Annotated in this window: 46 protein-coding genes and 1 pseudogene (1 of these 47 running past the window's edge); 6 read left to right on the plus strand and 41 right to left on the minus strand. The window is 37.0% G+C overall.

Features of this window, described 5'->3' with window-relative positions; translation table 11 throughout:
- The coding region (locus CKF58_RS08705) for a group II intron maturase-specific domain-containing protein (RefSeq protein ID WP_222987657.1) at window positions 1–304 on the plus strand (304 nt) is incomplete at its 5' end.
- A gap of 263 nt (window positions 305–567) precedes the next feature.
- Here the strand turns inward: CKF58_RS08705 and CKF58_RS01655 are convergent.
- The 3 genes from CKF58_RS01655 to CKF58_RS01665 all read right to left on the minus strand — a co-directional run bounded on the left by CKF58_RS01655 (window position 568) and on the right by CKF58_RS01665 (window position 5,166).
- Window positions 568–1,737, minus strand: coding sequence for an alpha-hydroxy acid oxidase (locus CKF58_RS01655; RefSeq protein WP_119530251.1), 1,170 nt, complete (start codon window positions 1,735–1,737; stop codon window positions 568–570).
- 765 nt (window positions 1,738–2,502) lie between these two features.
- Window positions 2,503–3,873, minus strand: coding sequence for an oxygen-independent coproporphyrinogen III oxidase (gene hemN, locus CKF58_RS01660; protein WP_119530252.1), 1,371 nt, complete (start codon window positions 3,871–3,873; stop codon window positions 2,503–2,505).
- Window positions 3,874–4,224: 351 nt separating this feature from the next.
- The gene (locus tag CKF58_RS01665; protein WP_119530253.1) at window positions 4,225–5,166 is read right to left on the minus strand and encodes a hypothetical protein; all 942 of its coding nucleotides are present in this window, start codon (window positions 5,164–5,166) and stop codon (window positions 4,225–4,227) included.
- A 749-nt stretch (window positions 5,167–5,915) separates the two neighbouring features.
- On the opposite strand from CKF58_RS01665, the gene CKF58_RS01670 reads away from it, so the two are divergent.
- A complete protein-coding gene (locus tag CKF58_RS01670; RefSeq protein WP_119530254.1) occupies window positions 5,916–6,872 on the plus strand; it encodes a hypothetical protein in 957 nt (318 codons plus the stop codon).
- A gap of 461 nt (window positions 6,873–7,333) precedes the next feature.
- Here the strand turns inward: CKF58_RS01670 and CKF58_RS01675 are convergent, their stop codons facing one another.
- On the minus strand, window positions 7,334–8,179 hold the full coding sequence (locus tag CKF58_RS01675; RefSeq protein WP_119530255.1) for a hypothetical protein: 846 nt from the start codon (window positions 8,177–8,179) through the stop codon (window positions 7,334–7,336).
- A 51-nt stretch (window positions 8,180–8,230) separates the two neighbouring features.
- Window positions 8,231–8,968: a hypothetical protein gene (locus CKF58_RS01680; protein ID WP_119530256.1), complete on the minus strand. Its 738-nt coding sequence runs from the start codon at window positions 8,966–8,968 to the stop codon at window positions 8,231–8,233.
- A 214-nt stretch (window positions 8,969–9,182) separates the two neighbouring features.
- Between CKF58_RS01680 and CKF58_RS01685 the strand changes: the two genes are divergently transcribed.
- Window positions 9,183–9,836 carry a hypothetical protein gene (locus CKF58_RS01685; protein WP_119530257.1) on the plus strand — a complete coding sequence of 218 codons (654 nt, stop codon included), beginning with the start codon at window positions 9,183–9,185 and terminating at the stop codon, window positions 9,834–9,836.
- 224 nt (window positions 9,837–10,060) lie between these two features.
- Here the strand turns inward: CKF58_RS01685 and CKF58_RS01690 are convergent, their stop codons facing one another.
- The 15 genes and pseudogenes from CKF58_RS01690 to CKF58_RS01755 form a co-directional block, all read right to left on the minus strand.
- Window positions 10,061–10,723 carry a hypothetical protein gene (locus tag CKF58_RS01690; protein ID WP_119530258.1) on the minus strand — a complete coding sequence of 221 codons (663 nt, stop codon included), beginning with the start codon at window positions 10,721–10,723 and terminating at the stop codon, window positions 10,061–10,063.
- Window positions 10,724–11,016: 293 nt separating this feature from the next.
- The gene (locus CKF58_RS08285; protein WP_147397186.1) at window positions 11,017–11,259 is read right to left on the minus strand and encodes a hypothetical protein; all 243 of its coding nucleotides are present in this window, start codon (window positions 11,257–11,259) and stop codon (window positions 11,017–11,019) included.
- A 335-nt stretch (window positions 11,260–11,594) separates the two neighbouring features.
- The gene (locus tag CKF58_RS01695; protein WP_119530259.1) at window positions 11,595–12,416 is read right to left on the minus strand and encodes a hypothetical protein; all 822 of its coding nucleotides are present in this window, start codon (window positions 12,414–12,416) and stop codon (window positions 11,595–11,597) included.
- A 254-nt stretch (window positions 12,417–12,670) separates the two neighbouring features.
- Window positions 12,671–12,865, minus strand: coding sequence for a hypothetical protein (locus CKF58_RS01700; protein WP_119530260.1), 195 nt, complete (start codon window positions 12,863–12,865; stop codon window positions 12,671–12,673).
- A gap of 132 nt (window positions 12,866–12,997) precedes the next feature.
- Window positions 12,998–13,747 (minus strand): hypothetical protein, encoded by a 750-nt coding sequence (locus CKF58_RS01705; RefSeq protein ID WP_147397187.1) that lies wholly within the window; start codon window positions 13,745–13,747, stop codon window positions 12,998–13,000.
- A gap of 551 nt (window positions 13,748–14,298) precedes the next feature.
- Entirely contained in the window at window positions 14,299–15,105 is an 807-nt protein-coding gene (locus tag CKF58_RS01710) for a hypothetical protein (RefSeq protein ID WP_119530262.1), read from the minus strand.
- 413 nt (window positions 15,106–15,518) lie between these two features.
- Window positions 15,519–15,818: a hypothetical protein gene (locus tag CKF58_RS01715; protein WP_119530263.1), complete on the minus strand. Its 300-nt coding sequence runs from the start codon at window positions 15,816–15,818 to the stop codon at window positions 15,519–15,521.
- A gap of 212 nt (window positions 15,819–16,030) precedes the next feature.
- The gene (locus tag CKF58_RS01720; protein ID WP_119530264.1) at window positions 16,031–16,795 is read right to left on the minus strand and encodes a GTPase-activating protein; all 765 of its coding nucleotides are present in this window, start codon (window positions 16,793–16,795) and stop codon (window positions 16,031–16,033) included.
- A gap of 1 nt (window position 16,796) precedes the next feature.
- Window positions 16,797–17,738, minus strand: a complete 942-nt coding sequence (gene era, locus CKF58_RS01725; RefSeq protein WP_119530265.1) for a GTPase Era — start codon at window positions 17,736–17,738, stop codon at window positions 16,797–16,799.
- A gap of 145 nt (window positions 17,739–17,883) precedes the next feature.
- A complete protein-coding gene (gene rnc, locus CKF58_RS01730) occupies window positions 17,884–18,648 on the minus strand; it encodes a ribonuclease III (protein WP_119530266.1) in 765 nt (254 codons plus the stop codon).
- A 948-nt stretch (window positions 18,649–19,596) separates the two neighbouring features.
- The gene (locus CKF58_RS01735; RefSeq protein WP_119530267.1) at window positions 19,597–20,430 is read right to left on the minus strand and encodes a Fic family protein; all 834 of its coding nucleotides are present in this window, start codon (window positions 20,428–20,430) and stop codon (window positions 19,597–19,599) included.
- A gap of 305 nt (window positions 20,431–20,735) precedes the next feature.
- Window positions 20,736–21,551: pseudogene (gene dapF, locus CKF58_RS01740) on the minus strand (diaminopimelate epimerase); the annotation flags it as partial.
- 391 nt (window positions 21,552–21,942) lie between these two features.
- The gene (gene dinB / locus CKF58_RS01745) at window positions 21,943–29,535 is read right to left on the minus strand and encodes a DNA polymerase IV (RefSeq protein ID WP_119530269.1); all 7,593 of its coding nucleotides are present in this window, start codon (window positions 29,533–29,535) and stop codon (window positions 21,943–21,945) included.
- An 891-nt stretch (window positions 29,536–30,426) separates the two neighbouring features.
- Entirely contained in the window at window positions 30,427–31,038 is a 612-nt protein-coding gene (locus CKF58_RS01750) for a YigZ family protein (protein ID WP_119530270.1), read from the minus strand.
- A gap of 471 nt (window positions 31,039–31,509) precedes the next feature.
- Window positions 31,510–31,725 (minus strand): hypothetical protein, encoded by a 216-nt coding sequence (locus tag CKF58_RS01755; protein WP_119530271.1) that lies wholly within the window; start codon window positions 31,723–31,725, stop codon window positions 31,510–31,512.
- Window positions 31,726–32,067: 342 nt separating this feature from the next.
- On the opposite strand from CKF58_RS01755, the gene CKF58_RS01760 reads away from it, so the two are divergent.
- On the plus strand, window positions 32,068–33,408 hold the full coding sequence (locus CKF58_RS01760) for a PD40 domain-containing protein (RefSeq protein ID WP_119530272.1): 1,341 nt from the start codon (window positions 32,068–32,070) through the stop codon (window positions 33,406–33,408).
- A 202-nt stretch (window positions 33,409–33,610) separates the two neighbouring features.
- Window positions 33,611–34,126, plus strand: coding sequence for an OmpA family protein (locus tag CKF58_RS01765; RefSeq protein WP_119530273.1), 516 nt, complete (start codon window positions 33,611–33,613; stop codon window positions 34,124–34,126).
- 272 nt (window positions 34,127–34,398) lie between these two features.
- Here CKF58_RS01765 and CKF58_RS01770 read toward each other — a convergent pair whose 3' ends face one another.
- The 3 genes from CKF58_RS01770 to ybaK form a co-directional block, all read right to left on the minus strand.
- Window positions 34,399–36,162 carry an ATP-binding cassette domain-containing protein gene (locus CKF58_RS01770; RefSeq protein ID WP_119530274.1) on the minus strand — a complete coding sequence of 588 codons (1,764 nt, stop codon included), beginning with the start codon at window positions 36,160–36,162 and terminating at the stop codon, window positions 34,399–34,401.
- Between the two features lie 886 nt (window positions 36,163–37,048).
- Window positions 37,049–38,212 carry a tyrosine-type recombinase/integrase gene (locus tag CKF58_RS01775; protein WP_119530275.1) on the minus strand — a complete coding sequence of 388 codons (1,164 nt, stop codon included), beginning with the start codon at window positions 38,210–38,212 and terminating at the stop codon, window positions 37,049–37,051.
- A gap of 440 nt (window positions 38,213–38,652) precedes the next feature.
- Window positions 38,653–39,132: a Cys-tRNA(Pro) deacylase gene (ybaK, locus tag CKF58_RS01780; RefSeq protein ID WP_119530276.1), complete on the minus strand. Its 480-nt coding sequence runs from the start codon at window positions 39,130–39,132 to the stop codon at window positions 38,653–38,655.
- 329 nt (window positions 39,133–39,461) lie between these two features.
- On the opposite strand from ybaK, the gene CKF58_RS01785 reads away from it, so the two are divergent.
- Window positions 39,462–40,811, plus strand: coding sequence for a glycosyltransferase family 10 domain-containing protein (locus CKF58_RS01785; RefSeq protein WP_222987658.1), 1,350 nt, complete (start codon window positions 39,462–39,464; stop codon window positions 40,809–40,811).
- Window positions 40,812–40,994: 183 nt separating this feature from the next.
- On the opposite strand, the gene CKF58_RS01790 is transcribed toward CKF58_RS01785, so the two are convergent.
- The 18 genes from CKF58_RS01790 to CKF58_RS01875 all read right to left on the minus strand — a co-directional run.
- Window positions 40,995–43,034 carry a bifunctional 2',3'-cyclic-nucleotide 2'-phosphodiesterase/3'-nucleotidase gene (locus tag CKF58_RS01790; protein WP_119530277.1) on the minus strand — a complete coding sequence of 680 codons (2,040 nt, stop codon included), beginning with the start codon at window positions 43,032–43,034 and terminating at the stop codon, window positions 40,995–40,997.
- A 959-nt stretch (window positions 43,035–43,993) separates the two neighbouring features.
- A complete protein-coding gene (locus CKF58_RS01795; RefSeq protein WP_119530278.1) occupies window positions 43,994–45,241 on the minus strand; it encodes a beta-ketoacyl-ACP synthase in 1,248 nt (415 codons plus the stop codon).
- A gap of 17 nt (window positions 45,242–45,258) precedes the next feature.
- Window positions 45,259–45,987: a 3-oxoacyl-ACP reductase FabG gene (gene fabG, locus CKF58_RS01800; RefSeq protein ID WP_119530279.1), complete on the minus strand. Its 729-nt coding sequence runs from the start codon at window positions 45,985–45,987 to the stop codon at window positions 45,259–45,261.
- Window positions 45,988–45,998: 11 nt separating this feature from the next.
- Window positions 45,999–46,451, minus strand: coding sequence for a hotdog family protein (locus tag CKF58_RS01805; RefSeq protein ID WP_119530280.1), 453 nt, complete (start codon window positions 46,449–46,451; stop codon window positions 45,999–46,001).
- Window positions 46,438–47,664, minus strand: coding sequence for a beta-ketoacyl-ACP synthase (locus tag CKF58_RS01810; RefSeq protein WP_119530281.1), 1,227 nt, complete (start codon window positions 47,662–47,664; stop codon window positions 46,438–46,440). The genes CKF58_RS01805 and CKF58_RS01810 overlap by 14 nt, the downstream gene beginning before the upstream one ends.
- A 4-nt stretch (window positions 47,665–47,668) precedes the next feature.
- The gene (locus tag CKF58_RS01815; protein ID WP_119530282.1) at window positions 47,669–48,160 is read right to left on the minus strand and encodes a hypothetical protein; all 492 of its coding nucleotides are present in this window, start codon (window positions 48,158–48,160) and stop codon (window positions 47,669–47,671) included.
- 297 nt (window positions 48,161–48,457) lie between these two features.
- Entirely contained in the window at window positions 48,458–50,725 is a 2,268-nt protein-coding gene (locus CKF58_RS01820; RefSeq protein ID WP_222987659.1) for an MMPL family transporter, read from the minus strand.
- Window positions 50,726–50,787: 62 nt separating this feature from the next.
- Window positions 50,788–51,381, minus strand: a complete 594-nt coding sequence (locus CKF58_RS01825) for a LolA family protein (RefSeq protein WP_119530284.1) — start codon at window positions 51,379–51,381, stop codon at window positions 50,788–50,790.
- Between the two features lie 105 nt (window positions 51,382–51,486).
- A complete protein-coding gene (locus tag CKF58_RS01830) occupies window positions 51,487–51,939 on the minus strand; it encodes an acyl-CoA thioesterase (RefSeq protein WP_119530285.1) in 453 nt (150 codons plus the stop codon).
- Between the two features lie 50 nt (window positions 51,940–51,989).
- On the minus strand, window positions 51,990–52,415 hold the full coding sequence (locus CKF58_RS01835) for an excinuclease ABC subunit A (RefSeq protein WP_119530286.1): 426 nt from the start codon (window positions 52,413–52,415) through the stop codon (window positions 51,990–51,992).
- A gap of 214 nt (window positions 52,416–52,629) precedes the next feature.
- Entirely contained in the window at window positions 52,630–53,580 is a 951-nt protein-coding gene (locus CKF58_RS01840) for a lysophospholipid acyltransferase family protein (protein ID WP_119530287.1), read from the minus strand.
- Window positions 53,577–54,305, minus strand: coding sequence for a glycosyltransferase family 2 protein (locus tag CKF58_RS01845; RefSeq protein WP_119530288.1), 729 nt, complete (start codon window positions 54,303–54,305; stop codon window positions 53,577–53,579). Before CKF58_RS01845 ends, CKF58_RS01840 begins: the two co-directional genes overlap by 4 nt.
- Before the next feature lie 18 nt (window positions 54,306–54,323).
- Window positions 54,324–55,619 (minus strand): AMP-binding protein, encoded by a 1,296-nt coding sequence (locus CKF58_RS01850; protein WP_119530289.1) that lies wholly within the window; start codon window positions 55,617–55,619, stop codon window positions 54,324–54,326.
- A gap of 40 nt (window positions 55,620–55,659) precedes the next feature.
- Complete coding sequence (locus tag CKF58_RS01855; protein WP_119530290.1) at window positions 55,660–56,220, minus strand: COG4648 family protein; 561 nt, start codon at window positions 56,218–56,220, stop codon at window positions 55,660–55,662.
- The gene (locus tag CKF58_RS01860; RefSeq protein WP_119530291.1) at window positions 56,213–56,806 is read right to left on the minus strand and encodes an ApeI family dehydratase; all 594 of its coding nucleotides are present in this window, start codon (window positions 56,804–56,806) and stop codon (window positions 56,213–56,215) included. The genes CKF58_RS01855 and CKF58_RS01860 overlap by 8 nt, the downstream gene beginning before the upstream one ends.
- A gap of 3 nt (window positions 56,807–56,809) precedes the next feature.
- Window positions 56,810–57,115, minus strand: coding sequence for an acyl carrier protein (locus CKF58_RS01865; RefSeq protein ID WP_119530292.1), 306 nt, complete (start codon window positions 57,113–57,115; stop codon window positions 56,810–56,812).
- Between the two features lie 55 nt (window positions 57,116–57,170).
- The gene (locus tag CKF58_RS01870) at window positions 57,171–57,434 is read right to left on the minus strand and encodes a phosphopantetheine-binding protein (RefSeq protein ID WP_119530293.1); all 264 of its coding nucleotides are present in this window, start codon (window positions 57,432–57,434) and stop codon (window positions 57,171–57,173) included.
- Window positions 57,425–57,671, minus strand: partial view of a lysophospholipid acyltransferase family protein gene (locus CKF58_RS01875; protein ID WP_119530294.1) — the final stretch only. Its footprint extends 527 nt past the window's final position; 247 of the gene's 774 nt are visible here — the last part of the coding sequence; its start codon lies off the right edge, out of view; it ends in the stop codon at window positions 57,425–57,427. The genes CKF58_RS01870 and CKF58_RS01875 overlap by 10 nt, the downstream gene beginning before the upstream one ends.

The raw sequence follows: 57,671 nt of genomic DNA on the forward strand, positions 1-57,671 counted from the left end.
AGGCTGGTATAACTACTACAGGCACACTTGGATCTTTAGCTATAGCTGGACTTTATCGGCAGATGAGTTTATCCGTAGGCGAATAAGGAGTATGCTTTGGAGACAATGGAAAACACCACAGAACAGGAAGAAAAAGTTACTCCAACTTAATCCTAAGTTCAAAGGGAAAATACCATGGTCAGGATGCCGCAGATATAGGTTCTGTTCTAGTCTATTAAATTCAGCATTAACTAACGAAGCGTTAGCTAAAGCTGGTTTTACTTGGCTAAACCTAATTCATCGCGAATATCTTAACAAGAATTAGGGTAATAAGAAAAGCCCAGAGTACTAGGTCTCTGGACTTTGGACGTAACCGCCGTATACGGTTCCGTACGTACGGTGGTGTGAGAGGTCGCGGTCCTAGGTATAACTATACAACCTAGGCCGGATCTACTCGATTAATGCAAAAAAGCTCTACTGATCAGTAGAGCTTTAAGAGTTTTAAATTTTCATAAATTGTGGTCTTATATGAGTTGAGTTATTTTATATGTGTATAGATAGTGGAATTAAATTAGAGATCTCTTAGTACTAGTATTTAGGCGTTGGATAAGTACCTGGTAAAAGAATTTCTTTATTAACTTCTTCAATTTGTGTTTTTCCACAAAATGCCATACTTAAATCCATTTCACGATATAAGATCTCAAGAGCACGGGTAACTCCTGCTTGTTCATATGCTCCTAATCCCCAAAGATGCGGACGGCCAACAAATACTCCTTTAGCGCCTAAAGCGTAGGCTTTAAGAGCATTTTGCCCTGAGTAAATCCCACCGTCAAGGAGTACTTCTAGTTTATCACCTACTTTATCTACAATAGATGGTAACATGTTAATTGTAGAGCTAGCAAAGTCTAACTGACGTCCGCCATGATTAGATACCACAATAGCATCAGCACCATGTTCATATGCCATACGTGCATCTTCAGGATCAAGAATCCCTTTAATAATTAGTTTGCCACCCCAAAGTTCTTTAATGGTTGCAACATCATCCCAAGATAAACTTGGATCGAATTGTTGTCCTACCCATTCTAATAACTTGTCTAGGTTGTCAACGTTTTTAGCATGACCAACAATATTACCGAAAGTACGACGTTTAGTACCTAGCATATTCTTAACCCAATAAGGTTTAGTCATGAGATCAAGAATATTGCGTAAGGTTGGTTTAGGGGGAGCTGAAAGTCCGTTTTTAATGTCGCAGTGACGTTGCCCAGTAATCTGTAAATCGGCGGTTAAAACTAAAGCTCCACAATGCACCGCTTTAGCGCGTTCGATTAGATTACGCATAAACTCGCGATCTTTCATTACATACAGTTGAAACCAAAACGGAGCACTTGTAGCACTACGTACGTCCTCAAGCGAAGCAATCGACATCGTACTTAAAGTATAGGGCACCCCAAAATTCTCACAAGCTTTAGCAGCTAAGAGCTCTCCATCTGCATGTACCATGCCGGTAAAACCTGTAGGAGCAACAGCAATAGGCATTTTAACTTTTTGTCCTACAATAGTAGTTGCTAGACTACGATTGTCCATATCAACGAGTACTTTTTGGCGGAACATAATATTATCAAAATCCGCATGGTTGCTGCGGTAAGTGCTTTGTGTCCATGAACCTGAATCTACGTATTGGTAGAACATACGTGGCACACGACGTTTTGCTACTTTCTTTAAGTCTTCAATGCAGGTAATTTTGCTAAGATCGGCCATAAGAGTATCCTAAGTAGTAAACTTCTTGGTCAATTTTCAGCTTGACCACAGAATGAGATAAGTTAAAGTTAGAAAACGGGAGGACTTTAAAATAGGAGTATTAAGTAGGAGAATTGTAAATATTAGCGTGATGCTGCAAAGTAATCACCACAAATTCATCGTTGTAAAGCTCTACTGTTTTAGCCTCTATTTTAGTCTACACAAAATAAATACTAAATACAAGTTAATTTTTGCCCTATGGATAGATATCTTGTCGCTTGATATGTTGATATAGAAGAAGTCTAGAATGAGAGAACTCGATTATCAGATAACTCGATAATTAGATAACTAGATAAATAGATAACTAGATAAATAGATAACCGGTAATTAGAGGATAAGTTTGTGGTACAGCTCATAACTCGATAATTAGAGCATAAGGGGATAGATTTGTGGTACGAATCAATGAGAGAGACTCATCTGATTGAATGAGGTGTAATTGCAGACATAAAAAATAGCCAGGAAGTGGCGCTTCCTGACTATTCATCATTTGATAGTGATTAACCTAAGTTAATCATCAATGGAAAGTTTGTAAAAAATTGCAAGATAAATTAAGCACTTGCATGGATAAACTTATGTGACTGCTCTATTATACTTTTAACTAGAGGTTTATGTGCAATTAGTTTAAGTTTATCGCTTGCTTTAAGACTTGAGTTATAAAGCTCAAAGTTTAAAGTCATAAAATTTGCATTTAGTGATTAGCAATTAGTGGGTTGTTAATACTCCAAATTAAAGAATGCGGCTAAACGAAGCACGTTTTAAGTTTGAGTATTCATCAAATGCCATGCATACGTGACGCACAAATAGTTTGTAATTTTCTGGAATCGTAAAACCAGAATCATCAGCATGCATTACTACAATGCCATCAGCAATGAACGTATTTAGTAATTCAAGTTCAGCAGCAAAGTGTTGCTTGAAATTAATGCCATACTCTTTTTCAAAAGGAGCATAGTCTAAACTGAAATTACAAATAATTTGTTTAATGATGTCACGACGTAAGCAATCTTCTTTACTTAAACTAAAGCCTTTAATAATTGCTTGTTGCTGCGTATCGATCAGTTCGTAGTATTCTTGGGTGGTTTTAGCATTTTGCGCATAAGTATCACCTACCATAGAAATACTAGTACAACCAAAGCCTACTAAATCAGCTTCACCATGGGTTGTATAACCTTGGAAGTTACGGTGCAGAATCCCCGCTTTTTGGGCTTGGGCTAATTCATTGTCTGGTTTAGCAAAGTGATCCATCCCAATGAAAGCAAATCCTTCTTGATGTAAGCGTTTAATGCTGTACTCAAAAATCGCTAATTTAGTTGCCGCTGATGGTAAGGTTTCATCTTTAATTTTAGCTTGCCCAGGTACACGTGCTGGTAAGTGTGCGTAGTTAAAAACAGACAGACGATCTGGATTTAAAGTAATTACTTGATCTAAAGTCTCTTTAAAGGTGTCAACCGTTTGGAAAGGTAAACCGTATATTAAATCTAAGTTAATTGAATCAATTCCTAAATCACGACTATGTTGAATGAGATCAGTAATAAACTTAGCATCTTGCACGCGGTTTACGGCTTCTTGTACTTGCGGATTAAAGTCTTGAATCCCAATCGAAATACGATTAAAGCCTAATTCTACCAGCATATCCATGTAATTTAGTTCAATGCGACGTGGATCGATCTCGATACCCATTTCGCGATCATCGGTGAACGTAAAATACTGATGCGCCATTTTCATTAGGCGTTTCATTTGTGCTGGTACTAAGTAAGTAGGTGTACCACCACCTAAGTGGAATTGATTTACTTTACGTCCAGCAAGTTGCTGTGCACGATAGGCAAATTCTTTTTCCAAATAGTCTAAGTATAAATCTGCTTTTTCAATGTGACGCGTAATTACTTTATTACACGCACAGAAGTAACAAAGCGTATGACAGAACGGAATGTGAATATACACAGATAGCGGACGTTCTGGATATTTTTGTAACGCTTGCTCAAAATCAGCATTAGTGTAATTAGCAGAGAACTCTAATGCTGTTGGATAAGAAGTATATCTTGGGCCTGATAGATTATATTTATCGATCAGTTTTTGATCCCAAACAAATTCGGTGGTCATAAATTCAGGTCACAATGCGAGTTCTGCTTTCAAGGCAAACTCGTGTAAAGATAGTTAAAATTCGGCATTTATTTTATCATAAGCCTATGCAAAATAATGAGCCAGCACTTAAAAAGTGTAAAACAAGGAGATAAAAGAGTACTTTTATCTCCTTGTTTAGAATGATTTGCAATAGCAAAGAAAGCAAGCTGCTGCAATAGCAAAAGAAACAAGCTAAATCAACATCGTAAGCTAACCTAGTTTAGAAAGTAGTAGCACAAGGTAATCTAATCTAGAAAGTTGTGAGATTTGCTTATTTGAAAAAATATGTGTAGATTTGTAGCTTAGACTACTTTGCTTTAGCATTTACGATCACGATTTCTTTTCGTCGCTCTTATCTGGAGTAATGGTAATGCCAAACTGTTTTAATAAGAAGATCGTGTTTTGATTTTGTTCTTTGAACTGTTGGTATTTTGGTGTACCAGGTTTAAAGCTAACTTGGTATGCCGGAGTTTGGCGTTTTAGTGTATTGAGCAGTAGGTTAGTACGCTTTTTCATCTCCGGCGATAAAGGTTGGCTTTGATGTTGTTCTACGTTTTTTAGAATTACACCTAATAGAGCAATGCTTTGTAAGTAATCTGAACTATTTAACGCAAAGTCATTCCATAGCAGTTGCATACTACACAACGTATGCATTACTGGTAAGTTTTGTTCAACTAGAGCCCAACGAGTTACTTGTTGTTGATAGTTGTAACAAAGACTAATTAAGTTACTTAGTTCAGTAATAGCTGGTGCTGAATAAGTATCATTTTCAATGCGATAGTTCTCATTTAAGCGTAGTAATGAGTAAGCTACATAGGTAATGAACTGCGAGTAAGTTAGTTCTTTTTTCTGTAGCATAAACATTAAAGTACGACTTGCATCTGGATAGAACTTAGTTTGTAATTCAGGATTACGTTTAATGAGTTCTGTAATTTTTTGTAAAGTTACAAGACCTTCAGCAGCGGCTGACGAGTTCTTATAGTTAGCTAAGAATAATGGATCTTGCTGCGCATAGGTAATTTGTTGTGCCATGAGCTCAGGATCAGTTGTAATCTGAAACAGCCCTTTAGCAATAGTTTTACCATCTTTACTCGTTGTGTTTTTAAGCGTAAGCGCGTTAAGAGTTAGATTGGTGGTTACAGGATATACAGAGTATTTATCTAATAAAGAAGTTGTGTTGGGATTAGCTTGGGCTAAGCTTGAGCTTAAACTACAAACTCCAGTCAAAGCTAAAGCTGCCAGCGTGCGTGGAGAAAATTTGAATTTTGCCATAGAGAAAGAGATCTTGTAATTGGAGAGATAGCTCTAGGAGTTAAAAAGCTCATAACGAGAAAAATATCTTAGAGTTAGAGCAAGAGCCCTAAGACCAGAAAAATCTTTTAGAGCTAGAGTAAGAACTTTAAATAGCTATAAAAAGCTCTTAGAGCTTGGATAAGGCTTTTAAATATAGAAAAATATCCTAGAACTAAAGTAAGTACCTTAAAGTTGCAAGATTATCTGTAAAAATCTTTGGTAGTATGTCTTATCGTATAGCTTAATTACTAAAAGTCCTATTATGCCGTAGATTTTACTTTAGATCTGTACTTTTTACTTGTACCTAAAAAGGGTAAATTGTTAATCTTTTCCGTAGTTAAGAGCAGTATTTGCGATTTATTGATAGATATAAATAGAGAATTAGGTTATGTTCCTCAATTGAGGGATGGCTAGTGGCTTTTTCCTATCAATTTAAGGTTGAATTTTTCAAGCTAGTAGATATAAGATCAAGATCGTGGGCTTTTAGACATAATTTAATGTTTTTCCGAGCAAATAAGGTAAAATAAACTAACCCCCTTGTAAGTTATTGAGCATCTCTTATGGGGTATCCAGCTTTAACTCAAGATGGACAAAGAAAATTTTTCTCTGTAAAGAAACATTGGTAACTTACTCGAGTAACATTAGGGTGAAGTTAGAGTAAGTGCTAAAAATTAGGTATCTTATCTTCTAAATCTCTTTACTATTTCCATAATCATTAGAGAAAGGTTATGAGTTATAATAAATTTTTTCATCAACAACTTCTCTTATGGCAACAAACGGTAAGAACTACCAGTAAACTAAGTATTAGTTTAGGGCTAGGTTTAAGTTTAGTAAGTGGAGTGCAAACAGCATGGGCTAATCCAACTCCTGCTGTACCAGCAGTACCAGCGACTGCTCTACCAACTAATGCCGCAGAAATTGCTAAGCAAATGGTAGATAAAGCTACGCAAACTGCAACCAATGCTGCAGCGCAAGTTGCGAATCAAGCCGCAAATCAGGCAGCGACGCAAGCTGCTAACCAAGCAGCACAAAACGCCCAAACTGCGGCACAAACGGCTCAAGATGCAGCAGTAGCTGCACAAGAGGCTGCGCAAGCTGCACAAGCAGCAAGCGCTAATGTGGATAAAGTAACTGCCGAGATTGCTCGTCAGACCAATCAAGGTAAGCGCCCACACCATGATTTTTCAGTGCGTCCGGGAGGGGTGCTGCATGATGGTAGTGGTAAAGCTTTTGATCCGCAAGATCAAATTCGTGATTTCCACAATCCACCACCGCCAGTAGATATGCGTTTAACCATGTATCTACGTACGATTGGACAGCAAACATTCATTGAGCAACAACAAATGTTCACCAAACAACTAAACGATTATGAAAGTTTAGTGAGTTTTGATGATCGTGGTAAACCCGTGCCGCAATTTACCAAACTAAATTCGGCTGGTACTATTGTAGTTACTATGGGACAAGAAACTCCTTTAGTAACACGTTGCAATATGAAAGGTACTGATCTAATTTTAAAATATGCAGTAGCTCAAAATGATCTCAAAGATTTAAATCTAAGAGACATTGCGCTGAAATATCAGATGAGTACGAGTGATGTTAATGCTTTAAGTAGTAATTGTAATTTTATTAGTACGGTATCAACATACTCTACTCCAATTATTACCATTCAAAAAGGTAGTAATTAATAACTATCTAACATTTTATGATTACATTTATAGGCTACTTTTAAGTATGTCTATGTTTGTAGATTACTTTAGTAGACTACTGCCGCTTTGAGGTGAAGATAGTTATTTTTAGTATTAGAATTTTCTCATAAGGCTCACCGGTTTCACAGTTTCTAATAATAGGAAAATCAGCTATTTGTATATATAGTTGTATGTAGTTATATATTTGCAGATAGTTAGATTTAGCAAGAATAATTATGGGGCACTGCGTTGCAGTGCCCCTGAAATTATAGTTTTGTTTAAAATTTTATTGCTCACTTTGCTTGTACGCCAAGCGATACTTTATTTAAGTAATCTAGTTGAGAGGTTAATTTTAAAATCTTAACTAAGTTTAAGCTTAAGTTTAATTTAATTCTCAACTAAGCTTACTCCTAAACTTACAAGCTTAGCCCTCTTGGCATAGCTTGGATTAACTTGAGTAACTATTTTCTAAATCCTGGTAAGATATACTGTTGCTCCATTTGCTGACTATGTAAATTGATCGTTAACTGTTTCTGTTGTAAAAAGTTAAGGATATAGTCAATAAATGGATTGTTAACAAGTAGATCTTTTGGTTTAAGTGGCATGTAGTTAAATCCGCCTGCTTGTACTTGTTCGGTAAGAATTTTGCCCAAATAGTTTTTATGCTGATTAAGGGTTAAATTACTACCAGTCGTATCTTCAAGTAGTTGTTGTCCGTACAGACCTTGAGTGGCAAGACTCTGCACAAAGTCACCATTAAACAAGCTTAAAGTTAAGTAAAAGATACTGACTTGGCAAGCTTGAAAAATAGGTTCGGGTAACTTTTCCGCTGCTTGATGTAACTCAAAGTCACTACTGTTAAACAGTTTAAAACAATCACGTCCAAAGTTTAACCAGTCTGGAACTTGCGGGAAATTAATGCCGTATTGATTGGTATACTGATAGGCTAAAGATTTACCTAAGGTTTGCGTTACGGCATCCATAAACTCCATTGGGCTTAGGCTGAGTAAGTGGTTGCTGTTAGCCTGAACTAAGGGTAAATGATTGTTAGCAACTAAGAGTTGTAAAAAAGATTCGAGACTATTGTACTCTTCAATCACTAAAGATAACGGTGATTCAAAAGCTAAAGCTTCGTTCAGACTATCGTTATTGGTAGCAGTTGAGTTTGCTTGACTTGTGGGACTAAATAATAAACCACAACTAGCAATGAGGAATACACATAAGGCAAGAACATATGAGCGTAAACGTAGGAGCTTGCTACTAACGTAAGCTAATACTGGTTCATGCCCTAAAGAAAATGTGACCATAAGGTTGATTAATGATTATCAGCTAAAAAAACTCTAGTTAAGTTTAAAAAGTTAAGGTGCAACAAGGTTTACACCTTGAGCAAGGAGTAGTTGCGCTAAAGCAAAATACAACCCTTGCTGTTGTAAATCTTTATCACTGTAAGTAGTAAAAGTAAATCCTAAACGCAAGTTAGCTGCACGACTTTGGTTATGCACTAAGAGCATGCATTGCTGAAAAAAGTTATAGCGCGAGGTTTGACTTGCCATTAACTTTTTTTGTAAACTTGCTTGATGTAAATGCCAATAGTGTCCAGTAAAGATTAGGGTTTGAAAGTAATCGCGATTGAACTGTAATAAGTAAGGTAAATACAGTAAAGGCACGCACTTTTTGTCCCAATGAGAACTGTGGTTCTCTTGTTTAGCAAAAACTAAGTAAGTAGCACAATTTAACATTAAATCATAAGCCACTTGGCTAGCCATAGATAAGTAGCGATTATTGCGAATATCGTAATCTAAAGTCGCAGCATAGGCTTTAGCTAAATCGGCAACGGCCTGCTCATAAGTAAGAGCAGGTATAGCTTGCCATTTAGTTAAAAGCTCTTGGCTAGTTTTGATTGTGTTGCTTACTACTTGGGGATGATTAGTTTCTAAGTCGTTGAGAAGTTGGGCTATTTGCTGACTTGGTTTAAGTTGAGCTGTAGTTTTCGCTTGCAATACTTGACTACTAATGCCTAAACCTAAGCTCCCAAGTACTACTAGGTTTAGACAAGCGCGCAAGCTGTATAAAAATTTAAAGTAGAACTGTTGCATATTAATGAGCTTAAGTGAAAATTAAAGCATAAGTTTATTATGACTATTATATTAGACCTGTGAATAATTTTTTTAAAAAATGATAATAGAGGAAAACGATGTTCACAAGAGAATCTCTAGTAAATATTTTCAATTTTTACCTATTTAAAGGTGAATAAGCTTTAACTTGGTATAAAGAAGACACCAATATAAGTAAAGCTTGCTTATTACTTCTTTGTGGTGGAAATCAGAGCAAGTGCACGTAAATTTTAATCAGGCTGAGCGTACAAGCGTAGATTTCTTTAATCAAATTTGTTTATTCTTAGGTTTTCGTAGTAAAAACTTTAAGCTTCTTTTCTCTTACTGCCAAAATAAAGGTTGGGTTAGTGAACCAACAATTTTTGTTGAGGAGTTTAAAGCTCTTGTAAATGCTTGGGAAGAAGTTCCAGATTATGAAGAAGGAAAAGAAATTACCTTAGAACAAGCTCTATATGAAGATCTAGCTGAGAATTATATTACAGCACTATTCCTTGAGCCAGAATACATCCCATTACATTCGCTCGAAGAATTATATATTGGTGATGATAAGTTTAGCCCTGTGTTAGTAGAGGGTGATATAGTTGCTGTTTTAAGAAAAGATAAATTTTGCGGTAATGGTTTATACCTAATTCGCAAAGTAGATGCTGTTCAAGAAAATCCTGTATTAGTTGAATTAGCTGAACAAGCTGAGAGCAAGAATTTCAAAGTATTATATGCAACTAATCCGGAGCTAAACAATAGCACTCTTAATAGAGATGATTTTGAGATTATCTATTGTATTGCTGTAGCAACGAGAAGAGGTGCACCTGTAGTGTTACCTAGTCAGATGCCTGAGCTAAACAATAATTAAGAGTTCAAAATAAGCCCAAATGATTAAGCATTAGCTTTATCAAATAGTAATACCCAGCCGATGGCTGGGTATTACTATTTATAAAATTGAAAACTGTTGGTCTGACCTGTGCGGTTAAGATAATACGTTAAGGTAAGAGTAAGCGTTATGATCTTAATGGCTCTTGATGATCCCTACGAATAATCTTTATTTACAGATGCGCTCTTAAATCACTGCAAATCGGTTTAAGTACGAGGATCTTTAATTACGGTCGTAGGTAAATTACGACTTGCTAAGTAACGATTAATCTGTCTGATTAAGCGAATTCCAGAAGTAGTATTAGCCGCAGGTAAAGCACTATAGGTAAAACCTAAATCATTAACCGTTGATTGGTTCTTATGCACGCGCGTCATTACGCTTTGATAAAAGCGTAAAGTAGAGAGTTCTCCATTACCAAGGCGATTTTGCTTTTGTAATGAGGAGTAACTTAAAAACTGGGTATAAACCAGTAATGATTTAAACTGATTTAACGAAGTAAAGCTAGCGCTAATGGTTTTAAATGGCGCGCAGAATTTATCCCATTGTGGGAAGTTGCGACTATTGCGCGCACTGCGTCCGGCAGGTAAGCTATTGCAAGTTTGCGCAAAGGTGTATACCGCATCTGCGGCAGTATTTGAATAACGATTACGAGCAATAATTGGGTGTAACTCGTTATTGAGCATACTACTTAAACTAAAGAAGTAGTGCTGCATGCTAAGCGTGGTTTGATAAACCAGCACTTGCTCAAACTTAGTTAGAGCGTTATGGGTATTTGTGAGTAGCGTTTTATGAGCTTGATAAGCATGTTGTAAACGATACTCAACATTAGCGCGACTATTATAAGCAGCTTGCGCGATACTGCTAGTCATAACTAGCCAACTACAGCTAGCAAGACTAAGAGAAAAAACTTTAGACCAAAGCGAGAAAAACCTAAACATTGACCTTACTCATGAAAATTGAACAAACTGCTAGCTATTATACAACTAGCAAGCTTGCGTAAAAGTAGATCTTAGGGATTTTATTCTTGAGAGCAAGAAATTGCTAGGACTTGCTATCAATTTATAGATCGAGACTAGACTTTAACTATCAGTAAGCGTTAAGTCTGAAACTTTGAACAGTTTGTAGATCCAGTCTGAGGTTGTATAAATATACAAGGCTAAGCTTAACAAGGAGGCTTGTTATTAGGTAAGGCATTTTGACTTGGAGCTACTTGTTCTTTATCACTTGAAGCAAACTTCACTTGTGCCGGTTGAGGACAAGTAGTTGCTGTATACTTTTGCATAAAGTAGTGACTTGAACTATGACTCATATGCAATAAAGTTAAGGCTAAATAGAGAGCAATAATGGGCTTAACGACAACCGCACTATATCTCCATATACCACGAAGAATTTTAGAAAATGACATAAACAATTTTAGTGCTAAGGGCTTAAGACATATAGCTTAACCTCAAGGGTTAATCTCTACGATTTAGCACCTCTAGAAAACTTAGTTACTGTTCTAAGTAGTAAGTAAAAAAGTACTACCTAGCTACTTAATTAGACAGACTAAAATGCTAAAAGTTTTATGCCATTATCAAAAAAAATAGTAAGCAAAAAGTGGATTTAGCTATAGAAATATAGCTATGGATAAAAGTCCGAGTGCGTAACAAATAAACAGGATCTGTGCAATCTACAATGCAACATACCCCTGTAGCTTTTAGTGCCTTAGCACTTAAAGTTACAGGGGTAAGTTATTAAAAATTATTTTTTAGTTTGCTTTGTCGCCGGAGTAGGGTTCTCAAGAACAACTTTAAAACCTAGATGTGAAACATATTTGTTTAGAACTTCAAGGTTTTGTTTCATTTCTGGAGACTCTAAAGCTGGTAAAGGTTCAAAGCGGAATGCTAAAGTTTTCTCAAAATTAGCAATATCACCTTTACTTAAGCTTTCTAAACCAGTTTTAATTAGCGTTTGTGCTTCTTTTTCACTTGGAGTTAGCTCTTTAGCAGGTAGTTGCTCTAAAGCATAATAAGCTGTCATGTAAAGAGCAGACTCAAACATTTGTAAGCTTTGACCGTAAGCCATAGCTACAGGAATAAAGAAGTGACAAGCACCAAACCAATCAGCTTTAACGTCTTCTTTTTTCACTTGGTCGTGAATCATAGTATTGGCACAAGCGAAAACGAAGTTATACAGCGGATAAGTATTTGGACCGTTTTGGAATTTACCATTTACTACACTAAAGCCAGTAGTATCTAACATGCCCGCAGCTGAATAAGCCACAAAGTCATCGATCATAATGCTTTTAGTTTTACTGTTAGCTACATCGTTATAGAAGTCGTATAGATTATGCGCTACTTCATCATACATTTGCGAATTTTTAGCATATAAATCCATTGCCACTTTACGATAGTCACCATCGGCTGGGATCGTTGGACCATTACGTACTTCATTTACTGGAAGTAAAGTAAGGTCATAAGGGGTAGCAGCATTAGCCATAGGTGCGAACATGGTAGTTGCACTTAAAGCCATTAAGCTTGCTGAAAGGAATTTAATTTTTTGCGTTAATGAGCGAAAAATCATGGGGAGAATCCTGTAATAGAGATAAAAGTTCTTCTAAGAAAACGGGAGTAAGTAATAAATAAACGGAGTTTATTGTTTACTTTCTTAGAGGTTAAATCATGACGTAACTATCGTAAACTTAAACTAACTTGTTACAGACAGCTGTTATAAATATAGAGCTAAAGCGACAAATATCAAGCTAAAACTAAGGTAGTCTATATTTAGTTATAGCCTATATCTAGTTATAGTTGATATGGTTGCTCGCAAGTACAAGCTTAAGAGTCTGCTAAGACTTCAACAAAGCTATCTATAAAGCCAGCATCAAAGCCAGCAACAAAGCTTGAAACAGAGCCCTCAATATAGCTTGAAACAAAGCTAGCAACAAAGCCCTCACTAAAGCTAGCAGCAAGGCTTGCAACAAGACCAGAAATATATCCTGAAATATAGCCTAAAATAGAGCCTGAAGCCAAGCCTGCAACTTAGTTAGTACCCTAAGTAAGTTATTGGTGTTAAGTCTGATTAGGATGAAAGAGTAGATGATGAGATCACTAATTTGTTCTACTCTTAACTCTAGGAGTTTAGGTAAGCTTTAATACTCTTTCCTAGTCTTTAAGCTTTAAGCGGTAGTACTCATCAAAATAACTATGTAAACTTGCAGCACACACCACTAAATTAGGTGTTTTTTCTGGTTCAAAGTCTAAATATTCTTGGCTTAATTCTGGATCTTTGTAGATGATATCTACAACTTTCTTGAAGTAAGCAAGGTTACGACTTTTTACGCTTGCCAGTTGTGGTTTGGCAGTATTCTGTTGGGCTAGTAAGCGTTGATAGGTCGCTAAAAATACATCTGTATGCAAGGAAGAGATATGATTGTCATATACCATAGCTAAAGGAGCTAAAGGTTTACATACAGGCCACCAACGATCAAGACTTTCTTGATCAGGAGCATGTTGCATTACTGCCAAGCGTAATTGGTTACACAATATCGCTACTTGGTACAGTTGTGTAACTTGGGGATTACTGTATTGGTTTCTGGCAATAGTATATTCAGTATTAGTTGCCAGTACTTGATTGCTCTGAGAAATTAAACTTTTAACCGTTAACGGGTTTTTACGATTAGTCGCCAGTTTATTGTAGAGTTTGTTCAACTCTGCACTGGTACGATAGATCAAATCTGCGGTTTGGGGATTAACCATTAATGAGTTCAACTCAGTATAGATTTGACTTTGTTTTTGGGTTGCAATAGGTAAAGCTTGGGTTGCACTACTCCATAAAAACAATGAGCTCAATGTTGCGCGAGTAAGTAGTGTACGTGGGATCAAGAAATTACCTATAACGTTTGACTTAAACATATGGCAAGTCAACCTCATATAGGGGAAAAGATAGATTCGAGGAAAGATCTGTGTACTAATAATATGCCATCTAGTACTGAAGAATAAGAGGAGTTATATGACTGTGCTTAACTTTGTCACAGAGAACATATAAACATAGACCTTTCTCTCTATATTTTACGTGATGTTGGGCATATTTAGCATTGCCAAAGGTAAAAAAGCCGCTTTACTCGGACTTTTTAAAGATTTTTACCTGAAAAATAGAGCTGCTCTTGCTTTTATCTGTCAAAAGTAAGTGAGAATACAGCAGCAAAATATCATGCTTTGCCTTGTGGCAAATCTGCCTAGCAGGGAAGAATATCCGAGCTAATCTCGGATATTCTACAAATCATAATTACAAATGACAAGCTTAGCTTGTAAGACCTGTTCATAAGCATAGTCCAAGCCAATAGGAGTCATCCCAGCTCGTAAACATTAGTCAAGCTCATGAGTATGATCTAAGCTTGTAAGCATAAGCTAAGCTCATAAATATGATCTAAGCTCGTAAGCATAAGCTAAGCTCATAATCCTACTTACTTTGGTTGTTGATTAGTGTGGTAATCGTGAATTAGTTTTAAACGTAAACCGTTAAAGTACTTATCAAGAGCATTGTATTGCGCTTGATTAACGCTTCCTTGCTTATAGGTAAAGTCTAAATCACGTTGTGCCTCAGCCAGATCAGCTTTTATTATACGGTACAAGTGCATAAAATTACGGATGTAATCTTGCGAAGGAGCTGGAGCATTAGTCTCTTGGCGTTGTTTAAGAGTTACGTATTGTACGGTAAATAAACTTGTACGATAAGTAGCTAATTCTTTATAAATTAGTGCTACAGGGGCAAGATAGCCACAGTTACGTGCTAAATGCTCTGGCATTTTAAATTTGCTTACTTTACTTGCGCTATTAGTGTAGTAAAGGCAAGTTTGTGCAAACTCATAAACAAGATTAGCTTGAGGATTAGTGTATTTACCAGCGGCAATTTGCGGTTGGGTGAACAGATTAATGATATTCCCCGAATCATAGATAAATTTCATTAGACTTACATTCGCAGCTCCTGATGTGAGGTAACTACGATAAAGTAGACCTAAGTAATCGACGATTTGGGTAATGCTTTGTTTGCTATCTTGTTGTAAGAGTTGCTCTAAGCGTTGTTGATAGTCACTTGGAGTTAAAAGTTGTTGCGGTAATAAGCTTGGAGATTCTACTTGAGGTACGGTTGGTTGTACTTCTGGAGTAGAGTCTGTACTTTGAGCAAAAGTTAAACTTGCGGTAAGGGCTAAGCTTGAAGCTAAGGCAAGTTTAAGGGTTAGGCGACTAAGGTTTGCTGTAAATAACGCCATAAGTTAATCCGTGTTTAAAACATAGATGTCAGTAACTAACTTGATCTATGGAAAGAAGCTAAAGATTGCAGGAGAGGATTTTTAAAAGGGATGATTTCTACTAAAGTTTTACTTTAGAGAACCTAAGAAAAATCACTCTTGCTATATCTTTATCTTATTACGAAAAGCGCTTTTTTACTGAAAAACTTAAGCCTAAACTGCAAAATAGGTACTAGTTGCTTACCTATAACTTTATAGGTTTTTGTAAAGTGTTACTCCTTAGAAGAAGCTTAACAACGTTTAGCAACTTAGTCGCACAATCTAGCTTAACTGCATGACTATAAGAGGCTGTACGACCTCAACTTAACCTTGTATTTGTAGCATTAGAGGTACAGCACCCAACTATAACTAGCATTACAAAAAGCAAACAGTCTCTATTTACTTGCTTTCCAAGTGCCCACACCTTTTTCTGCATACTCGGCAGCATATTCTTGTTCAGCTTGGACTTTAGCTTTAGCTTGAGCACGCGCTAAGCGTTCTTGCTCGGCTTGTTCGAACTCAGCTTGTGCTTGTTCGGCTTCGAGCTTCTCTTGTGCAATTTTACGTAAGACACGGATTTTACTAATACGTAGCCATACGTATACTAAGAGCATTAAGAAGATAAAGAAGATAATACAGAAGATTAATAATGAAGCTTCTAGTTGATTTAAACTAAATAATACGGGAATAAACATTACTTATGCCCTCATGCAAGAAAAGGCTAAACTGCAAAGTTTAGCCTCAATTTATAAATATAATTACAGATATGATTATTACGTTGAGTAGTAAATATCTCTTTGGAGTACAGCTCAGGGTAATAGTAAGTATTAGTTAAGGAAAATGGGAGTATGCACCCCCCTTTTGGTTGTAAATATTAAGTACTCGTTTATGAGCGCTTAAGATCTTCTTACCATTGAGTATTTTCCCAAAGATCTAATAACTCTTCACCAGAAAGTTGTTCTTTTTGTTTACGTTTAGCGCTAATAGATTTTTCAGCAGCAGCTTGGGTACGTACGTAGTCGGCATTACGTCCAGCTTTATAGTCACGTGTCTTAATACGGCGATCTTCTTGTTCAGCCATATTAGGAGAGTTTTCCGCTTGACGTGTAGCTTTTTTCGCTTTTTTCGCAGCCGCTTGTTGCGCAAAGAACTCGGCCTCTTTACCAGGTTCAACATTATAGCGCTCTAACATACGTAATTGTGCTTTACCTAGTTTCGCAACATTGAACTCTTCGTCGCTCTCTAGGTTAAAGTTGCTAGCTTTAGAAGCAGCTTTAGCGTTAGCTTGGTTAGCTTTACGCTCTTCACGTTGCGCTTGCGCACGAGCCTTAGCTTTTTCTTGTTGCAGTGCAGTAGCAGAAACAAAAGTACCAGCATGGAACACTAAATCTTCGTGATCTTTAGTGGTTTTAGCTGTTTCTTTTTTCGCACTGCTTACAACTGCTAATTCCGTATTCATTAGAGGTTTATCTTTACCAGGGATATAAATCGGAATCGCTTTTTTCTCTTTTGGAGCAGAGGTTTTTTGCGTTTGAGCTGTAGCGGCAGCTTTAGAGGTTAAGTTTGGATTTGAGCGTGAACCAGCAGCACGACCGGCATGCTTTTTCTTTTTCTTTAAAGCCCATGATAGTTCGTTGGCTTCCACGCGCGTTAGTTTACGTCTTTGACTCATTTTATTCGTCCATGTAACCTAAAGAACGGAGAGCACGAATATCATCAGACCAACCGCGTTTAACTTTTACCCAGAGGTTTAAGTTAATGCGACGTTCGAGCGCTTTACCAAGATCAATTCTGGCTTCAGTACCAATACGTTTGATCTTTTCTCCGTTTTTACCAATAATAATTTTTTTCTGTCCGTCACGGTCAACGTAGATAACTGCATCTACATTCACTCCGCCTGGAGTCATACGAAAACGTTCAATCTCTACTGAAGTTGAGTAAGGTAACTCATCTCCGAGTAGACGCATGAGTTTTTCACGAATGAACTCGGCAGCCATAAAACGTCCACCTTTATCAGTCACTTGATCTTGATCATAGTGATAATCGCTTAATGGTAAGAATTTAGTAGATAAAGATACTAGTTTATCTAGGTTATCACCTTTTTCTGCTGATACAGGGATAATATCAGCCCACGGATATTTACTTTGCACTTGTTCTAAGTAAGGTAGTAATTTAGTTTTGTCTGCAATAATATCAACTTTATTGAGCACTAAAATTACTGGAGTTTGTACTTGTTGCAGTTTAGATAACACTAAATCGTCATCTTCTAACCATTTAGTTCCTTCAACTACAAAGTACAGTACATCTACGCTATTAAGTACATTAACTGCCGTGCGGTTAATGATCTTGTTTAGTTGATTAGTTTCTTTAGCATGCATACCTGGACTATCAACGAAGATTAATTGTGCATTATCTTCGGTCAGAATGCCTAGAATACGATGACGTGTAGTTTGCGGTTTAGAAGAGGTAATGGCAATTTTTTGCCCAAGTAAAGAGTTCATTAAGGTTGACTTGCCCACGTTTGGACGGCCAACAATCCCAATATAACCACAACGACGTGTTGCTAAGTCGTGATTAGCAGGATTAAGAGTTTCTAAATCTAAATTTTCAGTCATAAGAGAAAAAATAAAAGCAAAAACCAGGAGCTAGTTAACTGGCAGTGAGATAACTGACTTCAACTCGCAACTAATTTTTGCTTTACAGCTGCAAGGGGGAAGACGTTTAACGTCTTAATCTTGCATAGATCACAGAGATATAAAATTAAATGTGCTGAATTTTATCTAATTGTTCTTGACTAAGAGTATTAGTCTCACGTAACTTACGGATCATTAACATAGCAGCTTCTTGTTCAGCTTTACGTTTGTTTTTGCCCACACCTGGCGTTTTAAATCCGAGTTCGTTAATTAAGCATTCAGCATAGAAAGTTTGGTTGTGAGATTTACCCTCGGTACGTACAAGGACATAGGTGGGTTTATTTTTAAAGATTTCTTGCACAATCTCTTGGAGAAGAGTTTTTGGATCACGGTAACCCGTGCGGAATGATTCTTTTTGGCGTAAGTTATCTTTAAAAATATTAAGTACGGCTTTTTCGGTAACTTCAAATGAACCTGAATCTAAATAGATGGCTGCACAGATAGCTTCGACTGTATCTTCAAGAATCGAATCACGTGTACGACCATTGTTTTGGATTTCACCTTTGGCCAGACGAATGTAGTAGCCCAGATTTAATTTACGTGCGATATCACAAAGTGAAGCACCACAAATTAAAGCCGAACGCATTTTGGTTAATGCACCTTCGTCTACGTCCTTAATCGTATTAAACAGGTATTTACCGATAACAAAGTTAACAATACTATCACCTAAGAACTCATAGCGTTCGTAGTTTTCAGTATTACAAAAACTTGAATGAGTAGTCGCCACACGAAGATGGTGAATATTCTTAAACTTATATTCAAGTTTTTTCTCGAGAGTATATAACTCATCGTCAGCTGCATTTTCTGCAGTTAAATAGTTCTGCTGTGGCATAAGCAATTACATGAAAGTAAAGATTAAGTCGCATAGTTGAGACTAGTCAAGAAAAAGCAACCAACACTATGGCTCAAGTTAGTAAATACTAACTATTTTGCCGTAAGAACAAAAGATTAATAGTAAGACTAATAGTAAGACTAGTAAAAAGACTAATCGAAAAACTAATAAAGGCTTTTACTAATAGTTTTTTATAAAAGCTTCTTTCTTAGGTTTTGTAATACTCTTTTTAAGAGTTGTAGGTTAAGAGTTTCAGTCCTAGAGTTTTTAACACTCTTTTCAGAGTTGTAGGCAAAGAGCTCTCAAAACACCGTTTTCTCTACTGATCAACTTACTTTCTTACAAGCTTTCTTACAAGCTTTATTACCATGAGATTGTAACTAGATGACAGCTAGCTTATAACTAGATAACGACTAAAGTACTACTAAACTACAACTAGTAAATTGGACAAGCTCTTCTTAATATTTGTCCTTTATTTGAATAGTTGAAACTAGGTTTGCAAGGCAATAATAGCTAAAAGCGTTAATCTGTCATAGCAAGTAAGAATAAGAAATCTGGATTTAAGATTTAAGATCTAACTTTGCTAATGGGATAAGTCTGCTTTTAACTTTGTGCTTGTAAGTTTAACTTCTATAGTAAGCTTGTTCTTGTTTGTTGTTTTTTCTTGCTTGACTTAATCGCGAAGAATTTACAAGGATGCCACAATAAGGCTAAGCCTATAGGTAAGAATTTTATGTAAAACCCTTACCTATATGCTTTGTATTCTGTGGCAAGTGACTACGTAATTTTATGCGCATAAAATTACATGTTAATTATAGCGTTTTTAGGATTTTTTTGCTGAACTAATGCAAGGGAAAGTAAGAGAAAAATTGGCAACATATAGTAACAGCGCAAGAGGTTTCTTGCGCTGTTACTGGTTTAACTATCTTCTTTTTATCTAGGATTATCTTATAAACTACGACCGGTTTTTTCCACGATCATTTTATGCGGAAATGGAATTAGTTCGGCAACTTGCTGCGCTAACTCTGGGCATGAACGTGATAACTGACGTCCACCGGCATTAAGCATTACATTTAAGGAACGTACCATTTCTAAATGTAAGAGCTCATTAATGGCGCTGTAGTTACCGCGATCTGCTGAACTTAAGCATTTAAAGTATTCGTTTTTATCAGCCGGTTGAATACAAAGGAGTGGGTAGCCTGCTTTCATTAATTCGAAGTTAAGAATTAAGCGGGCAACACGACCATTACCATCGACAAAAGGTTGTAAATGTAAAAAGTCAGCATGGAAACGAATTGCACGTTCAAGCACAGCTTTACCGCTAGCTAGATCATTATTGTAATCCATGATCAGTTGGCTTAACTTACTAAGAATTACTTCTGGATCTGGAGCAAAGTTTTTTGCTCCTTCAACGTGGATCGGTTGATTACGAAACTGTCCAGCTTGCTCTGCGTAAATGCCAGTAGCTAAGACTAAGCGATTAAACTCTTGGGCTAGCGCTAAAGATAAAGGCACTCCAGCTTGCGCTTGCTCTACCATAAAATTAGTAGCAGCTGCTTGGTTTAAGAGCATTTGCTGATAAGTAAAATCGCGATCAGTTTCTTTCACACGATAGCCTTCAAGCATAGCGCTAGCTGTATCTTGGGTAAGATTACAGCCTGCGAGTTTGCAAGAGGTGTAATTAAAGGTAAAAAAGAATGTATCTTGTACGCTTAATGCCATGGCTTTAGATAAAGCCGGCTGGCTATCTAAGAGTTTTTTAAGTTGCGCCACTAATTGCATAGAGAATCCTTAAAAAAGATAGTTAAATTAAGTTAAGTTTACGCATTACTACGAATGGTAAAGTTTTCTGGATCATTTTCCAGTTCAGCTTGTGCTTGTTCTTCACTCAGAGTTGCGTTGGCATTGTTAGCACTGCTGGCATTATGAGCTGCAGTTGAGTTTTGCACCGGAGCTGAAGTTTGGGCGTTAGTTGCAGTTTGTGTTGGAGCAGAAGCTGCATTAGCTTGTGCTGCTAACTCTTGTTTGCGCGCTAATTGTGCAAGATGTAAAGCACGAATTTGACGAATGGTATTCGAGTTAATTTTGCCTGTGTACACAAAACTTGCCGGACCAGTCATAAACAGAGGTTCTCCCTCAACGCCAGACCATTGAATCTCTAAATCACCACCTAAAGTGTGAACCGTAATTGGAGTATTAGGTTTTAATTTACCTTGACGAATTCCAACAGCTACCGCACCACAGCAGCCTGAACCACAAGCTTGGGTTTCACCAGCACCACGTTCCCACACGCGAACTTTAATTTCAGTAGGAGAAACGATTTCCATAAATGGCACATTCGTACGTTCAGGGAAACGTTCGTGATTTTCAATTAATGGACCAATACCTGTTACATCGGCTGTATTTACGTTATCCACCGTAACTACGCAGTGAGGATTACCCATACTCACCACTCCACAAAGTTGTACTCCTTTCGCCGTAGTAATCATATAAAAGTGCTCTGGAGTATTAGCTTTAAAAGGAACTTTTTTCGGAGTGAAATTCGGAGCACCCATGTTCACTTTAACCGTATTGTGGTTAATACTTAGGATCATGCGTCCGTTATTAGTGGTAACGTAGATATCGTTTTTATTTGTTAACCCTTGTAAGGTTACATATAGCGCAAAACAACGCGCACCATTACCGCATTGATTTACTTCTGAACCATCAGCATTAAAAATGCGATAGTGAAAATCTGTGTCAGGATCGTATGGTGGTTCAATAAGTAATAGTTGGTCAAAGCCAATACCACGATGACGATCAGCTAAAGCTTGAATAGTTTTAGGATTGAGGAACACTTTTTGCGTAACTGAATCAATTACCATAAAGTCGTTACCCAACGCGTGCATTTTCGCAAAATGCATATGTCTCCCTTATGCCAAAATGACCAAAATAATCATTTTTCTTGAGCAAATAGTTCTTTTTTCTTTATTATACGCTTTTTTGGGCATTTTTTAAATAATTTAGGTGCTTTTTTGTGCAAAAAAAGTCTTAAATTTAAAGCGTTTAATGCAAAGACCGAATCAGTAGTAAGTAAAGATGAAATCATAATTATAAACAGTATCTAAAAGATAAAACCCTCCATGCGTAAGCGCATAGAGGGAAACGGAGTAAAATGCAACAAGTTATCTTTTCAAAGAGGTGAAGCTGTCTGTTAGGCAATTGGTTACGCAATTGACTATACAGTAGGCTATACAGTCGCCTGTATAGTTGTCAGTCTATTGCCTAGCAGTTGTCTTTACAGTAGTCATTGCTTTACTCATCTCCCTTAAAACTCGTAAGAATAGAACTACGATCACCAAGTTTTTCATTGAGTAAATCACTTGCTTGGTGAATACGAGCTTTATCACCTTTTGTCAAACCTGCATTAAGTTTATGAATAATCCGTTGTTGGCGTAAGCGCTTTTTATGTCCTACGACATCGGTAAACATATTGGCTTGGAACTCTGTGTTGTAAGGGATGATGTTAATAGCCCGTACAGTTAAAGCTCGTACTGGTAATGACCAATGGTAGTTGGCATTAAACAGCTCGGTCGCTTTAGCCGCTAGATCTTTAGCGATCAAGGTTGGAAGTTCCATTTGCGCTTGCCAACTATGATCTTTAAAAGATGTATCACGGATCGAAATTTGTACACCGTAGGCTAAACAGTTTTCACGATGTAGCTTCTCTGAAACTTCAACCGCTAATTCAAGAATAAAGCGTTTGATTTCAGCTGGATCATGCGCATCGGTTGATAAGGTTGTGCCACGTCCGACTGATTTAATGCGGTCGCGGTTTTTACCATCTTTTACGGAGACACAATCTAAGCCATTAGCATCTAGCCAGAGATTTAAGCCGTGATGTCCTAGGGCATCGTACATTTTTTGGCGCGGCGTATTCGCTAGAGCACCAATTGTCCCTATACCTAGGCGATCGAGCTTAATTAGAGTTTTACGTCCTACCCCAATTAGTTCTGATACTGCACGCGGCCAAACGATCTCTTGCCAGCGATGCGGAGGGATACACGTAACCGCGTCTGGTTTTTTCATATCTGAACCTAATTTCGCTAGAACTTTATTAAAGCTTACCCCTACCGAAATAGTAATCCCTAATTCTCGCTTAATATGTTCACGAATTTGATTAGCTAGGGCTTCTGGAGATTCATATTGCGCTACTACTTCGGTTACGTCTAACCATGCTTCATCAATACTATAAAGCTCAACATGAGGTGTATATTGCGCATAGATTTCTGATGCCATATTCGAGTAACGACGATAATCATCAAAGTTCGGTGGCACTAAAATTAAGTTGGGACATTTTTTTAGTGCTACGACTGTTGGTTCTCCGGTAGTAATGCCATATTCTTTAGCAGCATAAGAACGAGCGAGAATAACTCCTTTGCGCTGTTCAGAATCTCCGGCAACGGCAATGGCTTTGCCTTGCAGTTGCGGATTTTCACGGGCAGCAATGGAAGCAAAACAGTTATTCATATCACAATGTAAAATTACACGTTCATATGTTGGGTGCAACTTATCTAAATCGATTTTCTCCATGGTCTCGATATTGGTATCGCGAATATAGAGATCTCGTTTTTGCGCTAAAGCTTGGTAGACATTTTCTTCGATCTTATCAACATGCATGATCTGACAAAACTCAGGCACTGATAAGTAAGCTAACTCTTGTAAAGCTTGGCTTGAGAACTCACAATTAAAGCCTGCATAATAGTGCAGTTCATTGCGTACTTTATGTAAGCTATTATCGTCGTGATAATAAACTTGGTTTAAGACAGCAATAATTTCGGCATGGAAGTTATGTACTTCTTTTTGCCAAGCATAGTAGTAAGCTAAGTATTGTTCTGGAGTCATAAATACGTTCTGCGGTTCAGTATAACGTCCAAAATCCAGACCATATTCTTGTTTGATATATTGCTGGTAGAACGTCATGCCTTCGGCACATTGGTTTTTACTTTCTTGGAAACGATTAAAGCTCACTCCTTGACGAATGCTATGAGCAATATCTTCAGGAATGCTTGGGAGATAGAAGTTTGGTTGACTATTACCATGCCATAATTCTCCTGTGAGCGGATTAGTAGCACTCACGCCAAGAATATGGTATCCCGCATGACGACTTGATCCCTGATAACGTGAGTTAGGGAAGTAGGTTGCCATATAAGGAATTACCCCATAACTATTACGACGAAACGTGCGTTTTAATAGCGCCGGAAAAGCATAGATTTGCTGACGATTACGATAAGCACCATAGGCAGTAGCTAAGTTTTGCGTGAGTTGAGTATAGAATTGCTTATCTAACTCAGTCGTAAATGTAAGCGTAGCTTGATAGTTTAAATTAGGACTAATGCCACTATAGAGTAAGAACTCTTGTTGTGCTTGACTAATTACTTTAGCATTAACAGCAGGATTAAGTTGGGTTAATACTTCTTGCTCTGTGTTCAGTGGAGCAACAGGTGTAGCCATGGGATCAAGCATCATATCCATATCCACCGTAAACTTACCCGTAGCAGCTCGACTGAAAAGCGCAGTGAGCTTATTAGGAGTAGAGAAGAACTCTTGAATTGCAACTTGTCCGACCTGCTCTTGTGCTTGTAAAGCACGTTGCATTTGTTGGTTTTGCTCAGGTTTCAGTTGCGGAGCTGAGTCTGCATTACCGAGCAAGCCCCAACGGCAGTTTTGCACTACAGGCAGGACTAATTTAAGTTCTGTAAGTTCTGGAGCTTGTTGCTTAATCCCAAACCTCTCAGCTGTCACTACTAATTTATAGCTTTCTGCTGGAGAGGCTTGCTGCTTAGTAGCTAATTCATGCCATACATTATGCGCTTGGCTGCGCATTTCTGGTGACAGAATATGCAATGGCGTACGCGTAATTTCTTGCCCTAAAGCCGCGTACATCACTTGTTGACGATAGTCCTTACTAGCCGCAAACTTCTGTACGTGCGTAATATCTAAAGTATTAAACAGTTCATTGGTCGCAGCCGCAGAGACTACACTTAGATTAAATGCATTAGCACGACTATAAGCTTGGGAGAATTTTTGTGCTGCTACTGGATTAAGCGTTAAGCATAGTTGGGCTAAACGTTGCGCATGTTCTTTACGGTAACGCGAGTAGTGCGTTGGCAGCGGTAAAGTATGTGCTTGTTCATAATCTTGTAAGCGTGCATATTCTTCTAACGGTAACATGAGATCAGGAAGTAGCACTAAGCCATTGTAGTATAGGCTGGCATAAGTACCATATCCCTCTAACTGGTGCTCGTTTGCTTGCATTTCATCTAAGTACACAAGGCTTTGAACTTTAGTGATGTAGTTGTTCGCTGCATCATAATAAGCTTGAGCTCTTTGTTTTATATGAGCTTGCGCTTGTGGATTATATTTTGCGCGTTTTAGTAAGGTGTCTACAGGATTATTCCATGCAAAATGTTCAGGTTCATGATGTAAAAACGAATAACGATTTTCTTTATGGTAATTACTAAAGTATTTACGATAGTAATGTTCAAGATAATCAGCATCCGGAATTACTTCGAGCTGATTTGCAGCTTGTAGATCTCCTGTTTTACTAACTGCTTTTACTAGAATATTAGTAACTGCGGTTGATAATAAACTTGGGTTATCTTCATTACCTGTACTTAGATGCACTTGTCCTAAATCTTGTTGTAAAGCTACTAAAGATTGTTTGTCTTGTGCTGTACGTTGTAACTGTGGATTAACCTTGTGTTCACGTCCTAAATAGTTATTGCTGCTTTTTACTTCTTGTTGTCCAGCTTTGGCTTGAGCCAGAGCTTGACTCCAACCTTTAGCTACTTCGTCTTCGGTAGTTAAAATCGCAGCTTGGTGCTTAGGTTGTGAGGTAAGAGGGAAGTCCGCAGTAAAGGTTTGTGGTTTACGTTGTCTTGGCTCTTTATGCTTATATGCAGCAAGTTTAGTTTGCTGCATATAGTACAACTCTTTAGCTAACTCAAAGTAATCTCCGTAACTTTGCTCAGAGATTTGCATATATTGTACTAGAGGATTATTAGCTTTTTCTGGGCTAGGTTGAGAAGTTAGTGTACTTTGAACGGTTTGTAAACCTTGAGCCGCTTGTGTACTTTGAGTAGCTTGTGTAACTTGAACGGCTTGTGTACTTTGAGCACCTTGTGCAACTTGCGCTGCTTGAGTAACTTGCATTTGCGAAGCAGGGTTAACTTGCGCAAGAGGAGTAAATCTACTACTAGCAAGACTGTTAAGCGAGCCACTAGTAGCACTATTAGAGGCATTATTGGTAACGACACTGTTAGTAGCAACACTACTAGAAGTAAAACTATTAGCAACACTGTTAGCAACACTGTTAACAAAATTACCAGTAGCGCCTTGGGTATCTCCTTGAGAAGCTAAACCTTGGCTTTGAGCATAACTAAGATTACGCTCATGCACTAGTTGGTTTTGGGCATGCATTTGCTCTTGGAGAGCTTGTGCCATCTTACCTGGAGTTATAGGTGCTTTAGAGAGCGCTTGTTCTTGGTTCTCTTCTGCACTATCAGGGTTCTTACTTAAAGCCTCAATAAAGCGTTGACGCATCTGTCTTGCTTCTAACTTATCGCGTTGCTTTTTCGTTTGATGGGCATTAAGACCTGGTAAAGTTAGGCTTTTAGTATCTAACTGTTCATGCATGGCTAGATGTAAAGCATCTTGCTCTTGTTGGGCAATATCAGTTAGTACTATACGCATGGTTTCTTTTTGCGTTGCCGCAAAAGCAGAATCTACTGCCTTGCGGCTTCTTTTTTGCGTTAAGTAAGCGCGTTGCTTTTGTTTTTGTAAGCGACGGGCTAGATCATCATCTTCTCTAGTATCAAGACGAAAACGCTCATCGGTTGCGTCCGCGGCAAAGTTAATATGCTGCAGATCGTGGATCGGCAGTTTATTTAGATTATTTTTGTGCCAAATATAAATAAAATTCTCATTAAACGGTAAGAATCCTGATTGTTGATCAATATATACCGGTAAAGGAGTTTTACTAAACTGCTGTCCAGAAGTAATTTGTGGTACTTCTTGATGTAAAGCTTGTCCTAATTGTTCGTATAGATGTAAGTAGTTTAAGTAACCGGTATAGCGTAATTCTCCACCACTTAAAGCAACATAATCTGGGATGCTTGTGCTGGTTTGTTCTTGTGCTTGAGAATTATCTAGTGTTTGCTCTTGTGCTTTATCTTGATTACTATCTTGTACTTGACTTTGTGCTTGAGATAGATCTTGTGGCTCGTTTTGATCTTGTGACTTGGCTTGATCTTTAGTTAAAGCTTGAGCTTGTGTATTTTGTGCAGTTTGGCTATTTTGCATAGCTTGCGCATTTTGTACACTTTGCTCATAAGCTAAAACTGTACGCAGCTTAAACAGATTAACCCAACGTGCTTTACTATGGAGACGTGGGTCAATAGTCATTACTGCTACTGGTAAGTTTTTATTAATTTCAGGATCTAATTCTCCCAGAATAATATGCTGCGCATATTGTCCACAAAACTCCCAGTCAATTAGGTATTTATCTAAAGGTGCTTGATAGTAACTATCAATAACCTTTTGTTGATAAGTAAAGTCTTTACCTAACCAGTGTTGCAAACCTTCACTGGTTTTCGTTTCAATAGTTGAGAATTGATGTTGGTGGTTACGTTTATCTAGAGCATTTAATGCTGTCCAGATATCCGTTTGATACCAAGTTACTTTGTCAAGTTTAGGAGTTGGATAGGCAATACCTAGTTTACTTGCTAGTTGCGGAATAATCTGATAGTAGTAAAAACTACTATTAGCTTGCGCTTTAGCGTTGTACAGTAAACCAAAACGATGGAATAACTCTTGTTGTTGGTAAGAGTATTCTTTTTTCATTAAAGGTAACTGATCAAGACCAACGCTTACGCGTGCACTACCACCATGACTTAATTGTTGTTTACGAATAATAGTTGTTAAGTAGTCATAAGCTAAGTCATAACGCCATTGGTTCTCAAAGTAAGCTAAGCGATCTTTAACTTCGTTGTTATCTACTTTAAAAGTATTATAACCATCACCTTTTTTAACAATATGCTCATTAAAAATTGGCATGTAATCAGCATAGCTTTGTTGTTCTGGGCGATTAGATGGAATATCTTCTAAACGTAAAGGTCCTGAGCTGCGGCGAATATTAGCTAAAGCTTGTGCTTCGGCTTGTGCTTTTTGTTCTTGGCGTAACAGGGTTTGATGGTACTGCTCAAGATAATCATTACTTAGCGCATAAGGTACAAGACGAGGCGCATGATCAAGCGTAGCTTGAGCATGAGACGAGATTTTACTACTTAGAGCTTCTGGACTTAATTGCGGTTGTGAGAGCTTATCAACACTACGCAGCTTTAAGTCATCAATTAAAAGTTGACGCATCTCAGGCGTCATATTTAAGCGTTCAAAGTACTCTGGATCATCAAAGTGCACAAACGGATCAACAATCCCATCAGCTAGCCCTTCAAGTTCTGGGAAACTAGCGTTAGCTAGTTCTTGACTCATGGCATAGTATTTTTCTTCAAGTGGGACTTGAGGATTAGTTACTAACCCAATTAAAGGTTGTAATACCGGTAACTCAAACAGATCCTCAATTTTAGGATCAGACAGTTGAGTTTGCACATGTTGGAGAGCTACTGCAAGTTGAGCTTGAGCTTTAGCAACTAGTTGGAGTTGATAAATAAACGTTGCTAATTGCTGTTGTAAAGTTAATAGTTGTTCTTGAGCCTGTGGATTAATATCCTTGGTTTCTTGCGCTCGTTGAATTGCCTGTTGTAGGTGACTTTGTAATGCTTGTTGTACTTTAAGATAGTGAGGATCTTGACTAGCTTGGGTATTACCTATACGTTCTTGTTGTTCAAGTTTGTCTTGTAAACTTAAAGCTTGAGTAAGAAGATCTCCAACTTGCGCATAAGCAGTATACTGCGGTTTTAATTGTAGGATCTGTGCTTGTACTTGGCTTAATTGCTGACTAAGGAACTTCTCTACTTGCTGCGCACGTGTTTGTTGTTGCTCTAAAGCATATTGCTTGTAGTGTAAAAGTTGTAAGTGCATTTCCACTTTTTGTATTATTGCTTGCGGGCATCCTTGGTTACCCCCATTAGCGATAATAGGTGCAAAAGCTTGTAAAGCTAACATTAAGCGTACGTTATAGGTAATACGTTGACGATAATGTGAATCTATATCGTCCATGCGCGCTTGTTTAAAATCAGCAGGAACTTTAGCTTGGTTTAGGCGTAAGTGTAAGAAATTGCGCATTTTAGGAATGGCAATTTGCATACTGTGAGTAGCTAGACGTAACTCTTTTAGTCTTTCTTGAATAGCTTGATGCCCAATACGCGTAAACTGCGCAGGAGTAACCCGTACAGTTTGTTCGATAACCGGAGCAGGTGGTCCAACTTCGATCGATTGCCAGTAAGCTTGAAGTAGTTCTTGCGCTTGTTGCCAAAAATAACTAAACAGCTCTTTATATTGTTTTACTGTAATTTGATTCGCTTTTAAATTTAAAAGAGCTAAGAGTTGTTTTTTCTCGGTGTTTTGCGCTTGGCTACGCATTTGCGTTTGTTGTTCTTGCTGAAAAGCTGCAAGCTTTTCCATGGCTAAAGAATATTTTTTCTGCGCTGGTAAAAAACGTGAATGAAAAATATCTTCTTTATACGCAAAAGTCGCAAGATTCTCTTTAGTCGCAGGTTTAAGAGTTTCGACTAAAGGAGTAACTATAGCAATAGCGGCTTCAAGTCCCCAAGCTTTTAGTTGGGCACTAGTGTAGCGTGGAGTTTGGCGGGTTTTAGAGGTGCTAATTTCTGTATTACCACTCGTGTTTTGAGCGCGAGTAGGAGTATTTTTACTATCTTGGCTCATAGGGTTATTGTTTCCGTATTCTTAATCTTGTTCGTTTTTGTTGTAACGAGAGTTACGAAAAAATTAGCAAAAAAGTAATTTAAATTTTATTTAAAATAAAAAATTAGAAAAAATTAAAAATAATTCTAAAAAAAATATTTCGCTATGCGAGATGGGAAGGAGTATGTAAGAGATTAACTTAGGCTCGACCTTCTTTCCCTTTATATACTCCCCATACTCCAGTCTTTCTCCCTATACTTCTGTAGAAAAAGAGATTCTTCGTCCTTTTTGAATAGAAGATTTAAGGTTAGTGAGAAGAGGATTGTAGAGATGTTCGAGAAAATATTTTTTAAGAATAATTATTTTTATTTAAATATATTATAGCTTAAAAAGAATTAAATGAATTTAACTAAGTAATAAGGGTAATTGCGTGGTGGTCGGTAAAGCTTTGATAAATATGTGTAATTTGTGTAAGAGTTGGCTATTGATTATTTTTATTAATTTTTTTTAATAAATTATTAAAAATAAATATAAAAATAGAAAAAGAGTAATGGAGTAGGAATAGAACAGCGGGAGTAGAACAAGAAATTAGGCAGAAATGGTAATGAATAGTAACAGAATAAGACTGAATAAGTACTGAAGTAGAGCTGAAGAGCTAAAGAATAGAAGGGATAGAACGGGAAAAGCTGGAAAAACTACCTGCAAGACACAAGAAATCCCTAGAGAACTAACTTCTCTAGGGATGAATAAGGTAATAAATTGAGTGTATGTAAGGGAGTAAGTAAAAATAACAGAGCTTAATTTAATCTGATCAGCATGTAATTAGGTATTCGTGTGAACAGACACACAGGTCATCTGATATTCGTGTAAGCGGATAAACTGAAAGGTAAACAACCTTATTTTATTCTTAGCTTACTCTCCAATCTTAAACATAAATAGACTACCTGCTGAACGATCGGTTAGTAAAGCTTGTAGTTGCTCAGCTTGTTCGGCAGGAATACCAAATTCAATCGTTACTTGTTCTAAGAACTCTTGGAACTCAATTTTTGTATTAAATTGTCCTAAAAGATTTTGCACCATACCTAGATGTTCATAATCAAAGGTAATAAAATATAGATCTCTTTCTACTTCGGTAGTGGTTTGCGCTAATTTGAGTGCTTGTTGCACTCCACTAGCATAGGCTTTACAAAGACCACCAGTTCCTAAGAGGATGCCTCCAAAGTAACGTACAGTTGCAGCAACTATATGTCCGATTTGGGAGTTAATCAGAGTATTTAACATAGGACGTCCAGCTGTACCAGATGGTTCTCCATTGTCAGTAGAATAGTATTGCAGTTCATCTCCAGGTACACCAGCTACGGTTGCCCAGCAAACGTGGGTAGCTTTAGGATGTTCTTGCCAAATTTGGTGAATAAAAGCACGAGCTTCTTCTAAATTATTAACCCGTGCAAGATAGGTAATAAAGCGGCTTTTTTTGAACTCTTCTTCAAAAATTACCGGTTCAGCTAATACTTTATATTCCATATAATCTGCGTATTTTCCAAAATTTTAGAGTTTCCTATTATAGCATAAGGCTAAGAATGGTTGGATTAGGGAAGCTAGATTGTCTCTTATCCCTTATCTCTCATCTCTCATCTCTTATCCCTTATCCCTTGTCTCTTGTCCCTTGTCTCTTATCTCTTGTCTCTTATCTCTTGTCCCTTGTCTCTTGTCTCTTGTCCCTTGTCTCTTGTCTCTTGTCTCTTGTCTCTTGTCTCTTGTCTCTTGTCTCTTGTCTCTTGTCTCTTGTCTCTTGTCTATTGTCTATTGTCTATTATTTTTGTCTCGGTCTCTATTCTTTACGTAAAGACATGTCTATTCCCTTACTCTTAGTACCTATTTTTATTTAACATTAACTAAAACTGACAAATGATAGATAAGAGAAATTAGGGAATTTTTTCATTTTTCCTCTTGGTTTTTTATACTTAAGTCGCTATATTTAAGGTAAAATATACATTAAAAAATTCGCTCACAAATTTTGCTCATCTTAAACGTGGCATAAGCCATTGTTTTATCGCAGCAAAAGTTTGCAACGTGACTTTTTCTTCCCGTTTTTTGATCTTCCTTTCTAGTTAAAGGAAGCAGCCCCTTACTTAATTTAATTTCTCGCAAGGGGCTAAAATTTTGTGTATGTTTACCGTACAATTTCGTTATTCTTTTTGCATTTGTCATGTTTTTCTCTATTTTGCATTTGTTATTGCTTGTTTCTTGTACAAGGATGAGTAATAAGTAAACTAAGATAAATTTTTAAGAATAAATTTTTAAGAATAAATCTTTGAGAATAAATCTTTGAGAATAAATCTTTGAGAATAAATCTTTGAGAATAAATCTTTGAGAATAAATCTTTGAGAATAAATCTTTGAGAATAAATCTTTGAGAATAAATCTTTGAGAATAAATCTTTGAGAATAAATCTTTGAGAATAAATCTGTAAGAATTAATTTTTAAGAAATTGACGTAAATGCACAGTTCCCCCTCTTCTTCATTACCATTTTTTAACCATACGACTTAATCTATGATTAAAGTTTTTTCTTCATACAAATTATGGGGTGTAGGTTTAGCTTGTTTCTATGCGTTAACAGGTTATGCTGAAACTTCAAGTAATATTACTCCTGTAACTGATCCTAATACTTCATCAACGGTGATTAATATCGATCAGGGTACGCACCAAGCACAAAAAATCGCAATTGCGAATTTTAGCTATGCTCCTGGAGTAAATATTCAAAATAAATTAGAAACCATTATCGGTGCGGATTTACAAAATACTGGTATCTTTGCTCCTGTATACGCGCAAAACTTCCCACAAGATATGAATACCCCAATTAATCCTAATGTATGGAATCAAGCAGGAGTATTCTATTTAGTAACTGGTGCAGTAAGTCCGGCTGGTCAAGGTTATAAATTAGACTATAACCTATACGATATGTCAGGTGCGATTTGTCCAGTAGGGCAAGCATGTATTAGTCGTTCAGTGACTTATACTCCTGGCGATCAACGTAAATTAGCGCACGCCGCTGCCGATAGCGTATTTACAGCCATCACTAAAAAACTATCTGATTTCTTAACTAAAATCGCTTACGTACAGCAACCTATTGCAGGGGTTAACGAATATAACCTTTATATCGCTGATTACGATGGTTACAATGCTAAAAAAATCTATACTTCAAGTAAACCAATTCTTTCTCCGGATTGGTCACCTGATAACAGTAATTTAGCATTCGTGACTTATACGACTTTTAGTTCGGTGATTATGCAATATAACCTAGCTTCAGGTCGCGTATATACAGTAGTTAATCGTCTAGGGAATTCTTCAGCGCCAGCTTATAGTGCTGATGGTAACTACTTAGCTTACGTTTACGGTAACAATGGTAAGTTTGATATTTACTTACGTAACTTAAAAAATAATAGTGAACGTAACCTAACTAATGGTGCAGGACGTAACTCTGAACCAGCATGGTATGGTAATAGCTTAATCTTTACTTCAGACCGTGGCGGTAATGCCGCGATTTACCAAATGGATTTAGGTAGCGGTCAAGCTTATCGTATTTCACGTACAAGTGGACAAACAACTAATGCCGATGTAAGTTATAGCGCTAAAACCATGGTATTTATTAACCGTGACCGTATTACAGCACAAGACTTAACTACAGGTAAAACTACAGCTTTATCTTCAACTTACTTAGATGAAGGTTTAACTTTAAGTCCAAATGGACAAATGGTAATCTATTCTTCAACGGTTGGTAACAATAAACGTTTAAATTTAATTAGTATCGACGGTTACAATCGTGTGACTTTACCATTAACTCAAGGTTCATATAGTAATGCAGCATGGTCAAATGCGGTGACAAATCCGTAAAATCATGTAGTTTTGCAATGAGAACTAATTTATATTTTAAAATTTCTATTTGGGGTTTAGGTATTAGCCAGTAGTACCTAAACTAGTTTTATAATAAAAGTACTTTGAGGCTTAGAGCTATTAAGCCTCGATTGCTTACCTAGCTGATTAATAACCTTTGATATAGTTTTTAACTAGGATCTTTCTTTTTAAGGATATCTTTATGGTAAAATTATTTTCCCCTTCACGTTTAGCTCTAGCGGTAGTTGCTGCATTTGCTTTAGCAGCATGTTCTTCAGGTGTTAGCCAAAACACTGGTACAGCTGATAATTCATTTACGAATGCGAATTTACAAGCTAAAGACCCTAACGCGAAAATCTATAACGGTTATTCACAAAACGAATTACAAAATACTTACAACACTGTATTATTTGCTTTCGACTCTTACACTCCAACAGCAGAAGGTGTTGAGTTAATTAAAGCTCACGCAGCTTTCATTAAAGCAAACGGTGCAAAAGTAGTATTAGAAGGTTACACTGACGAACGTGGTACTCCAGAGTACAACATTACTCTAGGTGCACAACGTGCTAAATCAGTAGCTGATTTATTAGTACAATTCGGTGTTGATCCAGCATCTATTCGTCAATTAAGCTACGGTGAAGAGCGTCCAGCAGTATTAGGTCACAACGAAGCTGCTTACTCTAAAAACCGTCGTGTAGTATTCAACTACAACTTCTAATTTTAAGAGTAAATAATAAACTACAAAATTAATACACTACAAAGAGTGTAAAAAATTGTAAAAGATTAATAAATTAAGGCGGAGGTTTTTAACCTCCGCCTTAATTTATGTTGGCTTTTTGCTAGCTTTGAGCTTGCTTTTCGCTTGTTTATTGCTTGGATTTTGCCTGCTGTGGTGTATCATTTTGTGGTCCAGCTCACTTTTTTGCAGACTTACTCTACTCTGTAGAGTATGACTTATTTGAGTGGGCAAAGTTAGGCTACTTAACCATGTCATTGGCTACTGCTTACAGCTTCAATGGCTAGGTAAACTTTGTCCTCACCTACCAGTTCACTTACTTGCCCTTGGGCAATGAGATATAAGTAATCCGCAGCGTCAAAGTACTCTGCATCATGACTCACTACAAAAATGGTTTTGCCCTGAGATTTTAGTAAAGGTAAAATCTCACGGTAGAAAATACGCTTAAACGATGGGTCTTGTTCAGCTGCCCATTCATCAAGAATAATAATCGGACGCTGCGACACTATGGCAATAAGTAAAGCTAAGCGACGACGTTGTCCAGTTGATAAGTTGGTAGTACTAAACTCAAAATTATCAACACTTACTTTATCTTGTAGTTGTAAGCGCTTTAACCAAGTTTGCATGAGTTGCATGGTCGTGTAGGTTTGTTCAACTCCGATTTCATTAAAGAGGTAGAAATCACTAAAAATATTTGCCACCATGTGACGATAAGCAGCAATGGTATTTTTAGTAATGCGGTGTTGATCAATATACATTTCTCCACTTGTCCAAGGAGTAATCCCGGACATAATCCCTACTAATGAAGATTTACCAGCCCCGTTTTTTCCGACTAACATAGTAATCGAACCACGTCGGAGTTCAATATTAATGTTACTTAGGGTAAACGGTTTGATTGTGCTGCTACTAGCAAGACTTGGAGGTAGAGTTACCTCCACCTCATCTTCATTAAACAGGTCATCCATGTGGTAGTGGCTTGCTACTTCGATTTCGTCTTCATCAAGAGTACGCGCATCTGGGTAGACGTAGTTTAAGTTTTGCCAACGCACGCTTTGCCAGTTACTTTTTACGCTTAATTGATGTTTAAACTGCGGTTCGTAATTACCGAGATCAAGTTGCGACATTTTATTTGCAGACACTAAAGCATAGTCAACTAGAGGTAAAGTACGAATAACTGCACTTAAAAATGTTCGAATATACAGTAAAGTTAAGCAAATGGTAATGGCAGTACCGGTCGAAGAGAAATTAAACTCAAAGTTGATAAAGAAGATAAAACCAATTAGCGCCAGTAAAAGCACATCAAAGAATACAGCAGCTAAATAATAGTAGCTATCTGAAAGATTGTATTGCTTTAAAGCATAGCGAGTGTGTTTTTGGAAGATTTTACGATACCAACGTTCAGCAAAAAGAGTATTAGTTTTTAACTCACGATTACCATCAATCGAAGCATGATAATCGGCAGTAATATTATCTTTAGATGTACGGTACAGACGCATATGATGTACGCTGCGACGAATAAAGATTTGAGTTAGGATTAAAGCTACTAATAACCAGAGAACACTAATGCCAGTTAAACTTGGAGATAAAAAGGCTAAGTATATCAAGGTTGAAAAAGTAACTATCATCCCTTGAATTAAATAAGGTAACTCAACGAATAAGCGCTGAAAGTTATTGATATCAAAGTTTAAAGAGGCAATATAACGACCTTTACCTTGGAGTTGTAAGCGGACGTAATCTGCATCGATAATTTGTTTAATTACGCGCTCACGGATTTGGTTAACCAGAGCATGTCCAATGCGGGCAAGGAGGATTTGCGAACCCGCAGATACGGCAAAGAAAATAAGCAGCAATGCCGCAAAGATCATTAAAGATTCAATACTAAAACTTGTAGGCGAAAGTACTTTATCATTTAGGACGTCAAGTAAAAGGACACTGACAATCCCTTCTGCAACCGTGACTAAAAAAGTAAAGCACACGCGCAGTTTGTTTTGCCATACATAGGCGAGGAGTAGATCCATAGGAGATAATGAGTTCTCAAAAAAGATAGAAGTACAAACTAAAACTAACGATGAGGCATAAAATAAGTAAGTAAAAACGAACTATATAAAATCATCGTTAAGCTTAGGAAAATATAAAGTTAAGTTTAATTATTATAGCGGTTTTATAGCGAACTTGCTATAGAGGAAGAACTTAATTTTTGTCATTAAGCAGTGAGAGTTGCGAGTACGGCAATTGGTGTATTTTCTTGGACTTTAGTTGTACTTATGAGGGTTTAAAAAATAAGATACTTTCGCAAAAGCAATGAATCTTGTGAGTATGTAAAGGGTGATACACTAGAGAAAGGGGAGACTGAAAAATAGTTGTCAGAGAGGTCTAAAAAAATTAAGATGGGGATTTTAGGTACTAGAAATCAGCAGCTTACTCCTTAACAAAACCCTCAAATGCTCATTTTTTCGGCAAAAACTCTACCCAACAACAAATAAAACTATCACAAGTCCCGATAAATTGGGGCAAAAAGCCATTAATTTATGTAATACCCCGACAAATAGCTAGCAATTCGGTAAAATAATACGTAGGAAGATGGGGTAAGTACTAGGCCGTAAAGCTAATACTTATTGCCTCTTTAGTTCATTAAGTAGACATCTGTCTACTCCTGAGACTAATATTCCGAAATATAAAAAGAACCTGTGCTAAAGTCTGCGGACTTTAGTACCTTATACTTAGAGCCTAAGTCGTAAGACCTAGGCTCTATTTTTGTGCTTATATTCAGTGCATTTATTGAGTGCTTGTATTCAGTAGGTAACTCAAATTAAGTTTGTGAATTCAAGCATGGATGATTCTGAAATTATCTTTAAGTGCTTGTAATAAACACGATACTAAACTCTGATACCAAGTACATATGAGCTAAAGTTCGGCGAGGATTTGCTCTAAGCCATGTTGTAAGAGGATTTCATACCAAGCACTAAAGACTAGAATCTTCTCTTTTTCAAAATCATAGCGATGGTAGGATTTATCACTATGATTAGTCAGTTCTTTACCATGAGAAATGCATGCGGAAATTGCATCTTTATATTGGGGGAAGTGTTCAATCATGGTACTAAAGAACAGTGAGCGAAAACCATGCATCGTTGCACTAAATTTTAACTTCTTTAACTCCCATTGCATCTTGTGGTATACCACTGGAGAATAGGAGAGTAGCTTGAGTATTGGCTGCGGTAAGAAAACCGTATGCTCTAAACCTCGTTTCATCCGTTGAGCAGGGATATACCAAAGAGCTCCGCTTGCTTTAGTTTCGAGTTTATCTTGCTGACTACGTTTAAGTACTTCGTTGCAGCGACAAGCCGTGAGAATAATTAAAAGAATACTAGCAGCTGCTTCTTTATCTATGAGTTTGAGTTTCCTAAAGAACTCTGGTATTTGTTGTAAGTCGAGCGCTTTAAAAGGTTGACGCATGACTTTCTCTGAGAACAAATGCGAGTACTTGGGTAATTTACAATCGTTAATCATGCGATTACCAATGGCATAATTAACCGCACTCTTAATAAAGGTATAGGCATCCGACTTAGTACTAGCAGCCCATCCTAAAGTATTGAGTTCGTCTTTAAGTAATTTAGGGGTTAGACGTGAAACAGGAATGGTTGCTAGTTTAGTGCGTTTGATCCCTTCTAAGAAATCGCACATTTTATGATACGAACGTTCAGCCCATTGTGGTCGCTTAAAATCGATATACCACATAATTAAGGCTTCTAAAGTAACGGCTTCGCGTTGGATTTGGTTATTAATTTCAGCAGGTATGCCATGCTGGTAGGATTTTTTAATGCGAATGGCAATTTGCCGTGCTTGCTCAATAGAAATATAACCTGGAATACTATGATGGTATTCACCAATAGTCACTCGCACTTGTTTCTCTCTAGGTCCGACAACAAGTGACCAAGAACCTTTACCTGGATAAGATGGGCTTAATCTTAACTGTAAACGCCCTCCATCTGAGAGAGTGAGGGCTTTGTGACTGCTCTTTACTTTTGCTACAGCTTTGCCGATGATGGACTTATTAAGTCTTCCGTACATGTAATGTTTCCTTGCTTAAAAATAGAAAAAGCTTACATAGCCTAGTAAAGTGAAAAAAGGTTTGCCTAAACAAACCTTGAATTATAGGAATATAAGCATATTTTAGTATTTTTCATGTCGAACATGCGTCCTCAAAGACTGCAATATTCAGACATGTAAAGCAAAGAGATGTACCTAAATATAAGGAAGAGATATCATCTAGTTAAGAAATATCATGCATTAAGATAGCTCATAGAAAGCTCATAGCTAGCTGGGCTACTAAACTAGCATTAACAAAATAGTTTTATATTGTAAAGGGGAATAGGCAAGCAAAGGTGATACACTACAAAACCTAAATTCCCAAATAATGAAAAGCTTGGAGTATGAATGATTTTTGTTATTACGATTCTAAGCTATAACTATCCGCAACAATAACGATCATCAGCTATGAAGATTCTTAACTATTCACTATCCACTACATCTGCAAAGGTAGCACGAGTTAGTTTGGCTAGATCAGCTGGTGCTAAAGAGATATCTAGGCCTCGTTTGCCACCAGAACAATAAATCACCTCGAAATTTTTCGCTGTAGTTTCAATAAGGGTTGGTAAAGCTTTCTTTTGTCCTAAAGGAGAAATCCCTCCTACTAAATAACCTGTAACTTTTTGTGCAATCTCTTTATCAGCCATTTCAAGTTTTTTCACTCCAAAGGCTTTAGCAGCTTTTTTCAGGCTTAGCATATGAGCAATAGGTAATACCACTACTCCGAGTTTTTTCTGATCCCCATTAAAAGCTACAAGTAAAGTTTTATACACTTGTTCAGCTGGAAAACCTAACTTATCTACCGCCTCTTGCCCAAAGTTTGTATTCTCTGGATCATGAGCGTATTCGTGAATGCCAAACTTAATTTTCTCTTTTTTCAGTAGATTAACAGCAGGGGTCATAGATGTCTCCTTAGGTAAAAGTTTCTTGGGTAAAAGTATTAGTGTGTTATTAAGAGGGTATAGTTATTTGTTGCCTATTATACTCCCAAGGCAAGTAAAAACTAAATTAATCCCGAGGTAAGTAAGGCACTAAGATCTAAATATGCGATAATAACTAAAAACAGTTTTCAGACTTTGCTTGAGCTTTTACTTGCACTTTTCCTTGTAACTAATGTTCTCTTGTTTCTTGGTTAAGACAACCGGACTTTCTTACTTAAACGTAGGTTGAGGAGTAGAGAGAACTGAATTAGGGAGTAAAAGCTGGCATTTTATTATTTTGAGTTATATCAATGTTAAAACTTAGTAAACTCAATTATTCTGGTATGTGGAGTAACTTTGATTACAGTAAAAGCGCAGTGAGCTTTTTAATAAATAAGTTCCGCTACCTAGAGTTTCCCTCACCAATCAATATTATTTATCTTTTTTCAACTCGCTATAATCTGCAAGGAATACTCGAACAACAGTATTCAAAATTACGCACGCAATATCCAGATGCCGTACCAACTCTCTACGCATTTGAGCCGTTATGGTATATGAATCAAGTTTTTGCCGATAATAATGTAAAACCTTTTCTGTTTACAGGCATGCCGACAATTACGCATACCCAAGAGAATGTGTATAACATGTCATGGTGTTTTGCGGCTGCGGATCATTATGCTGATTTCTGCGATATTGCGGCCGGTCCATATGAACCAGAACGAGTGTCTACACTATTTAATAACTATGTGCACATTCCGAACTTTTTCCGCAGCGCTGATGCGGGCTTTCTGATGGATTATGGTTTACCTACTTATCAACAATTAGTTGAATGGGTAGATAAGATCAATAATCTTGAAAGCCGCAAGTTTGATATTGATAAACGTAATGTTCTTGCAGCATGTATTGCTAGTCATGACATTATCGGCTTGTTACATGGAGTGCGTAGCCAAATTTGTGATATCTTCGAAGAAATCTTTATTCAAATAACAGATTATCCGATGCTTTATGCAGGGAAGTGGCGTAAAAATACCACTATTCTTCAAGAAGAGTTTAATGACAAGAAACTAGATTTTTTACAGCGTGTTATTTTTAACATTTGTCCAGAAAACTCTAATACACCTGGTTATGTAACGGAAAAATTACTTGAAGCTTTTGCTGCAGGTTGTATCCCAATTTATTGGGGTGGAATAGAAACCGAGCTTGATTACATCAATCCTAAAGCTTTTATCTATTACAATCCACGCGACCGCGAAGGATTTAAAGTAACAATCGCCCGTTTATGGAATAATGAGCAAGCAGGGATCAAAGCCATCTTAAAGGAAAAACCATTCTTACCTGGAGCTGCTGCACGTATTTTCTTACGTTATGTTTATCCTTTTGCTAAGCGCTTTGCTCAATGCATGGATGATATCAATCTGTACCAATATCTCGTAGATCCAGTAGATACGACTCTAGAAATAGAAGCAGAAAAAGCGCGTGCTGCTCTAGCAGAGCTAGGCTTAGAGGAAACTAAATATCTTGCTTTAGAACAAGAGGAGAATAAACCTCCGTTTTTTACTCCGAGTTTAGATGAGATTATCCCTGAAGAAGATAAGAAACAACGGATTATCCAAGCGATTTATAAGTATCGCGAGCATGCTTATCCCTTAAATAAAAAATAATCCTACACCTAATTAAGCTATCCCTAATCCTATAGCTTCTTGTAGTTGAATTAATACTCCATCGGAGTAAGTAAAATGTAAAAAGGTTCGAGAGGTTAATGCCTCTCGAACCTTTAACTTTATTAAGAGTATAAGTATTCAGTTAAGATCTTTTAAAGATTGTAATCATTACTAGCTTACGACTTATTTACTAGGAGTAAATGGTTTGTAAGCGTTTTCTGGTAAGTATTTAGAAAGATCGATGCGGTACTCTTGGAAACCTGCATAATCTAAACCAAGTTTAGTTAATGGGTAAACAGAGTTTTGTAACGCATAACCCACAGCTGTATCGTTTGGTGCAGAGAAGATTACCACATTAAGGTTTTCACTACCTTTGATTGGTAAGATGCTCCAGTTTACAGTGTGATCGATCTTAATTGCTTTACCATCTTTAGCTAATTTAGTTGCGTAATTCGCAATTAACTCTTGAGATGTTTCTAAAGCTGCATACACTACGCTTTGTGGACCCGAACCTGGGAACATACCACCGTTTGCACGATAGTTGTTCGTAGCTAATAAGAATTTATCACTGTCTTTAATTTCTTGACCTTGATATTGCATATTAACTACACGACCAGCACCAATAGTACGACTTGGACGACAACGCGAGTCAAATGCTGAAGGTTTAGTAACATCGTATTGGTAAGTTACCCCATAGAGTACGTCAAAGTTATAAGTACGGAAAGTATTGTAGTTTAGTAACTCTTGACGATCTGATGTACCTGTAAAGATTTGGTTGAATAATGATGAAGAACATTCAGCCCAGTTTTTCACATCTTTACCAGTTACTTCGATGATGGTGAACGTATTTGGATAGAAGTATACGTCTGATACATTACGTAAAGTAAATGGACCTTTATCTACGTGTGTAAAACCATTTACGTCGTTGTGACGCTCACCATATCTAAATGGAGCAGCAGCTGATACTAACTTGTGGTTAGCATATTTAGGGTTCTCTTTTACCCAATTTTGTAAAGCATCCATTTGTACTTGGTTAACAAGTTTAACTGTTGGATCATCTTGAGTTAATGCTAAGTAACCGTATAGAGGATCATCAATTTTACCTAGTGGTTTATTAGCATAAGCACGTGTAGCTTCGTGGGTTTGTTCTAGAGTTTTAACCGCTAATGGGCTTTCTTCTACCAGTTCTTTACGGTTTTTAATGTCGTAAACTGGTTCAGCATAAGCTACGGCTTTTGAAGCATTAGCTTTCCAGCTACCATCAGGTTGTTTTTCTAATACTAGATCAACAATCCCTAAGTGGCTACCCCAACGACCAGGCATTACCGATGGTACTCCATTAATAGTACCACGTTTAATGTCAGCACCAGGAGTACTTGCATATTCTTCAGATGGGAATACCCCGTGCGAGTGCCCAAACATTACCGCATCTACGTCTTTAACTTTAGTTAAGTTAATAACTTGGTTCGGGAATAAAGATGAAGATGGAGCATTCGTACCAATACCCGAGTGAGGAATAGCCACGATTACTTCAGCACCTTTGGCTTTCATTTCTGGAATGAATTTTTCTGCCGAAGCAACAATAGGCGCAGCAGTCACTTTACCGGTTAATTTTTCGGCATCCCATTGCATAATGCCTGGAGGAGTAAAGCCGATATAACCTACTTTAATTTGATGTTTAGTGCCATCTTCGGCAGTAAATGTATGTTCTTTAATAATGTATGGAGTGTAGTAGTTAGCACCAGTTTTTGCGTCATATACGTTTGAGTTAATAACCGGAACACCTGCTAGTTTTTGTGCAGAGTCTACTACTTTTTGTAAGTAAGGTAAACCAAAGTTAAACTCGTGGTTACCTAAGTTAGATACATCGTAATTAAATGCTTTGAATAAAAGATACGCAGGGTGAATCTGATAAGATTTAAAGTCATCTTCAACTGCCCAAGTTCCGATCATCCCACCTTGGATTAAGTCACCGTTATCCACTAAGATCGAGTTTACAGCTCCAGCACGAGCTTTTTCAATTAGAGAAGCCGTACGTGTAAAGCCGTACTCTTTGATTGGACGGTCACTATAGTAGTCATAAGCTGTATAGTAAGCATGCAGGTCGGTCGTTTCAATAACACGTAGTTTAATTGTGTTACTGTCAGCAAAAGCATGAGCTGAAAGACCTAATACAGCAAAAGCTGCTGCTAATTTAGCAAATTTAGTACGTATTTTAGTCATAAGTCTTTGATAGTTAGGTGAAAGAGCCTTGTTTTAACTTTAGGTTAGTGTCGTTCTGTGCTTACTCAAGGTAAGAAGCTAGGAGCTAAGCATAAAGCTAAGACAAGAAGTGAAAGAGATAAAAAACAGGAAAATACGACAAGAGTAAGCGATTAATCTCCTACTCTAGTTCGACAAAATAAATCAAGCGATACTTAAAAATATTTCACAAATATTGCTGATTTTATTGGTGGAATTTCTGCCCTTATTTTAACGAAAAAATCGCTTAAAACGTGACTTTATTTAGTGCTCTAAACTAAAAAAACGTAAATGACTAAATTTTAGATGAGCAAAAAGATAAAAGTTAGATTAAAAAGCTCTTAAAAACTATTATTTGCAAGCTTAAAATTTAAATTTTCTTTACCTTTTGCAAAAGTGTGAAAGTAAAGGTGAATGCGAAGCAACAAATACGAAGCTCAAACTGATCTTTTGTAACAAAATGATCATGAGATAGATTGCTTAGAGCAAGAAAAGAGGCGTGACAATGAGTTTAATGTTGAGGCAAACTAACTTTTGCAAATTAAAAGTTTAAAACCATGTATTAATATGTTAGTTTTGATCTTGTTGAGCTAGAGAGGAAAGAGTTTTGATAGCTTGTTTCTTACGTTTGGTAAGAATAAACGAAAGAGAAGATAAGAAAGATAATTTTGTTGATTTGCCAAGTTAGACAACTTTAAACCCTAAGTTTTTATCAGGAATTACTAAAATTATCACAATAATTAACAAGGGATTATTTAGGATTTTCGAGTGGGAGTCAGAAAGGTTGTCTGAAAAAATTTAGGGATCAGTAATTAAAACTACTCGCTTTAAGAAAAATGTTTACGGCTTTACGAATAATTTACAAGTTATAAAAAATCCCTTTAAGCATAAAAGCCTAAAGGGATATTTCCTTCTCAAGGTCGATTAAAGAAAATTATATATTATTTTCCAGTCCAGCGCTTAAAGATTAGACTAGTGTTTACTCCACCAAAGGCAAAGTTGTTATTCATTACGTAATCGGTTTGGATTTCTCTTCCCTCACCAGTAATGTAGTCTAAATCACCACAACGTGGATCGATTTCTGTAAGATTAAGCGTTGGTGCAAACCAGCCATCGTTCATCATGTTAATGGCAAACCAACTCTCAAGCGCGCCACATGCACCAAGAGTGTGCCCTAAATAGCTTTTTTGTGAACTTAGAGGTACTTTACCAAATAAAGAGGCTGTTGCTTGCGTTTCAGCAATATCTCCTTGTTCAGTAGCTGTACCATGACCATCAACATAACCAATGTCTTCTGGTTTTAAGTTTGCATCTTTAAGAGCTAACTCCATACATAGTTGCATGGTTTCTTTAGATGGGCGAGTAATATGCGTACCATCACTATTAGCACCATAACCCACCACCTCAGCCAGAATATTAGCGCCACGCGCTAGAGCATGTTCGAGCTCTTCTAAAACGAGCATTCCCGCACCTTCCCCAATTACTAAACCATCACGTTTAGCATCATAAGGACGTGGGTTTAACTCTGGATGATCATTGTCTCTACTTGCTGCATACAATGAGTCAAATACATATACTTCAGAAAGGCAGAACTCTTCACCGCCGCCGGCAATCATCATAGGGATCATGCCATATTTAATCGACTCATAAGCATAGCCAATTGCTTGGCTACCAGATGAACAAGCGCTAGAGGTTGGAATAATACGTCCACTTAAACCAAAGAAAATGCCAATATTAGCTGCCGTAGTGTGCGGCATCATACGTACATAGGTGTTGGCATTGAATTTATCATTTTCTCCGGTTGAAATAAGATCAGCTACGGTAAGAATATCAGGTGTACTTCCAGTCGACGATCCTGAAGCTACCCCCATATTACCATTTAAGCAGCAAGGATCAATCACTCCATCCTTTAATAATCCAGCACTAATAAGCGCATCTTGAGCAGCATCTACACAGAACATAGATACTCGCCCCATGCTTCTTAGTTGTTTTCTATTCCAAGAGGCTGGAGGGGTATAACCATTAATTGGCGCACCAAGGTAAGATTCAAGATCTTTATATTTTGCATCCCAATTTAAGCGTTTTACAGCATTCTTTTGTGATTTAAAAGCTTGCTTAATGTCTTGCCAAGTACGACCAAGAGCGGTGATACCTCCAGCTCCAGTTATAACTACTCTTTTTGTTTGCATATCTTACTTCTTCTTTTTTAACATAAACCGCCATTTACCGCCAGAACTTGACGTGTAATATATGCAGCTTGTTCATCTAGTAAAAAACTAACAGCATGAGCAACTTCTTCTGGTTTACCCATACGTTGAGCCGGAATAGCTTTTAATATTTGCTCTACTGGAGTTAACTCATCAATAATATCAGTATCAATTAATCCTGGAGCGACACAATTTACAGTTATATTACGTTTAGCTAACTCAATTGCTAGTGATTTAGCTGCGCCAATAATACCAGCTTTAGAAGCACTATAATTCACTTGTCCGCGATTACCAATTAACCCAGAAACGCTTGTAATACAAACGATACGACCTGGTTTACGATTACGGATCATTGGCATGATTACTTGATGTAATACATTGTAAAAGCCATCAAGGTTCGTGTGAATTACGCTATCCCAATCTTGATCTGTAAGAGCAGGGAAAGCTCCATCGCGAGTTAAACCGGCATTAAGCACAACTCCATAATAAGCCCCATGTTCTTCAACGTCTTGGGTTAGAATTTGTTTACAGGATTGACGGTCAGATACATCAAATTGCAGTAAACGAGCTTTACGTCCTAAAGCTTGTACTTGCGCAATTACTTCTTGTGCTTGTTCAACTTGTGAACGACAGTGAATTACGAGATCATAACCTTTAGCGGCTAATGCTAAAGCAATCGCCTTACCAATACCTCTACTTGAACCTGTAACTAATACGGTTTTTTCCATAGCTATCTATCCTATTTGTTGGGGCTATACACATTAAGAGCTGCTTTAATTAGAAGTTTTTGGCTAGCTTTTTCAAAAAGCTCTACATCAAAAACCCCAAAACCAGTTTCATCTTGTAATGAAAGTTGCACTTTTATTTCTAACGTAGTGCCAATTTCTATGGCATCGCAATAAAAGTCAATTTTACGTGATCCTAAAAAATAACCCAAACGTATTGGTTTACCTTGAGAATAAGAGCGACAACCTTCCCAACAACCGATACTTTGCGCCATTACTTCAAGGGCTGAATAATTAACAAATTTATCACCCTCTAATAAAATATTGTTAGGACGAATAGTGAACTCAGTAACTATATAATTTGCTCCATAGTCTAGAACTCGATCTACTTGAATCATTGCTCCAGATTGCGGTAAAAGCTGATCCACTTGAGTAAAAGGAAAGGTTAATTGTCTAGTTGTGGTCATCTCTTTGTCCTAGAATTAATACAGCATTATTTCCACCAAAAGCAAATGAATTACTTAAAGCAATACGTCTAGCTTGTGGCCAATAACTGTCAGCTTGGGTTATATTAAGTTGAGGAATATCTGGATCTGGTTGCCCATCCCATAATTGTGCAGGTAACACCCCAGTCGGATTTAAGTCGGGGCTAATAAACGCCCAAGCAATAGCGGCTTCTATAGCTCCTGCAGCTCCTAAGGTATGAGCTGTATAAGGTTTGGTTGAAGTGCAAAATACTTGAGTACCTAGCACTTGTGAGACAGCTAAAGCTTCCATACTATCGTTATGGCGCGTCCCTGTTCCATGGAGGTTTACCCAACCAATCGATGAAGGCTCTAATCGTGCTAATGCTAAAGCTTGCTCCATAGCAAGTTTTGCGCCTAGACCTTCAGGGTGTGGACTACTCATGTGATAAGCGTCACTGCTTGCTCCATAGCCTAAAAGCTCTTGTGCTTGATCATTGAGTGCTTGTCTGGTTAGCACAAATAAAGCAGCTCCCTCTCCGATATTAGTACCTTGACGATTAGTAGAAAACGGATTTAATACTTGAGGAGAAAGTACTGATAAAGATTCAAACCCTTTAATGGTTAAAGGAGATAGAGTATCAACTCCTCCCACAATTACAGCATCACATAAATTAGCTAATAAGAGGCGAGCTCCAGCCATAATAGCTCGTGCGCCTGAAGTACAAGCCGTAGAAATACCATAGCCTAAGCCCTCAAGTCCGTATAGCTCACGCACATAATCTTGCGGCGAACTAAAATATAGTTGGCTTTGATTAAGATAATCGTCGTGCTTATTATTTAAATAAGCTTGCTTAAAATAAGGGATTATCGTATCAATACCAGCAGTAGATGTGCCCACGACAACTGCAACTCTTTGACGACCATATTGAGCTATAACTTGTTGAATTTGCTCGTCGATTTGCATTAAAGCATGATAAGTAATTTGGTTACTTCTACATACCATATGAGCCGGAGTTGATTCTGGTAACTCTAGTAAAGGACAAGTTATTTTACCGAATGTTCCTTGTTTTAAATTAAAATCAGGATCATAAAAAGGGTTATCTTCGCTAATTAAAGGAGATGGAGTTTGTTGAGACAAAATATGAAAATGTTGAGCAATGCCTGAACCTAAACTGCTAACAATTCCTGGAGTATGAAGATATATTTTATGCATAAAATTACTGAGGTAAATATGTAACTAACCATTGAGAATTATCAAAGAGGATAATTTGTGCTTGGTTTTGTTTTACTTGAATTTTCCAAACTAAACGATTATCAACAAAATAATTCTTCCATCCTTGATCGTCTTTAATTTCGCTATAGTTTAATAGTGAAAGTGAAGGATCTAGATAAGTGGTAATTGCTGCAAATAGATATTTAGCTTGCTCATTTGGTGGGGCAAAACCATCAGCTTTCCAACCTTGAGGCGTTAAAAGCATACGCGCTAAAGGTGCTCCGAGAGGATCAGTTAGTATCCATCGCCATTGGTCAGCTCCAGATTGAATAACCAGTAAACTAGTTTGTTGTTTAGGCTCTTGTTGCTGCACTTTATACATATGCTTTGCCTGCTCGTTAGTCGTAGGAAATTGCTTAATTTCTGGGAAAGAAGAGCAAGCAGCAAGAGCGCAAGTTATCCCTAAAAGGAATAACATTTTAAATTTTTTATGCATATGGTTAACCTATTCAAGGTTAAAAAATCTAATCTTAAGTGGATAAACATTAAGCTAAGGTGCGTATTCACCTATAAGCTTAATTTTATGAGATTTGTTGCTTGGTAGTGTATCACTTTAGTTTGCGTTAAGTAGCACTTACAGGAGCTACCATTTTATTAAGTCATATTAGCTATCTATGATAGGTTGCCTTAGGTGCTACTTACGCTAAACTAAATTGTAGTTTTAAGAGTTGGGTAAACTTAATTAAACTTGCTTAACCTTAATTACCTTAATCCAACTCAATAAAGTTTAATTTTATTGCTTAGTTTGATAATCTTTATAGCTTAAAAAGATTATTAATACACAATAGAATACTCCGAGGCTAACACTTAAACCAAACGCTGATACGGCTGGAGTTGAGCTTATACCTAGTAGTAAAAAAGCAATCATGGTGGTTAAAGCTGCAAAGAAGACTGCAGTCTTCTTATACTTTTTCTTCTCTTGTACAGTTTCGAGATACACCGTATAGTCAATACCTATAGCCGAAACTAATAGTAAACCAAACATGGCAAACAGACTTATTGGCACATTAAACCAACCAAGAGTTGCGATGGTTAAACCTATAGCAGCTAAAGGTAAAAGAAGCATTTTAGCAGTTTTCTTCACGCCAAAGAATTTCCAGAGGAATAAGAAAGCTAGGACAAAAGAAGCAATCTTTAACCAAGCAGCTTGATCTCTAGTATGTTTAAAGGACTCATTTAAGTGTCCTGCTTTATCTTGCCAAAAAACATCTTGATTATTAGCTAAAGCTTGTACTTGAGATAATGCAGTAGTGGTTAAACCTGGAAACTTAATCACCGCACCATAAACTTGAGGTTGTAGTTCCCCTAAGTATAAATATTGCCAAGCTTGTCCAATACTTGTAGCTAAAGCTTGGGTTAAACTTACCGGTTGCGTTTGGGTTAACTCAGTTAAAGCTTGCTGTATTTTACTTGCAGGTATGCCAATTTGCTCCAAAATGGCATAATCTTGTGCTTGGATATGCGAGCTTAAGTATTCAGCTAATGCTTTTTGTTTACTCTGCGTATGTAACCAATTACTTAAAGATAAGAACTTAATTTCAGGATTTTGCGTCTGTAATTGTTGTAATTGCGCTGTAACTTGGGCATTTTTGTCTAATAGTGCTTCTGGACTATTAGCAGTTATTAGTAAGTACTGGGTACTTAAGTCCATACCCGTATAATTAGCAATTTGTTGGGCTTGGATTAGCATACTATCTGGTACAGCTATCCATTGACGCATATTATCGTGCCATTGGCTACGATAGATACCAATTGCTCCTAAAATTAAAACTCCTACGCCTAAGAGATATTTAACTTTGGTGTTTAAGGAGTAAAAGCAAGTTACTTCGGTAAGCTCTGGTAGTTTTACTAAAGGTTTAGGCTGATAGCGTGCAAATCTTCCTGGAAGCCAGAAAAGCGTAGTAATTACAGCAAAAATTAAAGCAACAGCCGAGAATAACGCTGTTTGTTGCAAGATAGGTAAAACTGTAATCCCTAAAAGGATATAACCTAATAGAGTAATAATTAAGCTAAGGATAAAAGTCTTTTGCAATGCTTGCATACTAGCTTTAGCTTGCCAATTTGCAGTAAAGAAAGATCCCATGAGCCAATGTAAAGGAAAATCAATTAAAACCCCAATTAAACTAGTTCCTATCACTAGGGTCATAATATGAATTTGTCCAAATACTAGTACCGTTGCACTAACGCCACAAACTAATCCGACTACAATAGGTAAATATAACCAGAGAATTTTTAAACTGCGGAATATAGCTAGCAGTAATCCTAAGGTTAGGATAGTTCCTACAATAGACATAATGGTACTTTCAGCTTGGGCTTGAGCTTGGGTATAAGCTGCAAAAATACTCGTACCTGTAACTAAAAATTTACCTGCGCTCGAAGCTCGTACTTGCTCACGCGTTTGCTTGAGTACTTCTAAAAGAGAGCTCTGCTCTTTAATGATGTCGCCATCGCTTAAAGTAGCTTGCAGAACAACATAGGTAGTATTATTGTGCTCTAAGTATAAAAAACCAGAGCTCATATCCCATTGTACTTTACTGGAAGTTAAAGCCGAAGTTAAAGTGTAGCGACTAAAACTTAACCAATCCTGATCTACAGCTAATAATGAGGTTTTATTAAACGGATTCATTATTTGCTGGGCATAGGTTTGGAAATAAGCTTGTGGCTTAGTTTTAAGTTCTTGGATTACGTTATCAGGTAAAGTTGCAAACCCTAGAAGCTTTAAGTCTTGCTGCAGCTTACTAATGTCTGGCTGCGTTTGTCCTTGTACATGACTAAAAATCCCAGTTTGTTGCCAGAGCTTAACCACATTTTGTGCTTGAGTAAAAGCTTGTTCTTTATCTTGCTCACCAATCAAAGCAATAATTTGTTTATTTAGCGCTTGTGTTTGTAAATCATCAGCGGATACTTGCACGGGATTCCAAGATTTTTCTTGAGGTAAAAGAGAGATTAAATCTGTAACCACCCAATTATGGTTGGCGATTCTTCCTCCTAAAAAAGTCACGAGAGCTAAACAAACCAGCGCAAAGAAGACCTTTATTCCTGTACTAAAGTGCATACTACTTCCTAAGGTAAAGCTTTACTTGCAAAACTATTTAATGGTTTATCTACTTTTACTTGACTAAAAGAAATTACGGTTTTATCACCTTGCTTTTCTTGTAAAGTAATAGTTTTAACTAAATCACCACCGGCAATAGTTATCTGGGTAAAGATTTGTTTCATTAGTACACTGCTTGGGGTAAGATCCATAGTCCAGTTCGCAGCTGTTCCCGATACTTTAATGGCAAATTGATTTTCAATCCCAGATACGTCACCAGAAAGTAAACCTAAAAAGAGTTTAATCTGTGCGGATTGACCTATTTGATCAGAGAATATCCACTGATTGCCATCCCATTGAGAAATACCTTTACTATTTAAGCGAATACTTACTGGGAAAGGAGTTTGCATATTCCACAATAAGCCTTTAGCTTTAACTAGCGTAAAATCTCCAGTTGAAGTAATAGGAGAACCTAAATTAGCTAAAAATCTTTGTTGGGTAAAATCACCTTGCAGACTCGTTGGCTGCTGTAATTGTTTTACAAGATCAGCCTGACCAAAAGCCCAAGACCAGCTAGTAAGTAAGCCTAAGCTGGCAGTAAGTAATATTTTTTTTAATATCATGTGTTTTTTAAACCTTTAAATCATGCCTAGTTAGTACCAATTAGCTTGGTTGCAAACTCTAAGAAAAGTTGTTAACTAGTTTGCATTGCGGGGTCTAAGTTAAAATTATGCTTGCGCTGGTTTAAACTCTGGATAAGCTTCAACAACTCGGCGTAATGATTCTGGAGTTTGTAACTGCAGTTCTTGCGTGTCTAAACTTACTGCAACTTGCATAGTACTTGCTTTAGTTAAACGCGTACCAGTTTGTGCGTCAAGGATTAGATAATCAAATTTTAAGCTTGATTCGTACTCCACAAGCTGTACTATGATTTTAATTTTTTGTTTAAATACTGTAGGTTTTACGTACTTAATATTAACTTGCACTACAGGCCAGCCATATCCTTGGTGTTCCATAACATCGTATGAGTAGTTAATTTGATCTAAAAATGCACAACGTGCCATTTCGAGATATTTTACGTAATTCCCGTGCCACATAATCCCCATAGCATCCGTATCAAAAAACTGAATCTGATATTCAGAGCTATGAGTGGCATAAACGTGTTTTTTAGATTTAAGCATAAAATTATTTAGATAATAGAAGGGCTAAAGCTCTGCTTTAGCCCTTAATATTATTTTTTAATGTCACCAGTTAATGAAACGCGAGAAATCAGATTACCTGCATGACACTCATATTGGGTTGCAGATTTAAAGTTAGAGCCTTTATAAGTACTAAAGATGTTTGTTACTTTAGTTCCACCTAACTCTTTAGCTTTTTTCTGTAATTGCACAACAGCACTTAAGAATGCCCACTGACAAGAATTAACATCTGCTTTGGCAAAAGCATTAGTTGTACGATTTGTTGTAGCATCTTTTAAAAGCAGTGTACCTGGTGCGTCAGTGCCCCAAAATAGTTGAATATTTGGATCTACTACTTTTTTCGCTTGAGCAGAGGCTAAAGTTTCTTGCACGCTATGAAATGAAGTTTCATTACGAGCACATGAGCCTAAAGCTAAAGCTGCTACTGCTAAAACAGATAGAGTTTTAAGAACTTTCATGGGATATCCTTATATAAAATGCGAAAAGTTATGTTAAGGTTTGTAAGGTGAACTATTTACTAAAACTTCACTCTTAGATCTAATGCTTTCTAAGTTAACTGCAAAGAGTTTTAGAGATAGGTAAGGAAGATAAATTAAAGTAAATCTAAACCTATGCAAATTTAAGATTAAATCTTAAAGCGGAGGTTAAAAGTCAGCCTCTAAGTTTAGTATATTACAGATCATTCTGATTATCTTTACCTATAGACCAAAAATCATAAAAGTTAAACCAGAATAGAGGTCTTTGCTTACAAGATAAAGCTAAAAAGTGTGCATATTGCTGCATAACTTGAGCAATTTGTTCTTTTCTTTGTTTCCCTTTAGCGATTAAAGGTGAGCTAAAACTTTTTAACTCAAGAACAAAGTCATTTCCTTCGCGATAACAGGCAAGAGTATTAATGGGTGCTGTTAGCAAACTAGATAAAAGCCAAGGACCAAGAGGTAAATTAGCTTTCTCACCTAAAAAATCAACTGCCGTATACTTATCTTTGCTAGGATCAAAACGATCGACAGCAATGGCTAACCATTCTCCGCGTGCTAAACGCTGTTCGAGCTCGAGCATTTGCTGTACATCAAGAGCTCCGATTTGTAATAAATTAATATTATTGCTATTTTGTCTGCTCTTTTCTAAAGTGCGATTAAATTTTAAAGAATTATTCTTATCTAAAATAATATTAAGTTTTATATCTTGGTAGATTTTATCTTGGAAAAAGATTTGACAAATAGGAGCGCAACCATGGTGCGAAAAAACAAAAATCTGACCAGGTTGCTTTTGATGCATTTTTTCGAGTAGATTGTCCGGATCTTGGAGAATAATCTTGTTATAGATTTTGCGATTTTGCGTTATAGCTAACTTATCTACAATGGTTTGAGCAAAATTATAAAATACTCTAAATTTTGCCGCATACCCTAAATTGATTTCAGGAAAAGTAGCTTGTAAGCGTTGTAAATATTGTTGAATATTACCACGAGCACAGCTGCTGGTTAAGTAGTAATAAGTAATTACTACGAGAGTAACTAATTTTAAAATCCAGACTGGCGTGTATTTAGTAAGCCAACGGCTTACATTAAGGAAAAACATATTGCCTTTTTCAGGCTGCTGATTCCAGTTTTTTTTTGAGCTCATACACTTTTTCCTGTGAGTTTGCGAGCTAGCATCCCAAAGAATAAGCGAGCGTGCATTTTGCTAATACGCCAGTTATCAGCCCAAGCTTTAAAGTGACTGACCCCACCTGGGTGATAGGTTACAGGCGTTTCAATCCACAGAAATGGAATTTGTTGCCAGTGACAGCGGACTAAGATTTCAGTATCAAAATCCATACGATTACCTATGTGCTGTTCAAGCAAAATAGGCAAAGTCGTGTCTAAAGGATAAAGTCTAAAACCACACATCCCGTCTTTTAAATCGAACGACCAAGTATTAATGGCATTCCAAAAGTTAGTAATTTTACGTCCGTATAATCTAGCTTTAGGAGCATCAGCGCCATAAACAGGTAAACCACATATAATCGTATCAGGATGGCTTTGAGCGCTTTGAATAAATTTTAGGACATCGCTTAACTTATGTTGTCCATCGGCATCGACTTGTAAAACATGGCTATAACCTAGCTGTTGGGCTAGGACAAAAGCATCTTTTACTGCAGCACCTTTTCCTTGGTTTACGGGATTGAGTTGTACTTGCACATGAAGGTCTTGCAATTGTTGTACAACTTGTGCTTGAGCTGGTTCAGATCCGTCATCAACAATAATTACTGGCAGATTGTGCAATCTTAGTTCCTCAACTACCCGTCTAATGGTACTAGCATGGTTATAGTGAGGAATAATAACTACAGGTTGAAAAATTTTAGACATCTAGCGATCCTAACCAAGTTAATTTAATGGTTGTAAACAAATTTGTTCGACTTGTTGGCGATCTATTTTGTCTTGGGAGTTACGTGGTAATTGCTCGATAAAGCGCCAGTAACGAGGTAAAACACTCTTTTCTTGCGATTTGCTTAAAAAGTGCTTTAATTCAGCAATGATTGGTTTACGTCCTTGGCTCTCAAGCATAGCTTCTGGTTTAAGTACAACTAAAGCTACCAGACGCATAAACTTAGGATGTTTACATACGTAGGCGTCTTGTACCCAAGGATGTAAGATTAGCTCTTGTTCAACTTGCGATAAAGAGACGCGTTTGTCATTAATCTTAACAATGCGATCATTACGACCAATTAACTTAAATCCTTGCGAACTTAGCTCTACCACATCACTCGTTTGTTCTCGTTGGTTAACCCAAGGAGATTCTACCCATAAGCATTCGTGCTCATTTACGCCAATGTTTACTGGAGATAAAGTTTGCCATATCCCTTTTCCAGGTCGATAAGCAACTACTCCGGTTTCAGTACTGCCGTAAATTTCAAAGACATTAATCTTGAACTGGGAGAGTTTTTGTTCAGTTTCTAGGCTAAGTACTCCACCAGCACAAACCACTCCGAGCAAGTTTTGTTGTGCTTGTGCTTTTATTTGATGGAGATTAGACAAGAAAACCGGACTACTAATCCATACAGAAGGACGTGTGGTTTCTGCAATTAGATTTTCATTAAAAACTAGTTGTTGACGTCCGATAATCCAGCCTTGAGACAGAGGTAAAAATACCCTATGAGTTAAACCATACATGTGTAAACAGCTCACGCTGCCTAACACTTGCAGTTCTGGATGAACAAACGGAAATACTTTAGCTAAGCTCGTTGCTTCTTGCCACATATGGCAAGCAAGCTTAGTTATAACTTTAGGATTACCAGTAGAACCTGAAGTTTTTAATTTAATTTGTGTTTGCGAATAAGGATCTATTAGTTCATCTAGATCTTGGGGTAAAGTTACCTGTTGCTCTAAACCTAAATCTCTAAATTCTTGATCAGTTAAAATGAAATCACTTTCATTTTGTGCCCAAACTAAATTTTGTTCTAAAAGGTTGGGCGGAAGTAATACATTTATCTTGGCGTGTAAACAAGCAAGAAGGCAGCAAGCAAACTCACTTACATCTGAAAGATGTAAAGTTACATTTTGATACTTACGTTCTTGTAGCTCTTGGCTAATTTGTAATACACGCTTAGCAAAATCCTGACGTTCCCAACACGGATTAACCGCTATTGGGTTCTTAACCTTAAAAGTAGATAGCATTGTCATAATATGCTTAGCAAGCTGCTATTGATTGCAAAAAGATTTATTATTCTTTGTTATGGATCTTAATGAGATAGGGACGAAGAATAAACTCTCCAATAAACAAAACTCCCATTAGGACGTAAGAAATAGCTCCTGCGTACCAAGCCCAAAAAGTCCAATATTCACCCCAAATGCTAAAGCTCACAATTGTAATATTTAGGATGAAAAAGCCACACCAAACATAAGTAAGTTTACGTAAGTAACTTGAGGCTTGTGCTGGTAGATGAGGATCCTTAAGGCGAGCAATTCGCTCGATAAAAGTTGGAGGTTTTATTAAACTTGCTCCAAATACAAGGAGCATAAACCCACTAACGAGAGCTGGATACCAGTGAGCTAACTCATGCGATCCTATTACGGCGATAAAAACAAAGAACAATCCAATAAACACTTGAAAAAATCGGTAATTACTAGGAAAAACTAGCCCTTTAATGAGCCATAAACTAGCAAGTAACCAAATTAATCCATAAGTAAGTTGGGAGTTTGATGCAAAAAGCCAACATAGAGGGTAAGCTATCGAACAAAGAGTTAGAGCGAGAGATACCACTCCAGAAATAAGCTTAAGCATAAAAATAGTACCCTTTACAACTAGGTTTACCGGCTGTTTCTAATTTGAATTCTAGTCGTTGTTTGTCTTTATCCCAAATAAAAGTAAGCTCAATTAGATCATTCGGTTGAGTAAAATTTTGGAATTTAAGATTTTTAACTTGACCTACATAATCTAATGCAGGGTAAATCTTTTGTGCTTGCTTTTTTATCCAACGTAGAATAACTACTCCTGGAACTAAAGGAAATGAATCAAAGTGATCTCTGAAATACAGTAGATCAACTGGTACTTGTCCTTGTAATACATAAGTATTATCTTTCTCTTGGCATGAATGCCATTCAGGATCTTTAATTCCTTGAGTTAGTTTTTGTTCTAAATCAATAACATCGAATTGGTTAGGCAATTTATCTGTGAACAGAGTGAGCTCACTTATTAAAGCCTCAGGCAAGTGTTGATTGATTAAAGCTAATAAATGAGCTCTTCCTTGTTGACGATATACTTCGATCCCTTGCGGATTAAGTTCTAGACAAGCTATCTTAGATGGCGCTTTAGCAACATAAGCTGCATTTATCCAAGGTAAGCTTTCTAAACAAGTTTTAATACTCATGTATTATCCTTGTTTAGAATCATCTTGAGGTGCACTTACCTCTTGCTCAGGATTGATGCTAACTTTTTTCACCGCTTCGATTACATCTTGTACTGTACGTACAGTGCGGAAATCTTCAGCATTTAATTTATAACCTGTTTTACGCTTAATAAAGTCGATTAAGTCAATTGCGTCAATACTATCGATATCTAAATCTGTATATAGATTAGTTTCAGGAGTAATTTCTTGCGCATCAACTTCAAATAATTCTACTAAAGCGTTAGTTAGAATCTGTTGAATCTCTTGGTCAGTTAATTGTTTCTGTTGCATAATTTCACTTAGATATAGGAAAGAATAATTCAAACTTAAAGAGTTTTACTCTTGCTTATTTGTTGTTGATTTGTTCTTGAACAAAATCAGTTAAAGTTTGTACACTTTTGAAATAAGTATTTAGATCGTGTTGCTCTACATCAAAACTAAAACCGTATTTCTTTTGTAATTCTAAACCTAATTCTAGAGCGTCCACAGAATCTAAGCCTAGACCTTGCTCATCAAAAAGTAAAGTGTCATTAGAAATATCTTCAACAGTAATGTCTTCTAAAGATAAGCTGTCAATAATTAATTTCTTAATTTCGTCGGCTAATTGCATGTATTATCCTTTGTTTGAGTATTAAAATAAGTTTCAAGTTCGGCTTTAATTCTTCTTGCCGCAATAGGCAAAGGTTTTTCGGCTAATCTTTGAGCAGTATCTATATCTTCACCTACATAAATATCATAGTTAACAGTGCAAACTGGTACTTTATACCAAGGCTGCCCTTTCTTAAAGTGAGGTGGATTGGCTTTAATAATTACAGGAGTAATTACTTTGGCGCTGCGTAAACCTATG

Origin of the sequence: Psittacicella hinzii, assembly GCF_003585935.1 — a bacterium.
GTDB classification, from domain to species: Bacteria; Pseudomonadota; Gammaproteobacteria; order Enterobacterales; family Psittacicellaceae; genus Psittacicella; species Psittacicella hinzii.

Coding starts and splice junctions, on each gene's coding strand:
- CKF58_RS01655 (WP_119530251.1), bottom strand. CDS start 1,737: ATGGCCGATCTTAGCAAAATTACCTGCATTGAAGACTTAAAGAAAGTA.
- hemN (WP_119530252.1), bottom strand. CDS start 3,873: ATGACCACCGAATTTGTTTGGGATCAAAAACTGATCGATAAATATAAT.
- CKF58_RS01665 (WP_119530253.1), bottom strand. CDS start 5,166: ATGGCAAAATTCAAATTTTCTCCACGCACGCTGGCAGCTTTAGCTTTG.
- CKF58_RS01670 (WP_119530254.1), top strand. CDS start 5,916: ATGAGTTATAATAAATTTTTTCATCAACAACTTCTCTTATGGCAACAA.
- CKF58_RS01675 (WP_119530255.1), bottom strand. CDS start 8,179: ATGGTCACATTTTCTTTAGGGCATGAACCAGTATTAGCTTACGTTAGT.
- CKF58_RS01680 (WP_119530256.1), bottom strand. CDS start 8,968: ATGCAACAGTTCTACTTTAAATTTTTATACAGCTTGCGCGCTTGTCTA.
- CKF58_RS01690 (WP_119530258.1), bottom strand. CDS start 10,723: ATGACTAGCAGTATCGCGCAAGCTGCTTATAATAGTCGCGCTAATGTT.
- CKF58_RS08285 (WP_147397186.1), bottom strand. CDS start 11,259: ATGTCATTTTCTAAAATTCTTCGTGGTATATGGAGATATAGTGCGGTT.
- CKF58_RS01695 (WP_119530259.1), bottom strand. CDS start 12,416: ATGATTTTTCGCTCATTAACGCAAAAAATTAAATTCCTTTCAGCAAGC.
- CKF58_RS01705 (WP_147397187.1), bottom strand. CDS start 13,747: ATGTTTAAGTCAAACGTTATAGGTAATTTCTTGATCCCACGTACACTA.
- CKF58_RS01710 (WP_119530262.1), bottom strand. CDS start 15,105: ATGGCGTTATTTACAGCAAACCTTAGTCGCCTAACCCTTAAACTTGCC.
- CKF58_RS01715 (WP_119530263.1), bottom strand. CDS start 15,818: ATGTTTATTCCCGTATTATTTAGTTTAAATCAACTAGAAGCTTCATTA.
- CKF58_RS01720 (WP_119530264.1), bottom strand. CDS start 16,795: ATGAGTCAAAGACGTAAACTAACGCGCGTGGAAGCCAACGAACTATCA.
- era (WP_119530265.1), bottom strand. CDS start 17,738: ATGACTGAAAATTTAGATTTAGAAACTCTTAATCCTGCTAATCACGAC.
- rnc (WP_119530266.1), bottom strand. CDS start 18,648: ATGCCACAGCAGAACTATTTAACTGCAGAAAATGCAGCTGACGATGAG.
- CKF58_RS01735 (WP_119530267.1), bottom strand. CDS start 20,430: ATGCAATTAGTGGCGCAACTTAAAAAACTCTTAGATAGCCAGCCGGCT.
- dinB (WP_119530269.1), bottom strand. CDS start 29,535: ATGAGCCAAGATAGTAAAAATACTCCTACTCGCGCTCAAAACACGAGT.
- CKF58_RS01750 (WP_119530270.1), bottom strand. CDS start 31,038: ATGGAATATAAAGTATTAGCTGAACCGGTAATTTTTGAAGAAGAGTTC.
- CKF58_RS01755 (WP_119530271.1), bottom strand. CDS start 31,725: ATGACAAATGCAAAAAGAATAACGAAATTGTACGGTAAACATACACAA.
- CKF58_RS01760 (WP_119530272.1), top strand. CDS start 32,068: ATGATTAAAGTTTTTTCTTCATACAAATTATGGGGTGTAGGTTTAGCT.
- CKF58_RS01765 (WP_119530273.1), top strand. CDS start 33,611: ATGGTAAAATTATTTTCCCCTTCACGTTTAGCTCTAGCGGTAGTTGCT.
- CKF58_RS01770 (WP_119530274.1), bottom strand. CDS start 36,162: ATGGATCTACTCCTCGCCTATGTATGGCAAAACAAACTGCGCGTGTGC.
- CKF58_RS01775 (WP_119530275.1), bottom strand. CDS start 38,212: ATGTACGGAAGACTTAATAAGTCCATCATCGGCAAAGCTGTAGCAAAA.
- ybaK (WP_119530276.1), bottom strand. CDS start 39,132: ATGACCCCTGCTGTTAATCTACTGAAAAAAGAGAAAATTAAGTTTGGC.
- CKF58_RS01785 (WP_222987658.1), top strand. CDS start 39,462: ATGTTAAAACTTAGTAAACTCAATTATTCTGGTATGTGGAGTAACTTT.
- CKF58_RS01790 (WP_119530277.1), bottom strand. CDS start 43,034: ATGACTAAAATACGTACTAAATTTGCTAAATTAGCAGCAGCTTTTGCT.
- CKF58_RS01795 (WP_119530278.1), bottom strand. CDS start 45,241: ATGCAAACAAAAAGAGTAGTTATAACTGGAGCTGGAGGTATCACCGCT.
- fabG (WP_119530279.1), bottom strand. CDS start 45,987: ATGGAAAAAACCGTATTAGTTACAGGTTCAAGTAGAGGTATTGGTAAG.
- CKF58_RS01805 (WP_119530280.1), bottom strand. CDS start 46,451: ATGACCACAACTAGACAATTAACCTTTCCTTTTACTCAAGTGGATCAG.
- CKF58_RS01810 (WP_119530281.1), bottom strand. CDS start 47,664: ATGCATAAAATATATCTTCATACTCCAGGAATTGTTAGCAGTTTAGGT.
- CKF58_RS01815 (WP_119530282.1), bottom strand. CDS start 48,160: ATGCATAAAAAATTTAAAATGTTATTCCTTTTAGGGATAACTTGCGCT.
- CKF58_RS01825 (WP_119530284.1), bottom strand. CDS start 51,381: ATGATATTAAAAAAAATATTACTTACTGCCAGCTTAGGCTTACTTACT.
- CKF58_RS01830 (WP_119530285.1), bottom strand. CDS start 51,939: ATGCTTAAATCTAAAAAACACGTTTATGCCACTCATAGCTCTGAATAT.
- CKF58_RS01835 (WP_119530286.1), bottom strand. CDS start 52,415: ATGAAAGTTCTTAAAACTCTATCTGTTTTAGCAGTAGCAGCTTTAGCT.
- CKF58_RS01840 (WP_119530287.1), bottom strand. CDS start 53,580: ATGAGCTCAAAAAAAAACTGGAATCAGCAGCCTGAAAAAGGCAATATG.
- CKF58_RS01845 (WP_119530288.1), bottom strand. CDS start 54,305: ATGTCTAAAATTTTTCAACCTGTAGTTATTATTCCTCACTATAACCAT.
- CKF58_RS01850 (WP_119530289.1), bottom strand. CDS start 55,619: ATGACAATGCTATCTACTTTTAAGGTTAAGAACCCAATAGCGGTTAAT.
- CKF58_RS01855 (WP_119530290.1), bottom strand. CDS start 56,220: ATGCTTAAGCTTATTTCTGGAGTGGTATCTCTCGCTCTAACTCTTTGT.
- CKF58_RS01860 (WP_119530291.1), bottom strand. CDS start 56,806: ATGAGTATTAAAACTTGTTTAGAAAGCTTACCTTGGATAAATGCAGCT.
- CKF58_RS01865 (WP_119530292.1), bottom strand. CDS start 57,115: ATGCAACAGAAACAATTAACTGACCAAGAGATTCAACAGATTCTAACT.
- CKF58_RS01870 (WP_119530293.1), bottom strand. CDS start 57,434: ATGCAATTAGCCGACGAAATTAAGAAATTAATTATTGACAGCTTATCT.